Consider the following 57,671-nt stretch of genomic DNA (forward strand, 5'->3'; position numbering starts at 1 on the left):
TGAAACTCAGTATATTGTTTAATAATTATTCAATTTCGGACGACTTGGTTTTCTGTCCGAATTACGCAACAAAGCCCTTTATGACTTATATGACACAGGTGCAAAAGTTATATTACCTGATGGGGCGCGTCTCCTTAATGAGATGGTTCCAGCGATAATGAAAAATGATGCGGAAAGCACATTATTAGATGTTGCGGATACGCTAATTGCCCTCGAAAAATGGCCGGGCGAAATAAAAGTCATTGGCCCTATATCTGAAAATCAAAAAATGGCTGTTGCATTCCGTAAAAATTCCCCTGAATTACGCAAAGCATTTGATCGTTATTTAGACTCGATAAAAAAAGACGGTTCATACGAAAAATTAGTAAAAAAATACTATCCATCTATTTACTACTTTTATAACGATTACTTTATAGAAGATAAAAAGAAAGTCCGATGAATAAGGCCGTTAAAAAATTTTCCAGTAAAAGATTTATTACAATAAGCGCAATATTAGTTTCAATTTACTTAGCTATGCTTATTACTGTGACTAGCGTAGGTCAAAATAAATTAAAAGAATCTCAATACAGAGAACTAGATTTAAAAGTAAAAAGTTATGCAAGCACACTCGATAATTTATTTACCATAGCGAGTGAAGATGTTGATAATCTAGCTACAGATAAAACAATACAAACATTCTTTGGTAATTTAGCTTCTGGCATGTCAATGGAGTATGGATTAGGTGCCAGTCTAATTAATTTAAAGCGTCGCTTCGATGAGAAGATAGACAGTAAGCTAATTAATAGCAGCCAAATCTATAAGAAGCTCACGCTAGTAGGCAGTGATGGAGTCACCATTGTCACCACTGGATCTGAAAACCTTGCCGAGCACAAAATGGACATACAAACCTTAATGACTCAACACGGGCATCCCGAAGAGGTTTGTGCGACGCGATACAATGATGACGTTCGCATTCAAGTCATTAAGCAAGTTAAGTTCTCCGGAAAGCCTGTTGCCTTTTTAATTGCCGATCTTAATAAGAATATTGTTATTGACCAACTTACTAACCAAGAACACGAAGATAGTTATAGCCGAATGGTGCTAAAAATAAAAGACGTGGAAATGGTTGTATGGGATACCATAAATAAAACACCTTCTCACAATAAGGATGAGAACTATTTCGTTTCTGAGGCTGTAGACGGAAAAATTTACTTTGAAGTTCCTGTGGATAAACATCACTTCAAATTGATGGCGTGGTTCGAGCCTTTGAGTGAACGAGATATATTTACATCACGGCTCTTTATTATTGGTTTGAGTATTCTGGCCGTTATGATCGTCATTGCTTTATGTTATGCATTCATCACGAACAATAATAGGATTGAATTGAAAATTAAGCTTGAGGAAGAAAAAAAGCGTAAAGATATTCTTTCTCAACAGAATAAAAAATTAACGAACGAAATTGAACGTCGAAAAGCGTCTGAAAAAGAACTCGCCTTCCAAGCTAAATATGACACATTAACCAATTTACCTAATCGTAGTTATGGTTCCGAGCGATTGGCTTTGGAGTTAATTAGGGCATCGCGTAGTGGGTCTAAAGTTTTGGTGATGTTCATCGACTTAGACCACTTTAAGCAGATTAACGATTCAATGGGACACTTTGTTGGGGATGAAATCCTTAAACTCAGTGCTCAGCGACTGTATCAAGTCGCAAGAAAAACAGACTTATTGGCGAGAATTGGTGGGGATGAGTTTTTACTCGTCATCCCAGACTTGCCTGATAATGATACTGCAAAGCGAGTTGCTTCAAGTGTGCTTTCGGCGTTTAACGATCCGTTTGTTTGGAACAACCATGAATTCTTCTTGAGTAGCAGCGTCGGAATGTCTGTGTTCCCGGATGACGGAGACAACGCTGAGCAGCTCCTTGCATGTGCTGATATGGCAATGTATCGGGCGAAACAAGATGGGCGTGATGGCTTTTGTTTTTATAACCATAATATGAACCAAGATTTGCAACGCTATTTGGATCTGGAAAATCGTCTGAGAAGTGCGATCTCCAATCAGTTATTAGAGCTGTATTATCAGCCAATTATTGAGCTGAGTAGTGGTAAAATCGTAGGGGCAGAAGCGCTAATGCGTTGGAATGATGACAAGTACGGATTTGTAAACCCTGAAGAGTTTATCTCTATTGCAGAGAAAAATGGTTTAATTCATCAAATTGGTGAGTTTGCTATTCAACAAGCGTGTCGACAAGCGGCACAATGGCAAAGTCTGACTCCGTTGTTTGTTTCTGTAAACTTTTCTAGTGTTCAATTTAGGTACTGCGAGCGCTTACTTACGTTTATTAAACACAGCCTTGAGGAGTCTGGTCTTCCGTCAAATAAGTTCGATATTGAAGTGACAGAAAGTCTCCTCTTCAATCACGATTCTGAGCTATTAGACATGCTTAATAACTTACGAGCGTTAGGCACCAAACTTACTATTGATGATTTTGGTACTGGTTATTCTGCGCTGAGTTACTTGCAGAAGTTTCCGTTCGACCGCTTAAAGATCGATCGTAGCTTTATGCAAAATATGTTCGAGAACGACTCAGACCGCGAGCTTGTCAACGTAATCATAGCAATGGCGAAAGCGCTGGATCTTAAGATCGTCGCAGAAGGCATCGAAGAACAGCGTCATGTGGATTACCTGAAAAACCTAAACTGTGAGTTCGGACAAGGTTTCCACTATAGCCGACCATTACCTGCTAAGGACTTTGAAACACTTTTGGCTAAGCCTACCTGGCTATAATTCCTTTTATAACAACCTTATAGAAAAGCATTAATCGAACTTGTGCCTAGGATTCATTAATGCTTTTCCACCTTAAGGTATAATCCTTCCTCCTTCCTTGAATTACACTACAATTAATTGATGAGTGATAGCCCGTGACGCCCGTCACATAAAGGCTAAGCCTAATTCTAAACGAGTAAATACTCGCCAAAATAACTAGGAAGGAATTTCAAATGTCTTCTGCATTCTACCAACAGATTCAGCAGCAAATCGAAGAAGTAAAGGCGGAAGGCCTTTACAAATCAGAGCGTGTCATTACGTCTCAACAGCAAGCGGCTGTTAAAATCTCTACTGGTGAAGAAGTACTAAACTTCTGTGCGAACAACTACCTTGGTCTTGCTAACCACCCGGCACTTATCGAAGCGGGTAAAGCAGGCATGGACGAGCACGGCTTTGGTATGGCTTCAGTACGTTTTATCTGTGGTACGCAAGACATCCACAAAGAGCTTGAGCAGAAGCTTTCTAAGTTCCTAGGTAAAGAAGATACGATTCTTTACACATCATGTTTCGACGCAAACGCGGGCCTATTTGAAACTATTCTAGGCAAAGAAGACGCAATCATCTCTGACGCTTTAAACCACGCGTCAATCATCGACGGTGTTCGTCTATGTAAAGCAATGCGTTTCCGCTACTCAAACAACAACATGGAAGAGCTAGAGCAACAACTGATCGCTGCGAAAGAAGCAGGTGCTCGCCACATTCTTATCGTAACGGACGGTGTGTTCTCAATGGACGGCGTAGTAGCAAACCTTCCGGCTATCTGTGACCTAGCAGAGAAGTACGGCGCGTTGACTATGGTTGATGACTCTCACGCTGTTGGCTTCATGGGCAAAACAGGTGCAGGTACGCACGAGCACCACAACGTAGTTGACCGTATCGACATCATCACTGGTACGCTAGGCAAAGCAATGGGCGGCGCTTCAGGCGGTTACACATCTGGTAAAGCGGAAGTGATTGACTGGCTACGTCAGCGTTCTCGTCCATACCTATTCTCTAACTCTGTTGCACCAGCAATCGTAAGCGCTTCTATCCGCGTTCTAGATCTACTAGAAGAGAGCGGTGACCTACGTGATCGTCTATGGGAAAACGCAGCACACTTCCGTACTCGTATGGAAGACGCTGGTTTCACAATGGGTGGTGCTGACCACGCAATCATTCCGATCATGCTTGGTGACGCAAAAGTAGCAGCAGAATTCGCAGAGCGTGCGCTGGAGAAAGGCATCTACGTAATCGGCTTCTCATTCCCTGTAGTACCAAAAGGTCAAGCACGTATCCGTACTCAAATGTCTGCGGCGCACTCTCGCGAGCAGCTAGACCGTGCAATCGACGCGTTCATCCAAGTTGGTAAGGACATGGGTCTTATTTAAGATTCTAGGCCTTAGACAATAGGGCCTTTAATTAAGGTTACATTATGAAAATTAAAGCATTATCAAAGCTAAAGCCTGAAGAAGGCATCTGGATGACTGAGGTTGATAAACCAGAAGTTGGCCATAACGACATTCTGATCAAAATTAAGAAAACCGCTATCTGTGGTACAGACGTACACATCTACAACTGGGACGAATGGTCACAAAAGACAATTCCAGTGCCTATGGTTGTTGGTCACGAATACGTGGGTGAAGTGGTTGCGATTGGTCAGGAAGTTCGTGGCTTTGAAATCGGTGACCGCGTATCTGGCGAAGGTCACATCACGTGTGGTCACTGTCGTAACTGTCGTGGCGGCCGTACTCACCTATGTCGCAACACGATTGGTGTGGGCGTTAACCGTGAAGGTGCATTCGCTGAATACCTAGTGATCCCAGCGTTCAACGCGTTCAAGATCCCTGAAGGCATCTCTGACGATCTAGCGTCTATCTTTGACCCGTTTGGTAACGCAGTACACACAGCACTTTCTTTCGACCTAGTAGGCGAAGACGTGCTTATCACAGGTGCTGGCCCAATCGGTATCATGGCAGCAGCGGTTGCTAAACACGTTGGTGCTCGCCACGTAGTGATCACAGACGTGAACGAATACCGTCTAGAACTTGCTCGTAAGATGGGTGTAACACGCGCAGTAAACGTGGCTGAAGAGAAGCTAGAAGACGTAATGGCTGAGCTAGGCATGACAGAAGGCTTCGACGTTGGTCTAGAAATGTCTGGTAACCCAGCAGCATTCAACTCAATGCTAACCACAATGAACCACGGTGGTCGCATTGCACTACTAGGTATTCCACCGTCAGACATGGGTATCGACTGGAACCAAGTTATCTTCAAAGGCTTGGTGATCAAAGGTATCTACGGTCGCGAAATGTTCGAAACTTGGTACAAGATGGCTTCACTGATCCAATCTGGTCTGGATCTATCGCCAATCATCACGCACCACTACAAGATTGATGACTTCCAAGAAGGCTTCGATGTAATGCGCAGCGGTATGTCAGGCAAAGTTATTCTTGATTGGGAATAACTTATTCAAGTAAGAAATGCGCTCCTTTTTGGGGCGCATTTTTGTTTCATGAAGATTCTTGTTTCGGGAAGAAATGGTCGCCAATCTTTTCTAAACTTCTCGTGTCGTTCTGCTACTTTTTTTAGATTTTTTCCACTCAACTTCACCCTACCTTCTAACTCATTGTCGATTCTGTATTTGGAACAAGATAATAACCATTTGTTTTTAGTGGTTATTTTTTAGCATTACATGCTTAAAAATCGTCACTTTTAAGTTTAATATTTTTATTTGCTGTTCGTCTTTATCCTTATCCTGCTTCTTTTTATTGTTTTACATTTTATATGCATTTGGTTTGTCATAATTGAGCTATAACTAATAAAAAGGTTACCGATATACAGTGGAATGTAAAAATGGAGCTTTATATGAAAAGATTTTATCTGATGATGCCTCTGCTCTTAACCTCATTTAGTTGGCAAGCGAGTGGAGCGTCAGTGAGCGGTACGATTGATGTTTCAATTAACCTTGTACAAGGTTGTGTGATTAATGGAAACAATGCGGTAGATGCAGCTTCTGGCGTTGGCTTTGGCTCACTCGCCTTTGGAGACGTGCCTGCAATCTTCAGTGAACAAGATGGTGTGGTAAATGGTGGTAGTGCGACGGGTATTGAAGTGCTTTGTAGTAACGGTGTGACACCGACGTTTACATTGGGCACCGGATTGTATGATGCAAGTGCGACCGTTGGTACCTACGCGATGTCAAATGGCGCGCAATTTATTGATTATACGTTGTTTACCGACTCAGACCGAAGCACACAAATTATACAAGGCGGGACGGTAGCTCTGTCTGAATTTACTAGTGCAACATCGCAAACTATTGAGCTTTTTGCGAAAGCTTACGGTACGAGCAGCATTGCCGGCACATACTCCGATACCATCAGTGTGACGCTAAGCTGGTAAAACGTGACGCTGGTTGTTAGGGGCTTTTCACTTGTCGCGATGAGTTTGTGCTCTTTAACTGTGCTGGCTGATGCGACACAAACTTTTCAGGTGTCTGCCACCGTAGATACAGGTTGTTTGATTAACGGCGCAGTACAAGAAGAAAGCGCAACCCAAGCTGGGCAAATAGGCACGTTAGATTTTGGTGAGCATTCTTCAGTTTACGCGACGGAAGTACAAGGCAGCATCACTTACAGTTCATCACTCACATTAAGTTGTACTCCGGGTATTACGATGAATGTTTCCGTAAATGGCGGGATGAATGCATCGGACGGTGTACGTAAGCTAAAGCACAGTGAAGAAGCGACAACGGTAGATTACTTTTTGTTTCAGGATCTAAATTATACGCAGGTGCTTGATATTGACACGCAATATTCCGTCGATACCGACCAAGACCCAGATAATATTCAGTTTCCTATCTGGGCAAAGGCGACAATAAATGGGAATGAAATGGCTGGAATTTATATGGATACGCTGACGCTGACATTAGAGTGGTAAGTGAACTTTGGAGGGGTGAAATGGAATTCATACTCAAAAAACTATTATTAATAACCTTCCTTTTTGTTTTTTTCTCAAATGCCAATGCTAACTCATTATTAATTTGGCCGATTTACCCCAAAATATCAGAGGAGAGTAATGCAACATCACTTTGGATGGTAAATAAAGGCAGTGTTGATTCTTATTTACAGGTGAGAATTTTTAAGTGGGAACAAAACGAAGGAGAAGATAGTTATTCAAGTCAAAGCCAGTTAATTGCAACCCCTCCGTTTGTCAAAATTGAACCAGGTGAAAAGCAGTTAATCCGCATCATCAACCAAGATGAGGCCTCTGCGGGTAAGGAGTATGCATACCGAGTGATCATAGATGAATTACCGCCAACTCAAAACCCTCAAACAGAATTGACGGAAAATGAACTCGCTGTAAAAGTCCGAATGCGTTACTCGATACCTTTGTTTATTTACGGGAAAGGGCTGACTGATACTCAAAAACCAAACCGTGACAGTGAATTATGGGATGATTTACAGGCACAGTTTATTAAGAAAAATAATCAGCGTTTTGTTCACATTAAAAATTCAGGAAAACACCATGTTCGCTTAGTGAATTTACAGTTGAATCTACCAAATAAAGATCCTGTCGTTATTTCCGATGGACTAGCTGGCTATATTCTTCCTGAACAGTATAAGGTTTGGTCTATTCCCCATAGTAATGTCAGACCCTTGAGTTTGAGCGCGAATATTGGAGGTAAACGTTACCAAATACCATTGAAGCAATAATGAATAGATTTAATACAATGAATGCTTTCTTTTGGTTGGTATTACTTAGCGTAACGTGGAGCAGTATTGGTCTTTGTGCAAATTCAGCAAACCACTTCTCTGAGCTACCGAGTCCTGAAAATTTCTCATTAGAAAAGTTTGAGAATATTAGCCTCAATCTGGAGTTGGTGATCAATCAAAGAGCAACCGGGCTTGTTGCGAAAGTTGAGCGAGTTGGCGATCAGTTCTTTTTGCTCCGGGAGGACCTCATTTCAGTTGGGGTTACCGCCAAGTCGTTGCCTGGAACCGAAGAGAGACTTGAGGTTACGTCTATCCCAGGTGTTAACGTGCGTTACTTGCAATCGTCATTGCAACTCGCAATTGACGTACCGCCTAATTGGTTACCGATGCAGAATTTATCAGCGCAGGATATGGGGCGATTTTCCCCGGCTCAGTTTGGGCGTGGTGGCCTGCTTAACTACAACGTATTTGGTGTGTACGAGAACGAAAGCCGACAAAAGGAGGTTTCTATCAATCATGAAGTCAGAGCCTTTTCTGAGTTTGGCGTTTTTTCTACTACCGGGATATTTAAATCTAACTTTCATCGCGATGTTCAGTCCCAGCAAAGCAGCCAGTACACTCGTTTTGATACGAGTTACGAGTACGTCAATCAAGAGAAGCGAATTCGTATGGAGGTAGGGGACTATATTGTTCGCCCTTTATCTTGGAGCCAACCAGTAAGACTGGCGGGTATTCAGTTGTCACATGATTTCTCTATGCGTCCGGATGTCGTGACGACGCCGTTACCTGCATTTTATGGTGAGGTCACAGCGCCCACTACGTTAGATTTGTTTATCAATGGCTTTAAAACTGACTCAATGAATGTTGGGCCCGGTCCTTTCATTATTAACGATATTCCAATGCTCTCTGGTGCTGGGGAAGCAACGGTAATTGCAACGGATGCTCAAGGTAAGCAAACGGTCATGACCAGCCCATTTTTTCTCTCTTCCGATCTACTGAAGACCGGATTTACATCTTACAGTGCGAGTATTGGTGCGATCAGAGAAAATTTCGGTAATGCATCTAACGACTATGGAGACGGTGGCGTGGTTACCGCTCTGCGTCATGGCATGACTGATTGGTTAACATTAGAAGCTCAAGCTGAAGCAAAAGATGACCTGATCGTTGCGGGGCTGGGCTTTGTCACTAATGCTTTCAACTTGGGTACGGTGGATGCCTCGTTTCGTGTGAGTAATTTTCAGGATCAATCTACCTCATATGCGCTAGGTTATAGTTATCAGTCTCGGCTGTTTAGCTTCGCTGCTCGAACTCAAGTAGAACAAGCCGACTTTTATACCTTATCTCATTTACCAAATTACGAAATGCTCGATGAAGGCAAAGACGCTTCACTCGCGTCGCGCCATCTATCACAAATCAATATGGGAGTCCGTTTGGGAGATTGGGGCTCACTTTCTGGTGGGTACTTTGATATTCAACAATCCGACTCAGATTCACGTACCCTAAATCTCACTTATAGCTACGCTCTGCCTTTTAATATCAATATGTCCCTTTCTTACAATCATAGTATTGGTGGTCAGAGTGTTACGTTGGCGCAATTCTCTCTACCTTTCAGTTCTTTGGGGGGAAGTTCGGGGCTAACGCTGAAAAGAGAGGACGATGGCGATGTGCGAGGGCGAGTGGGTTACAGCCGCCTTGCGCCAATACGAGGTGGGTGGGGCGTCAATTTAGCGCATGATATTAACGAACACCCAGAAAACCGTAAACAGGCTGATTTGACCTACCGTGCGTCATGGGCGCAGTTCAGAGCGGGGTTAAATGGCACCAGTGGCGACTATGATTATTTTGCGGAAATGGCAGGTTCGGTCTCTACGTTGGATGGAGAAATATTCCCGGCGAATGAAGTGTATGACAGCTTCGCTGTGGTGAGCACCAGTGGTTTTGAAGGTATTCCGGTTAAATATGAAAATCAAATTGTCGGAGTGACAGACGATGAAGGTTACCTACTTGTTCCTTGGGCTACGGCGTATTACACCGCCAAATATGAAATCGATCCACTTAATTTACCTGCCAATGCTGCGTTTTCTGCAACAGAGCAGTTTGCTTCGATACATTCGGGCTACGGCTACCTGTTAGAGTTCCCAATAGAGCTACAAATTGCACTGAGCATGACGGTGGTAGACGAAAATCATTTGTTCCTTCCGATTGGTACATATGGCCGCTCAGAAACGGGCTTAACAAGCCAAATTGGTTGGGATGGTTTTACGTACTTTGAAGGCGTTGACCCAGGCCGCTATATTCAGTTTTATCCTCAAGGACAGCCGCCATGTAAAGTGTTTATTGAGGGGTTGTATCAGCGTGACAGTCAAAAAATACAAACATTGCCTGAGCAGGTTTGTATCAAAGCCGAAGAAGAGACCGCACTATGATTTTGCGCAGCTGGTTTGCTAGCCTACTTCTCTTTTTCTCGTGCTCGACAATGGCTTGTCAGCTCACGGCGGCAACACCTTTAATCTTGTTTGGCAATGTTTCTTCGTTTACTGTTTCAAGCTCTCAGCAGCAAAGCTCAGCTCAGCCTCATGCGGGGATTACGTGTGACTTTTCTACACTTGTGTCTTTGTTAAGTGGCGACTACGTATCAGCAAGGTTTAACAGTATAAATAATGGTTTGCTATTAAATGAGGATGATCCGAGTTCGGAGCTCAGCTATCAGATTTTTGGCGATCCAGGTCTTTCACAAGAGTATGTATTCGGCCAAACTTACAATTTTTTTGAAATCGGGTTACTCGATTTACTCGGGTTGTTTGGCACTCAAGCCGAGTTTCCGCTCTATGCTCGGACGGTAGTGGGTAGTAATCTTTCCGCTGGGACTTATAAAGACCAAATCACCGTATCCTGGATTTGGGATTACTGTAAGGGTATCGGGGTTCTAGGGGTATGCATTGGCCGCACCAATGGCAGCGCTCAAAGCGTGATTACGGTTGAGTTAGAAGTGACCCCTGATTGTATGATCACAGCGCCAGATATTGATTTTGGTTCGTCCCCATTAGTGGCTGGTTTTGAACCGGTCAGTCAGGTTATATCGTTAACTTGTACCAAGAATAGTTCCTTCTCCATTGGCTTGAATGACGGCCTAAATGCGTCCGGCGGTCAGCGGCGAATGATTTCTAGTGGTCACTATTTGGAGTATGAAATCTATAAGTCATCAACGATGGAGCGCTGGGGAGGCACCAGTTCTGAACGTCGTGAACACAGTGACGTCGATACTGGCGGCTCCATTCCGGATGGTATCATGCCACAGAATTATAATTATCGCGCGCAGATACTAACCAGCCAAACGACCCCTCCTGCAGGTACTTACACCGACTCAATAATCGTTGACGTTCAATTTTGAGCATCATGTCAATTACATCATTAGAGGCTTCTATTCCAAAAATCTTTTGTAATCATAGTTTTCACTCTGTCACTGCTTAATTTTGTGAGATTAGTATGGCTTTATTCTCACGGAATTTAACTTTCAGAAATAAGGAAAATGATGAAGAAGTCACTAACAACATTAGGTTTGGCACTGGTATTTACAGGAACAGCTTATGCAGCAAGCTGGGGCTACGAGGGAAACCATGGACCTGCTCATTGGGGTGAGTTTGCATCTGAGTGCGCAAAAGGTCAAAACCAGAGCCCAATCAACATTGAATCGGCGACCGAAGCGAAGCTAGAAAAATTGAATTTCGACTACGAAGGTAAGGCAATTTCACTGCTGAACAACGGTCACACTTTACAGACTGGTTTAGAAGGTAAAAACACACTCACCATTGATGGTAAAGAGTTTACGTTGAAACAGTTCCACTTCCATACGCCATCTGAAAACCATGTGGACGGTAAAGAATACCCTCTAGAAGCACACTTTGTGCATGCCGACAAAGTAGGTCATCTAGCTGTTGTCGCGGTGTTCTTTAAACTGGGTGACGCGAACCCAGATCTAGCTAAGATGCTAGCTAACATTCCAACTAAAGATCAAGATGTTACCATCAAGGTTCCATTTGATGCTGATGCCCTTATCCCAAGTGATAAAGACTACTACCGCTTTAACGGCTCACTAACGACACCGCCATGCTCTGAAGGTGTACGTTGGTTGGTGATGAAAGAAGCACAAACTATTTCTCCTGAGCAGATAAAATCTTTTTCGGAAGTAATGGGGAAAAACAATCGCCCAATCCAACCGCTGAATGCACGTATGGTGTTAACGCAACAATAACCACTTCATGCGAAGAAAAATAAAAAGCCCGCTTAAACACAGCGGGCTTGATTATTTGGGTATTGGTGAGAACTAGAAGCCGTGATCTTCTTGCTCTTCCGCTTTTACCATTTGTATAGGATCAAGCTTAAGCGTCTGAGTAGGGAACGCGATATCTGCATCGTGTTCTTTAATGATGTTGATTACCTTAAGCAGTATGTCCTGCTTAACCTCATGGTATCTCACCCAATTCACGGTTTTAGTAAAGGTATAGATAAAGAAGTGCAATGATGATGGACCGAATGTATCGAAGTTGACGATAAGTGTTTGGCGTGCATCAATGTCTTTGTGATTTTTCAGCATTTCTTTTACCGCGGTGATAATTTGCGGCATTTTTTCAGCATCGTCGTAACGAAGTCCAATTTTTTCGTAGATACGTCGGTTCAGCATGCGAGATGGGTTTTCTACGACAATGCTGCTAAACACTGAGTTTGGCACATACAGTGGACGCTTATCGAAAGTTCGGATAATGGTCATACGCCAGCCAATGCGTTCTACCGTCCCCTCTATTTGTCGGTCTGGAGAACGGATCCAATCGCCAACTTTAAATGGACGATCGAAGTAGATCATAAGACCTCCAAAAAAGTTAGACAGCAAATCCTTCGCCGCTAAACCGACGATCAAACCACCAACACCACCGAAGGTAAGTAGGCCCGATAGTGACAGACCAAATGCCTGCATTACGGTTAGAATTCCGACGGTAATAAAGAACAGGCGCGCGACCTTAGCTATCGCTTGTACTGTTGTTTCATCTCGGTTCTTTTGTTCGAGTACATGCTCTTCAACATTGGTAATGAGCCGCATAACGGTCCATACGAAGATGCTGATGATTAAAATCAGTTTCAGCGTACTTAACCAGTTTATTTTATCGTTGAGCTCGCTCTCTAATATGATGCCGATAGAGACGGTTGCAGGCCAACACCAAATGAGTGTACTGACTGGCGCTTTTAGCGCATCAAGCAACATGTCATCCCAGTGGAAGGGCGTTTTCTCTACGAGCGCAGCGAGGCGAGAGCGGATCAGCCGCCAAGCTATCCAAGCTATAAAGCTAGCGAGCGTAATGAAAAGGACGCTTCCACTCCAATTTTGATGAGACGTTTCAATGTAGCTTTGTAATTCGGTAAACCACTGTGGCATATGTAACTTATTTCTAGTGAACCATGGAAGGAAAGGTAGCAGATATTACTCCTTCACCCCAGTGATTTCCTTTAAATCATTTACTTATGTCTAAACCGCCGAGATGGACTTTTCCTTCCAATGACAAGAGAGTTACCTTTACGTTTTGCTGAGCGACCGCCTCATGCATGTTCAGAGGTACGCTACCAATGATTGAGGGTTGATATTTGGACGATCAATTATAACTTCTCTGACTTATCGCTAACATTTATCTTAAGTAAGTGTGAGAGTGTATTGGCTCTTGAATTAGCGGAGGCAGATATGGAATTTACAGAGCTGGATCGAAACGCGCTCTACGACATCTGGATGTCACAAAAAGCCAAAATGCACATCACTCAAATGGAAATGGCGAAGCGCCTTGGTTTGAGTCTACACGAGTTTTCTGGCTTGTTACGTGGTAATTCTCCACTGACGCTAGGTTTTGTAAAACAGCTATGCGAGCAGCTACATGTACGTCCTGGTCAGGTGATTCCGTCTTTGACGGAGCGTGATCTATCTGCATCTGGTACCGTTTATTTACAAAATCGTGTGACGGTGGATGGCGATATCAGTAACGTGTTTATCGACGGAAACCAAGTCGTGATCGAGTACGTTCACCAAGTTAGCTAGCTTGCTCGTCAAATTATCGGGTTGAAGAGCAATAAAAAACGAGCCACTGTTGGCTCGTTTTTTCGTTTCTGTTTTGCTCGATTGCAAAGATTATGGGATTTTCACTAGCGAATCGCGTGAAAGATCCGCGATAGACTTCGCGCCAGTAAGCGTCATAGCTACACGCATTTCTTTGTCGTACAGATCCAGTAGGTTTTCAACGCCTGCGCCGCCTTGTGCAGCCAATGCGTACACAAATGAACGACCAAGAAGCGTACAGTCTGCACCAAGTGCGAGCATACGAACGACATCAAGACCAGTACGAATACCAGAGTCTACGAAGATCTTAAGATCACCTTTTACCGCATCCGCAATGCTTGGCAGTGCTTTAGCACTTGAAAGTACGCCATCTAACTGACGGCCACCATGGTTAGATACCACAATGCCATCTGCGCCGAAACGTACCGCATCTTTCGCGTCTTCTTCATCTAGAATGCCTTTGATAACCATTGGGCCATCCCAAAAATCACGAATCCACTCAAGATCTTTCCAGGAGATAGAAGGGTCGAAGTTTGCGCCTAACCAGCCGATGTAATCTTCTAGCTTTGTTGGTTCGCCACGATAAGTAGAGATGTTACCTAAGTCGTGCGGTTTACCAAGTAGACCCACATCCAGCGCCCAGCTTGGGTGGCGCATCGCCTGGAATACACGACGCATGGCCGCGTTAGGGCCACTCATACCTGAGTGCATGTCACGGTAACGTGCGCCAGGAACTGGCATATCAACGGTAAACACCAGCGTTGTTACGCCTGCTGCTTTTGCACGCTCAAGTACGTTTTTCATAAAGCCACGATCTTTAAGCACGTAAAGCTGGAACCACATTGGACGTTCAATTGCAGGTGCGACTTCTTCAATCGGACAAACCGAAACAGTCGACATAGTAAATGGGATGCCTTTTTTCTCGGCTGCTTTTGCTGCTTGCACCTCGCCTCGGCGCGCGTACATACCAGTTAGACCAACAGGAGCTAGCGCGATTGGCATTGCCAGTTTCTCACCGAAGATCTCGGTTTCTAGGCTCAAATCTGTCATATCGCGTAGGACGCGTTGGCGAAGAGCGACATCACCTAAATCGTCAGTATTACGCTTCAGCGTGCGTTCGTCGTAAGAGCCGCCATCAATATAATGGAATAGAAACGGGGGAAGCTTGGCTTTCGCGGCAGCGCGGTAGTCAGTAGAAGCTGAGATAATCATAATGGTGTCCTAGCGGTTATTCTAAGCAAAGTTGTGGAGCAATTTGCTCTTTCGTTGAGCCTTCATCGCAAAGCAGTGAAGACATCAAAATGAGTATAGTTACCTATGGTTCACTTACGTTTGAATCGGTGATGTTGGTAACCCATTTACATAATTGGTTGAAAAATTTTATTAAATCACTCAATCAGTTATGCAAACTGGAAAGGGTGACACAGCTGTCGGGGGAATTGATGTAGCAAGCTAAATCAACATGTCGGGGTAGTAGTGCAGACAGCTGTGTCAAATTAGGCAGGGCTGTAAACCCTGCGTTTCGCGTTACTTCATCAAGACATCTGTCATTTGGAAGCCATAAATCAGAACCAATCCAATAATGCCTGTCATTACAATGTAGTAGAACGTAGGGATAATCGTTTTACGCAATGTTGCGCCTTCACGACCAAGCAAACCTACCGTGGCTGATGCGGCAACAACGTTGTGAATCGCAATCATGTTACCTGCAGCAGCACCGACGGCCTGGAGTGATACAACAATCACACTCGAAATAGACAACGTTTGTGCCACTTCGAATTGGAACTGGCTGAACATCATATTTGATACCGTGTTTGAGCCAGCGATGAACGCACCCAGTGCACCAACGGTGGCACTCAGCGCTGGGAACGCAGAACCAACAAGGTCAGAGGCGAAGTTTGCGGTTGTGACGGGCATACTTGCTAGGTCAGCACCGTTGATGCCTGAGTTGATAAAGATACGAACCATCGGAATGGTAAATACCAAGACAAAACCCGCCCCAATCAGTGTTTTGCTTGACTCGCCAAATGCTTCACGCAATGGCTTTACGCTGCCGCTTTGTAACATTGCAGCAAGTAGTGCGACAAACACCAGAATGCCACCAGGAAGGTATAACGGCTGAATCGCAGCGCTAACGCCAGTCTCACCAAGAATGTTGCTGAACGACAAACTTACGCTTTGTACAAAGCCTTTCAGTTCTGGGCTTACGCGGCTTGCGACGAGAATAACTGCCAGCATTACATATGGAACCCAAGCTTTTACGATGCTCATTGGCTTGCCCGGATTGTCGTTTAGATCGACTTTTAGCGAACCTAACCACTCTGCAGGCCATTTGTCTTCGCTTTCGAAATCCCACTTAGTCTTTGGTACTAAGAAGCCTTTTTTCGCTGCGGTAACAACGATAGACAGACCAACCAAACCACCGATAAGTGAAGGGAACTCTGCGCCCAAGAATACGCCGGTTAACGCGTATGGAACGGTGAAAGAGACACCAGCGAATAACGCAAATGGTAGAATATCCAGGCCTTCACTCCAGCTTCTGTTCTTGCCGAAGAAACGTGTTAACATCATCGCCATTAATACCGGGATCATCGTACCTACGACTGCGTGAATGACAGCAACGTGTGCTGTGATATCTTGCAGGTACATTTCCCACGTTGCACCTTGTGCGGCCAACGACTCACTGATGTTATGGGTGTCTAAACCTTTGTTTACACCTACGATGATAGGCGTGCCTACCGCGCCGAATGAAACAGGCGTAGACTGAATCATCATGCCCATTAGGACAGCGGCTAGCGCAGGGAAGCCGATTGCAACCAGTAGTGGTGCAGCGATTGCTGCCGGGGTACCGAACCCAGATGCGCCTTCAATGAACGAGCCAAAGCACCAAGCAATGATGATGGCTTGTACACGGCGGTCAGCCGAAATATCGGTAAATCCATTACGGATTGTGGTGATCGCTCCAGTGTGTTTTAAAGTGTTGAGCAAGAAGATGGCACCAAACACGATCCATAGAACAGAGACAGTAATGCCGAGTCCTTGGAATACGGAAGCCAGTACGCGATTGGCTGACATATCCCAAAACATAAGTGCGATAGCGACGGTTAGACCGAACGCGACAGGCATGGCTTTTTTAGCAGGCCAGTTGAGACCAACCAATAAGATGGCGGCAACAACAATTGGCGAAAATGCCACTAGGGCAAGTAGGGTTTCACTCATTTGTACATCCTTCGTACGCTGACTTCTCGAACGGTGTCAATCCGCTGTAGAGGTGACTTTTTGTTGTAATGGTTTTGTTAATTTGGCGTGAATTTACTCCTTTATTTTTTGTTGATATAGGGAAATAATGAAAATAATTAATTCCAAAAGTGACATAATGGTATGAGAGCAGACGACTTAATCCTATTTTCTCAAGTAATCGAACTTGGCAGCTTTAGTAAGGTTGCAGAGGCAAATAACCTTACAAATTCGGTAGTTAGCAAAAGAATGGCGAGGTTGGAGGAAGAAATAGGGGCTCAGCTATTATATCGAACAACGCGCAAATTAACCTTGACCGAGGCAGGTAAGGTGTTACTCCACAGTGCTAAAAATGTGAAGCAGGCCACTCAGGAGGCTATGGATGCTGTTGCAGGCTTTGGAGAGAATGTGAGCGGTCATATAAAAATGTCCGTGCCGTGTATCTCTGGAGATTTGATACTTGCTGATGCTGTTGCCGAATTTTGTAACCTTCATCCGGGTCTGACCGTGGACATGTCATTGGATAATCGCTTTGTCGATTTAGTGGCTGATGGTTACGATTTAGTCATTCGAACTGGCTACTTAGCCGACTCTAGTTTGATCGCACGACATATTCTCGATTCCCAATGGGTGGTATGCGCGTCACCTTCTTATATTGCGAAAAATGGGAAACCGATCGAGCCGATTGATCTCACCACGCACAATTGTCTGCAATACGCTTACCAAACCACAGGTGCAACGGATTGGGAGTTTAAAGGAGAAGGTGGCAATTACATCGTCAAAGTATCGGGCTGCTTTTCTACTGATAACGCGACCGCATTACGTAAAGCCGCTCTGGGCGGCCATGGTATTGCTTACGTCCCGCGCTGTTTGGTGTATCACGATATTCGTAATGGTCAACTGGTGGATATTTTTCCTGAATTAGTAGGTAAAAAGTTGGGTATCTACGCGGTGTATCCGTTTACTCGTCAACCACCGAACAAAGTGAAGCTGCTTATTGAGCACATTCGTGACCGATACTTAACGATATCTCATTATTTCTAGGTTCTTCATAGATTTAAAACAATGTCGTTGAAATCAAAATAGGGTGCTCTAAGGTAATCACCGCAATAAAACGATTGAAGATAAACAACTTAATAAAAACAACGGAGTAACACGGACGTTATGCATTACCCAAAAACACGTAAAGATTCTGTCGTGGACACTTATTTTGGTCACGACATTACCGACCCTTATCGCTGGTTAGAAGATGATCGCAGTGAAGAAACCGCTCAATGGGTTTCGGGTCAAAATTCGGTCACCTTCGATTTCCTTGGTCAGATACCGTACCGCCAACAAATCCGTGACTTAGTGGCGAAGAGTCAAAACTACGAAAAATATTCCCAGCCATTTGTTCGTGGTGACTACACCTACTTCTACAAAAACGACGGTTTGCAAAACCAAAGCGTATTGTATCGACGTAAAGGCGAGGGAGAAGCCGAGGTTTTCCTTGATCCAAATACTTTCTCCGAAGAGGGCACGACCTCTCTTGGCGAAGTCAGCTTCTCTAAAGACTACCGTTTGGTCGCGTATTCCATCTCGGAAGGGGGCAGTGATTGGCGTAAGATCTTTGTCATTGATACGGAAACCAAAGAACAGCTAGAGCCTGAGATTGTTGATGCGAAGTTTACGTCGATTTCTTGGCTGGGCAGCAAAGGCTTCTATTACTCAAGCTACGATAAGCCGCAAGGCAGCGAGTTGTCTGCTCGAACTGAGCATCACAAGCTTTATTATCATGAACTTGGTACACCTCAATCTGAAGATAAAGTGATTTTCGGTGAGTTGGATACGCAAGTTCATCGTTATGTGTCTGGTACGACGACGACAGATGATCGCTTCCTCATTATCTCTGGCGCAGAATCTACATCGGGTAATCGTCTGTTTTATATTGATTTACAGTCTGAGTTACAGGCAATTGTGACGCTGCGCGAGACAACGCAAGGAGACACCTACTTAATTGATAGCCAAGACGCAACCTTGCTGCTTTACACCAACCTAGACGCGCCGAATGGCAAAGTTGTCAGCTACAACACTCAGACAGAACAATGGGCTGACGTGATTGCTGAACAAGAACAGCCGTTAGAAATCAGCAAAGGTGGCGGTTATCTGTTTGCGACTTATATGGTAGATGTGCTTTCTAAAGTGCAGCAGTTTAACTACCAAGGTGAGTGGATTCGAGATGTACAATTGCCGGGAGAAGGCACGGCTTATGGTCTGGCGGGTAAAAAAGAAGAAACCACACTTTATTACACATTCACTAACTACGTGACGCCTCCGACGATTTTCTCATTTGATGTCGAATCTGGTGAATCGACACTGTTTCAGGAATCAAAGGCACCGTTCGATCGTAATGAGTATGAATCAAAACAGGTGTTTTACACCTCAAAAGACGGCACGCAAGTTCCGATGATCATCTCATACAAGAAGGGCATTGCACTTGATGGTAGAGCACCAACCATGTTGTATGGTTACGGCGGTTTTAACATCAGCCTTACTCCAATGTTTTCTGGCAATGTAGCCAACTGGCTAGAGTTGGGGGGTATATATGCTGTCGCCAACATGCGAGGCGGCGGTGAATACGGTAAAGCCTGGCACAACGCAGGCACTCAGCAGCAAAAGCAAAACGTGTTTGATGACTTTATTGCGGCGGCGGAATACCTGATTGAAAACGACTACACTAGCTCGGATCGCCTAGCGATTCGCGGTGGTTCTAATGGTGGTTTGTTAGTTGGAGCGTGTATGACGCAACGCCCTGAACTATTCAAAGTCGCGCTGCCTGCGGTTGGCGTGCTTGATATGCTGCGTTATCACACGTTTACTTCTGGAGAAGGCTGGAAGTATGACTATGGCACGTCGGAGCAAAGTGAAGCGATGTTCCAATACTTGCTTGGTTACTCTCCTGTTCACAATGTAAAAGAAGGCGTGCAATATCCTGCTACCTTGGTGACAACTGCTGATCACGACGACCGAGTTGTGCCAGCACATTCGTACAAATTTATTGCGGAGCTGCAAGACAAACAGCAAGGCGCTAATCCAGTATTGATACGCATTGATGTTAATGCCGGTCATGGTGCAGGAATGCCGCTGAGTAAGCAAATTGACCTCACCACAGACGTGTATGCATTTACGTTACATAATATGGGTATTGAGTCGATTTAATGCCCTAGTTGTTAGAAACTTCTGAGAATAAAAAAATGCCGCGACAGTGTCGCGGCATTTTTCATGGTTGGGGGAACTCAATTCATACTGTTTGCCAGTATTTGAGCCAGGTTGACTAAGTCTGACCCTTGAACCAACCAGTCTCGGCGGCCAAACCGAAAGGCAGCTACGCCATTCTTAAGACAAGATGAATTTATCACCTTTTCTTAATCCTAGTTTATGAATATGAAACTGTGATGAACCTAAGCCGCATTGTGCTGATTTTCACTGTTTTCAAGATCAAATGAGGCATCTATCAGTTTTTTCGTGTAGTCATTTTTAGGGTTTTGGAAAATCTTTTCGGCCGTACCTTGTTCCATGACCTCGCCCTTTTGCATGACTAGAACACGATCAGAGAGTGCTTTAACTACTGATAGATCGTGGCTAATAAACAAGTAGCCAATATTGTGTTTTTTCTGCAAATCTTTCAGAAGGTCAATCACTGTCAGTTGCACCGAGCGGTCTAATGCAGAGGTTGGCTCATCAAGCAGAATAAACGAAGGTTCAAGGATCAGTGCTCGCGCGATAGCAATACGCTGACGCTGGCCTCCTGAAAACTCGTGCGGATAACGGTTGATGGACGCGGGATCTAAGCGGACCTCACGGAGCACGTCGCGTGCTTTCTGCATACGTTCTTTTTTACTCAACATTGGTTGGTGGACAGTTAATCCTTCTGTGATGATCTCGCCGATAGTCATACGAGGAGAAAGCGAACCATAAGGGTCTTGGAATACCATCTGAACGTCTTTTTTCAGCTCAAAACGTTCTTTGTTTGTCAGCAAGGCCATATCTTGGCCTTTATATTCTATTTTGCCAGTTGAGGGCAGTAGACCTATCAAAGCTCGGCCGAGTGTAGACTTACCTGAACCGGACTCCCCAACGATCCCGAGGGTCTCTCCTTGTTTAAGCTCAAGAGAAATGCCTTTTACCGCTTCGAAGTACTCATTCTTGCTCGCAATAAAATGCGACTTTACCAAGAATTTGACTCGTATATCGTCGGCCTTTAAAAGCTGTGTAGCACTTTCGCTAATAGGCTCCTTACTGCCTTTAGGAATCGAGTTGATTAGCATACGTGTGTATTCGTGCTTTGGGTCCTCGAAGAGTGTTTGCGTTTCGCCTTCTTCGACGACTTCTCCTTTACACATCACAATGACACGGTCTGCAAAGTGTTTTACGACGCCTAAGTCATGAGTAATAAATAGGATTGCCATGCCCATCTGAGCCTGAATTTCTTTAATCAGGTGCAACACTTCTGCTTGAACCGTGACATCCAACGCTGTTGTAGGTTCGTCGGCGATCAAAATATCGGGCTCGTTAATCAGTGCCATCGCAATCATGATGCGTTGCAATTGACCACCAGAAAATTCGTGTGGGTACTTGTTGTACGCTTTTTCTGGGTTTGGCATATGAACCAATTCAAACAGCTCTAACACCTTTGCTTTTGCTGTTCGTCTGTCGACCGGGCGGTGACACATGATGGCCTCAGCGACTTGGATACCCACCCGCATGTACGGGTTTAGTGAGGTCATCGGCTCTTGAAAAATCATGCCAATGCGATCACCGCGAATACTTTGCATTTCACGCTCTGTTTTATCCAAGATGGAGCTACCCTCAAACATGATGGATGAGCTTTCATGAAAAATAGCGTTGTCTGGCAGTAGTTTCATCAGTGCATTGGTTGATACTGACTTGCCAGAGCCAGATTCGCCAACGATGGACAGCGTCTCGCCTGCTTTTAAATCGAAGCTAACATTCTTTACTGCATCGACGATCCCATCGTTTGTCGTAAAGCTGACTGATAGGTTGTTCACCGAAAGAATGGTTTTAGAAGACATCACAGATCCTTGTGGTTGATAAAGCAAATGATACTCAAGCAATGGACAGTACAAACCTAGCTGGCCTCAATGCTTGAGCTTTAGATTAATTATACAGGTGAGAAGGCGAAGCTTTTGCCGAACTCATTGCTTGCAAATGTAAGAACTGCTCATGCGCGCGCGTTACGTGCTCGAGTTCTATCATCCATTGAGCATTACGTTGGGCAGAGCAAAATGCCGCCATGTGAGCTAACAAGTCTTCGCTCTGTTGACCAAGTAGGTGACCTACGCGCTCAATCAGTTCATGGCTCTCTAGCTGCAAAAATTGAAATAGCGCGTAAGTTTGATTGAGTATTGAGAACGCATCATGTTGTAAGCCGAGTTTGTTGAGAATCTCTGATTGCGTCACGCTGGCATCTCTAAGCCCCGTAATGAGACATACAAACTGGCAAGGTTTAGTTTGTGCATTTTCTAGCGCTAAATGAATGTGGTTGGGTAGATTGTTGAGCACGTCGTCATATAAACGATGAGCTTCTGGCCAATGGCCTTGTTCCATCAGTTGCTCCGCTTTTAAGTAGCGCATCCAGCATTGCTCAATATTCATATCCATCTCCACAACATTTGATTTGTTTAGATATTAAATGAAATTGATTATCAATTGCAAGTGCGTGTTAATATCACTTATGTGTTCATAAAATGTCCAATCAATCTAGGGTGGAAGGTAAATCACTTAAAATTAAGCAAATAATCTCTACACTCAAATAACGAAAATAAGAAAAAAGGAAGTGGATATGGCAATACTAAGATTGGAAGCTAAGCAGCTATATTCTGTAGCAGATCTAGAGAATATGCCATGTAAGTCGACCAAGGAGTTACCTCCAATTGATGAAATCGTGGGCCAAGAGCGCGCGCAAAAAGCGGTCGAGTTTGCGATGTCCATCAAAGAGAAAGGGTATAACATCTACGCCATTGGTCAGAATGGGCTAGGTAAACGCACCATGATCTTGCGCTATCTGAATCGTCACCAGCACGATGCAGCAGCCCTGTTTGATTGGTGTTACGTTGCGAACTTTGAGGATACCCGTACACCAAAGGTATTAAAGTTGCCTTGTGGTATCGGAAATAAGCTACGTGTTGATATTGAAGCTTTAATGGGCAAATTATTGAATGCTTTACCCCTAGCATTCGACAATGAAATGTACTTTAGCCGCGCTGAGCGATTAAAAAATCAATTGGCAGCTAAGCAACAAAACGAGCTGGATCGTATTAGTCGAGAGGCAAAAGAAAAGGGCATCAGCCTAACACTGACTACGCAGGGGGATTATCAGTTTGTCGCCATGAACGGTGATGAGCTTCATACGGAAGAGTCTTTTGATGTACTAAGCAAAAAAGAACAAGAGCAATTCAGCGATGCTATTGATGAACTCGAAGTGAGATTGCGCTCGATGGTTCGTGAGCTTACGGAGTGGGAAGAGACATACAGCGATAAAATCAAAAAGCTCAATGATGAAGTGACACTTGATGTGATTACTCACTTCATCAAAAAACTCAAAGTGGATTACGCGCAATATTCCGAAATCAAAACCTACTTAACTGAGCTGCAAAAAGATATTGTTGAAAACGCAGATATCTTCCTTGACCAAAGTGGCGAGCAAGGCGAAATTGCGACGGCATCCTTGGATAAAAAATTGCCACGTCGTTATAAAGTGAACGTCTTGGTAAGCCGTAAAAGCAGCGAATTTCCTATCGTTGTTGAAGAAAACCCCAACTATCATTCACTCTTCGGGTCGATTGAGACTGCCACTTTCAAGGGAACGGTGTTTACCGACTTCTCGCTGATTCGCGCAGGGAGCTTGCATAAGGCGAATGGCGGCGTTCTATTAATGGATGCTCAGAAAGTACTTGAACAGCCTTACGTTTGGGATGGTTTGAAGCGCGCATTGCGTGCTCGTCAATTGAGTTTTACGTCTCTAGAAAAAGAAGTCACATTGACGGGGGCGGTATCACTCGATCCTGAACCGATTCCGCTTGATATCAAAATCATCTTATTTGGTGATTACCGAACTTACCAATTACTCCAACATTACGATCCAGAGTTCAGCGAGTTGTTCCGCGTGACGGCAGATTTCGAAGACGAAATGAAACGTACGCCGGAGTCTGAGCTGCATTACGCGCGCTTTATCTCTAGCGTGGTGCATGACAACAATATGCTGCATTGCGATCGCAAAGCCATTGCTCGAATCATCGAATACAGCTCACGTTTGTCTGGCGACCAATCCAAGCTATCTCTACATTCGGCTAATATCGCCAACTTGCTTCGAGAGTCGAACTACGTAGCTCGTCAAGCCAACTCCAACATGATTCGTATTGGGCATGTTGAAGAGGCGCTCAATAACCAAGAAATGCGAGTAAGCCGATTACGCGATAACGTAATGGAAACCTTTATTAACGGCACAACGCTGATTCGCACCGAAGGAGAAGCCGTAGGCCAAGTCAACGCACTTTCGGTATTGAGCACTAGTGACTACATGTTTGGTGCACCGAATCGCATCACAGCGACGACGTGTTACGGTGATGGGGATGTTATCGATATCGAGCGCAGCGTGGATTTGGGTGGCAGTATTCACTCTAAGGGCGTGATGATTTTGTCTGCCTACTTATCTTCCGTATTTGGTAAAACGGCACGAGTGCCATTAACGACCACCATTACCTTTGAGCAATCTTATGGTGGTGTTGATGGTGATAGTGCCAGCATGGCTGAGTTATGTGCGGTTGTGTCTGCTTTTTCAAAGCAACCAAACCGACAAGACATTGCGATAACAGGGTCGATGAATCAATTTGGTCAAGCTCAGCCTATTGGTGGCGTAAACGAAAAGATCGAAGGCTTTTATGATGTGTGTGTAATTAAAGGTCGTCATGACGGGCAAGGGGTCATTATTCCGCGCTCTAATGTTCACAATCTAATGCTTCGTTCCGACATCGTGAAAGCAGTCGAAAAAGGTGAGTTTAATATTTGGGCGATTGGCCATGTTACTGAAGCTATCGAATTGTTTACGGGGAAAGTTGCTGGTGAGCCAACTGATGAAGGTTCTTATCCAATCGATACCATTTTTGGCCTTGCTCAAGCTAAGCTCAATTCGTTGAGAAAATAGGCTGAAACCGTCCTAAATGTGAATGTATCTCATCATAAGTGATCATAATTTATCATAACGACAATATCCCGACGCTACTGTCGGGATATTGTCAATAACAGATTGAAAATGGAGAGTTTTTGTACTAGACAAAAGTGTGATCGACCTCTAATATTCGCCACTTGTTTATTCGTCTGGGATTTATCCCGTCGCAAGGAAGCATAGATATTCAAACTGCCGAAAAGTAACGTTGTTATAAGCACAGCTCGAGTTTGTTTGGATATAGACATCACGCATACAACTGAGGCCCTGTCATGCAGTTATCACTGAAAAATTTGTCAGTACGAACGCAAATTTTGGTTCCGGTATTATTTACCGCGATTGTTTTGTTTATTGCTCTTTGGATTACTAAAAACAATCTTCAAGCAGAGCAAGATGTTATTGCTTCCAACCAAGAATCTTTGGTTTTTCACAAAGACACATTGGCGAGTATTGACGACCAAATTTACCCTCTGCGCATAAGCGCGGTTTACGCTATTTACGATGCTTCTCGTCGTGAGAATTTTCTAACCGAATTGAAAGAAGGCTTAAAGCAAGTTGATGCCGATTTAAGTGCAATTGAAGCCCGAAATCTATTCCGTGACGATGCCGTTAAAGTTCGCCAAGCAATTGAATCCTATGTGCGATATTCAGAGCGCTCAGTTGCTTTCTTCAACCAATACGATCAAGGTTTGAAATCGGATAGCGAGTACCGTGCATTTGTCAAAGAGTATCGCAATGTTGGCCGAGAAATGGTCCAACAAATTAACACACTATCAAAGCATGTAAACGAGCAAGCTGAACAATCTACTATCAGAAGTCATCAGCAAAATGAACGTGTGCAAAATAACGCTATGTTGACGGTTTTAGCGGTATTTGCTTTCTCATTGATAGGCTCTTGGTTCCTATCTGGCATGATTGTTACACCAATCCAAAAGCTGCAAGAAGTGATGCGTCAGTTAGCAATGGGTAATCTATCAGTACGTGCAGATGTCGATGGGGACAATGAGATCTCTAAGCTGAGCAAAGATGTAAACCAAACCGCAGAGCAGTTATACAACACTGTGGACCAGTTAACCCGTATTAGTGAGGAAGTTGCATCTGCATCGACCGAATTAGCTGCGGTAATGACGCAAGCGGAAGCGAACGCTCAACAAGAGTTGGCGGAGATCGAGCAAGTTGCATCTGCGGTTAATGAGCTTGCAAGCACTGCGAATAATGTGAGTGATAACGCGACCTCTGCTGACGCAACTGCGCGTGAAGCTGATGGACTTGCTCAATCAGGTTTGGCCATCTTCCAAGAAAGTGCGGAAGCAAGTGCGCAAATGTCTCAAGCATTGAACGATGCAGCGCAAGTTGTTTTGCGTCTAAAAGAGCAATCTGTACAGATCAACGATGTTATTGAAGTGATTCGCGGCGTATCTGAGCAGACCAACTTGCTAGCATTGAATGCTGCGATTGAAGCGGCGCGAGCTGGAGAATCTGGTCGTGGTTTTGCGGTAGTAGCTGATGAAGTACGCATGCTAGCAGCTCGTACTCAAGACTCGACACAAGAGATCCAAACGATCATTGAAGAGCTTCAAGCGCAGTCTGGGCTGGCGAATGACAGTATGCAAGTCAGCCTTGATATGCTTAGCCGCAACAACGAGCTGACGCAACAAGCGAATGAAGCGTTGGTTGGAATTACCGAGTCGGTCGCCAACATCAACGATTCAAACACGCAAGTAGCAACCGCAGCCGAAGAGCAGTCTCAAGTTACTCAAGATATCAATCGCAACGTGGTTAACATGTCGGAGCTTGTAAACCAAAACGTAGCGGGCATCAGCCAAAGTGCAAGTGCGAGTACTGAGCTTTCATTACTTGCAGAGAAGCAGAAAGAGCAATTAAGTTTCTTTAAGCTTTAATTCATCATCTACTTATCAAATCTCTAAATCCCTGAGTGAATGCTCAGGGATTTTTTTGTTTGTAATAATCGGATTTATTATCAATAAGTCTATCTAAAACAGTCAGTTAACAAGATTTTTTTGCGGGCAATATCACGTTTTGTGATATTGTTTTTACATTTTTTTCGTCAATTTTTTTTTGACGCGAACATTTTTTTTAACTCAACCGATAACTTGATGGTTGAGAGGTATTCATATCGTCATTTTAAGTGGTGTTTTCTTCTATAAGTGCTGTTTATTCAACACGTTGCGTGAAAAATAACAGCTGCTACTATGCCGCCAGTTTTCTCGTTGGTACAGAAAAGTCCTGTTTTTCTGGTGAGAAAACACATATAAAACAATGATATGGAAAATAACAATGAAATTAAAAACTTTAGCTGTAGCAGTGGCGCTAATGGCATCAGGATCTCAAGTTGTCGCTTCAGAACTATACAACCAAGATGGCACTTCTCTTGAGATGGGCGGCCGCGCTGAAGCGCGTCTTTCTATGATGGATGGTAAGGCAGAAGACCGTACTCGCATCCGTCTTAACTTCCTAGGCAAACAGGAAATCAATGAAAACCTATACGGCGTTGGTTTTTGGGAAGGTGAGTTCAAAACAAAAGAAGAAGGTGCCGTAGATAACAATAGTGATCTTGAAACTCGTTACGCTTATGCAGGTCTGGGTGGCAAATACGGTGAAGTAACTTACGGTAAAAACGACGGCGCACTAGTGGTTCTTACTGACTTTACTGACATTATGGCTTACCACGGTAACACAGCAGCACTTAAACTGCCTGTTTCTGACCGTACAGATAACATGCTGTCTTACAAAGGCCAATTCGAGCAACTAGCTGTACGCGCTAGCTACCGTTTTGCTGATCGCACAACAGATGCACAAGGCTTTACAGACAACGAGGAAGATGGCTTCTCTCTATCTGGTGTTTACGCGTTTGCTAACACTGGTTTTGAACTAGGTGCTGGTTACGCAGATCAAAACGACAGCGATGAGTTCATGCTGGTAGCTGCATACTCTGTAGGTGACTTCTACTTCGCTGGTAACTACACTGGCGCGGATATGGATGTTGCAGGTAAGACTTTTGATTACAAAGGCTACGAACTAGCCGCTGCTTACACTATGGGTCAAACTGTATTCACTTCTACGTTCAACAAAGGTGAACTAGAAGACGCAGATACTGTAGAAAACCTAGCTGTTGATGTAACTTACTACTTCAAGCCTAACTTCCGTGGCTACGCATCATACAACTTCGATCTAATGGATAACGAAGGCGCGGCTGAAAAAGATGAGCTAGCGCTAGGTCTACGTTACGACTTCTAAGTCATGACTCTTATCTAAGATACTGCCTTATTCTTAGTAAATAAAAACCCCTTACTGAAAAGTAAGGGGTTTCTTGTTTTCTAGCACTTCAAAGCTTCTTGATAAGCGATAGGGGTGATCAAATCTATCTTTTTAGTGTGAGCTTAGTACCATCAAATTTGAGGTGACTGAGGAGGTTTTTAGCGTTGTTTTTACCAACCTCATCAAACTCCATTCCGTAGCGAGCATAGTGCGTTGATTTTTGTAAATTACAAATACGACCTCGCAACGGCGCTAGCATACGACTTTCTCCGGGCATCGTTAGATCCAATGAAACGTGGTCACCAACCTGAAGTGGTCGGCTCATCGGTGATGTTACAAAACGACAGCCACTACGAGATAAATCTCTTATTTCGCATTCAGTTCGATAGGCTTCTAAACAAACACGCGCTCTCAAATTTACTTCGTAACGCACTTCTTTGCGAAGCTGAAAGACCTGCATAGTGTTGGGTAGGTCTAGCACCAAAATTGGGTACGGATCGCCTAGTCGATGCTGCAATTGGGCCCGAAATGGGATAACGGCCCCTTCACCTCGATGAGAGTAGGCTTTTACATTGATCCAAAAGCCTTCCTGAAAATAGAACTTCAAGTCTTCATCGGAGATGTTCGGAACCTCTATCAATGCAGTATTATTTGAGTGACAGCCAACAAATGTGCTGGTTGTAATAAACTTTGTACCAACGGGGGTGGTGACGTTTAAGCTCACTTCACTGCCGTGTTCGACCATTGCCATTGCATCGGTGCTATTTAATGTACTTGCCTGACGTTCTGGTGCCTTCTTGCTTTGCAGAGGTAGCTTGCCGTCTCTGGCAATTGGGCTCATATTTCTCATTATAATTGTCGTACCTGATGTAAGAAAGTAATCGCGTGAGGCGAAGCAGCACTCTCGCATGGTATCGATTTTATTCAGTGATATAGTTTGATTCAATCAATCTGTAACAAAAATTAGAGAGCAAGATATGCATAAAGTAACTCATGAGACCACGAATAGTACATTCTGGGTTGATTTAGAGCAGGGTTATAAAGCCAAGGTGATTTATCAGCTTAAGGGTAATGTCATGCACATTACATCAACGGTTGTTCCTGAAGCACTGCGAGGTAAGGGGTACGGAAAAGTGATGATGGAAGCGGTGTTGCCAGAAATTGAGTCACTCGGTTATCAAATCAAACCAGTTTGCCCATATGTTATTCACTACATGGAGAAGAACCAAACGTGGTCACATCTGCTCACATGATGAGTAACAACCACCAACGCTACCAAAATATTGGCCAGGAACTCAATCTCGGTAATTACCGCTCTGTAGAAGTCATACAATCGCTATGGGGAGGCTATGGGGAGTTAGTCCGAGTTACTTATTCTACTGGTTCAGTGATCATTAAGCATGTAAAACTCCCTAAGCCTTCAGAGCATCCTAGAGGCTGGAATACGGACCGTTCTCATCAAAGAAAGTTGCACTCTTATCAGGTGGAAGTGAATTGGTATGAGTATTTTTCCGGAGGGGTGGATACTCGCTGCCGAGTACCACAAGGTCTAAAAACGTTCCAATCGGAGAATGAATGGCTCATTGTGATGGAAGATCTCGCCGAGGTGGGCTTTCCAAAAGTCATCACAGATGCACAGCTAGAGCATCTACAAGCCTGCCTCACTTGGTTGGCGAACTTTCATGCGCGATACATCGATGTTCGTTCGGATAAGTTGTGGCATACCGGAACATACTGGCACTTAGCAACCAGACCCGACGAGCTTGAAGCATTGCAAGACACTGAGCTACAAAATGCGGCTCAATTGATTGATCAAACGCTTTCGCAAGCTAAGTTTAAAACACTAGTACACGGTGATGCCAAATTGGCGAACTTCTGTTTTGATGAAGAAGAATCAAGCGTTGTTGCGGTTGACTTTCAATACGTTGGATGTGGGTGTGCAATGAAAGATGTGGCACTGTTTATGAGTAGCGCCGTTAAGCCAGAACGTTGTGCAGAGATGGAAGTTTGGGTTTTGGATACGTATTTTGCTCAGTTGCAACACGCGCTAATTGTCTATCAACCGAATCTTGACCCTAATGAAGTCGAGCGTGAGTGGCGTCCTTTGTTTGCTGTGGCTTGGGCAGACTTTCAGCGATTTGTGAAAGGTTGGAGTCCCGACCACTGGAAGATCAATCCCTACACAGAAGCATTGACTCGCAGAGCGTTGGCTTACTTACGAAAGTGAGTCGAAGTTTAAAAAGAAAAGCCTCCAATTAGTAGGAGGCTTTGTTTTATCTTTGGCCTGGTCTGATGCGCGCCATGTAATAGGTATTGATGAATTCACCATCACGGAAGGAACCGTCAATCGCTTCACCCTCAATTTGAAATCCATGCTTTTTATAAAGCCCAATGGCGGCGTCGTTATCGGCATTGACCTCTATCTGAATTCTTCTCACATTTAACCAGTTATCTGCTAGTTCAGTGACTGTTTCTATCAATTTGCTACCAATACCGAGTCCGTGGAAACTATCATGTACTCCGATGCCAAACGATGCCGTGTGCATCGTTCTTGGACGTAGAGAGTGGTGAAAGCCAATATTTCCGACGACTTTACCATCAATTTCAGCGACATAGCTATAAACACCATCAGGTATGTTTGACAATCTTTCCACCCACATCGCGAGCGAAGGCTTTGGGAGTTGCAGGGTTTCACGTTGTGCTTTTGGTTGTGAATAGATTTCTACGAGTGCCGCTGCGTCTTCGACGGTCGTTGGACGTACGATAATTTCCATGCCTCTCTCCTTCGCTTTTTAGTTTTAATTTTTAATCTAACCACAGTTTTCTTATTTGGATAGTGTTTTTTTATGTTTAATGGATAAATGCCTTTTAAATTAGCTTGTTATGATGTCATTTTTTGAATTTTTAGTAGTGATTTATCATCGAATTGAGCGAGTAGATTGCAAAGGTGTTGAATTATTGTACTGAGAATGGCGCGTACTGCAGAGTATCGTGGTGAATTTCATGTCGCAGTAAATAAACGCATTTAGTCAAACTGTGACGACGGCACTGTGCGTCAGTTGACTTGAATCAATAGAGGATGGGGTTACCTCCTATGAGGTATAGGGAAACGACACGTTTAGGGCTATTTATGCTTAACTTGATAAGGGAGTTTTGTTGAGGAAATAGCATGAAATCCTCTCAGTCTAAAATATCGCAAAGTCGGCGCCGATTTTTGCGTGATACAGCTCGAACTGCGGCTGGTGTTGGCGCAGCTGCGTGTGTATTGGGCTTACAATCGCTACAAAGCCAAGCTCGAGAAACCAAAGGTGTGCCTATTCGTCCGCCTGGTGCACTGCCGGAAGGCGATTTCGAATCAGCTTGTATTCGATGTGGCTTGTGTGTTCAGGCATGTCCTTACGATACCTTGAAACTTGCGACATTACTTTCACCCGTCGCGACTGGCTCACCTTACTTTACTGCACGCGATATTCCCTGCGAAATGTGCGAAGACATTCCTTGTGTTGTCGCTTGTCCGAGTGGGGCGCTGGATCCGAAACTAACCGATATTGATGATGCTCGAATGGGTACAGCGGTTCTTATTGACCATGAAACTTGCCTTAACTGGCAAGGGTTACGATGCGACGTTTGTTATCGCGTTTGTCCGCTGATTGATGAAGCCATCACATTAGAGATGGTTCACAACGACCGAACCGGTTATCACGCCAAACTTATCCCAACAGTGAATTCCGAAGTGTGTACCGGATGCGGTAAGTGTGAACAAGCGTGCGTGTTGGATGTCGCTGCTATTAAAGTCGTCCCGACGGATTTGGCGAAAGGCAAAGTGGGCAGCCACTACAATTTTGGTTGGAAAGAGATCGACAAACCACTCGAAAATATCCTCCCTAGTGAGACGCCTGTACCGGAAGGTGCGCTTGAATCGCTAAAAGGAGGTAAGTAATGGCAAAGAATTTAGCTCAAAATGCTGGCAAAGAAGCGCTTGAAAAGCTTGGTTGGTGGCGCGCGCATCGGTTTTTGATTTTACGTCGGCTATGTCAGTTCACCATCATTGCGCTGTTTATGGCTGGGCCGACGCTGGGAATTCTAACTGGTAATCTGTCATCAAGTATGTTGCTCGATACCGTGCCGTTAAGTGACCCGTTAATTGTGCTTCAAGCTTTGGCGACAGGGCATGTTCCGGAGTTTAATGCGTTGTTAGGCGTAGTGATTGTCGTTGCGTTTTACGCGATTTTGGCGCCGCGCGCATTTTGTGCTTGGGTGTGCCCGTTGAACATCGTGACAGACTTGGCGGCGTGGTTGCGTCGAAAGTTCAACATTAAAGCGAGCTATCGTTGGTCTCCCATGATTCGTTATTGGCTGATCCCTGTTTTGATGTTGGGCAGTGCGCTATCTGGCGCGATTCTTTGGACATGGTTAGATCCAGTTGCGGCACTGCATCGCGGGTTGGTGTTTGGTATGGGCGCAGGTTGGGTGCTAATCGCCCTAGTGTTTGTGTTGGATTTACTCTTGGTTGAGCATGGGTGGTGTGGGCACTTATGTCCACTGGGGGCTACCTATGGCGTGATAGGCCGAAAAAGCCTGTTGCGCGTTACTGCTGTTCGGCGCGAAGATTGCACCAAATGCATGGATTGCTTTTACATTTGCCCAGAACCAGAAGTGCTTCGGCAGCCTTTGAAAGAGGGAGATCGTCGAGTTATGGATCAAAACTGCATTAGCTGTGGCCGTTGTTTGGATGTGTGTCCAGAACATGTGTTTGAATTTAAAAATCGCCTATCAGTAAAAGTCATTGATTAAGCCACTGAGCACATTTACTCATGCTTTAGTTCTCTTGATACTTGAACATCGCGCTTAGCCAAGGAATTGAGTGCGATGTTTATCTTCATAACAATATTCCTCAGCCATATCAGCTTGCTCTGGGTTGAAAATAATAATGATATTGCGAATTTGTTACATTTAAAGCTATGATGATGCCTTCATATTTAAAGGAAACATCATGACTACCTCATCGCACGGCTGGAGAACGCCGCAAAATTTCCTCCTGTTAATTTCCATTATCGTGCCCATTGCTTTTTCTACCTGGATGGCGTTGTTGAACAACTTTGTTATAGAGAAAGCAAACTTTGATGGTGCCGACATAGGCCTATTGCAAAGTGTGCGCGAAATTCCGGGTTTTTTGGCCTTTACCGCCGTGTTTGTATTGCTGTTTATCCGAGAGCAACGCTTTATGCTCGTATCTTTGGCGATGCTTACGCTTGGTACGGCATTAACAGGTTATTTTCCCACTTTGTACGGTCTACTTTTTACAACCTTGTTAATGTCCACCGGCTTCCATTACTTTGAAACACTCAAGCAGTCTTTGTCTTTACAATGGCTATCTAAAGAAGAAGCGCCAGAAATGCTGGGTAAGTTTATTTCTGTTGGAGCTTTGGCTTCTCTGTTTACCTACGGCGCCATTTGGGTTTCGCTCGAACAGCTCAAACTTGATTTTAAAACGGTCTATTTAATGGCTGGTGGTTTAGGTTTTGTGCTCATTTTGGTGATGGCATTTGCCTTCCCACAATTTAAGACAAAAGTGCCTCAGAACAAGAAGCTCATCCTGCGTAAACGTTACTGGTTATACTATGCGCTTACGTTTATGAGTGGAGCACGCCGTCAAATTTTTACGGTGTTCGCTGGTTTCTTGATGGTAGAAAAGTTTGGTTACTCCGCCGCAGATATTACGTTGCTGTTCCTGATTAACTATGTCTTTAACTTCTTGTTTGCGAAGCGAATAGGCCGTTTTATCGGCGTTGTAGGTGAGCGCAAAGCGTTGATGTTTGAATACGTCGGTTTGATCTTCGTGTTTGTCGGGTACGGTTTGGTGCAAACGGCTGAGTGGGCGGCAGCATTGTATGTTGTCGATCATCTATTTTTCGCGTTAGCGCTTGCGATTAAAACCTACTTCCAGAAAATTGCCGACCCAGCAGATATGGCGTCGACCGCGGGCGTTGCGTTTACGATTAACCATATTGCGGCGGTTGTAATACCTGTTACGTTTGGTGTGATTTGGCTGGTTTCACCTGCTAGCGTATTTTACATCGGCGCTGGTATGGCAGCAGTGAGCTTGCTGTTGTCACTCAATATTCCAGCGAAGCCGGAAGAAGGCAACGAAACTCGCTTGTTGAAGTGGAGTTAAGTTGGTACTCACTATCTAATCATTAAAGCGAATACCTGTAATTAGACTCGCTAAAAAGGGTGCTTATGCGCCCTTTTCTTTTTATTGCAAATAGATAATCCCTCCAATGGTTGTCAATGCATGCCACGTCCGTTAGGGTTTAGAACTAAGTATTTCGAAATAACTTGGGCGTAACTGACGCGAAACAATAAGAGGGGAGCTATACAGTGCAGATACATGGCAGAGAGTTGGATTTAGATCTAGGAAGCCGTCACATCGTTATTCAGCGCCGCTATGAGGCGTTAGGTGCTGCAAACGACCTACTCATTGCTATTTGGTTTTTAATTGGTAGCTTTTTCTTTTTGAATGATTCGTTGATTGAAAGTGGTACTTGGCTTTTCATTGTAGGCAGTGCGCAGTTGATCATTAAGCCCCTGATAAAACTGATGAGTTTAGTTCATGTTGGTCGTTTAAATAAGCAACTTTCTGGCACATCAGCGAGCCGCTGAAATTACCGCTTCTTTTGAACACTCGCAAGCAAGAAGCCAACAGGTGAGTTATCGAGGGGAAAGACGGAAGATAACGTGGTCACAACACTAACCACGTTATGTTCAGTTTGAAGCTTCAGAATTTAAAACGGATACCAGAACAGTTGTGTGTCCATCACACGCTTGCTGATCGCAGCAATCACTATCACCGCAATCCCAGCCATGCAGATCATATCGGCTTTGGTCAGTGGTTTTAAGCTGTACCAAGTGCGAGAGGAGTGGCGGCCAAAACCACGTAGCGTCATCGCGTTTGAGATTTGATCGGCTCTGTCTAAACTAGAGAAAATCAGAGGTCCAAGAATCTTCGCGACGTTCTTCATACGATTGAACAACGGAGCCTTCTTGCTCAGTTCTACTCCGCGTGCTTGTTGCGCGTGCATGATGTTAACAAAGTCCTTTTTCACTTCCGGCAAGTAGCGCAGCGTTAAGCTTACGGCATAGGCGATTTTGTAAGGCACACCTAAACGGTTCAAGCTGGCTGAAAACTCTGTCGGATGAGTGGTAAATACAAACACCAATGCGATTGGGAACATGCTGAAGTACTTCAACGTCACTGTTACTAGGTAAAACAATGTCTCTTGAGTGAGCGAGTAATTACCGGGTAACGAGAGTAAAACCGTTGATGAACCCATGAACTCAGTACCTTGTTGCGGTGCTAACGCGAACATAAACAGGGCATTGATCAGTAATACCGTACCTGTACCGAATAACAGCGGTTTGTAGACATGAAAGGGCACTTTGGTCATTTTCAATAAGCCCAAACCCAGCACGATCAACAGCGCGATGATTCGCAAGTCAAATGTGGTCAATACCACCGTTACCCAAGCAATGAAAAGCAAGAACTTAGTAATGCCATTCAACTTATGAAGTGGCGATTGGGTATCGATGTAGTTGATACCAAACTTCATCTTATTGTCTTTCATGCCACCGCTTTCTCTAGTTGGTTTACGTCGTCGCTTTTTTGTTGGCGGTGCGCTTTTTCTACATTGATAAAGTGCTGCATAAAGCCATTGGTGTCCTCGATACCAACTTTCGTAGCCAACTCAAACAAACTTGTGGTAGTGAGGTTTGCTTGGTCTAGTAGCTCTGGACTGCTGAATACCTGCGTCATTGGTGCATCCGCGACTAATTTACTGTCTGCAATCACGATAGAGCGCGAGGTGTATTCCAACACTAAATGCATGTCATGAGAGATGATCATTACGGTTACGCCCAACTCGCGATTGAGCTTTTCGATGAAACTCAGCATAGACGTGTAGTTTCGATAGTCCTGACCTGCCGTCGGTTCATCAAGGATCAGAAGCTCTGGTTCCAAGACCAAAATTGACGCAATGGTTACGCGCTTTTTCTGGCCGTAGCTCAATGCTTCGATTGGCCAGTGACGGTATTTGCTCAAACCGCACAGCTCTAGGACTTCAAGTACTTTAGCGTCGATTTGTTTCTCTTCAACGCCACGATTACGGAGGCCGAAGGCCACTTCGTCGAAAATCATGTGATGGGAAATCATGTGATTCGGGTTTTGCATCACCACACCCACTTTCTGGCTACGCTCGAAGATGGTCAGTTCGTTAAGATCTTGACCATTCATGCTCATTGAGCCGCTATCCGCTTCAATAACGCCCATAATCAGTTTGGTGATGGTCGATTTACCCGAGCCATTTTTGCCAAGTACAGAGACAAACTCGCCACACTTAATGTCAAAACTCACGTCTTCTAACGCGTTTTTCTCACCGTCGTAAGAATAGGTGAGGCCACGGACTTCAAGCAAAGTCTCGGCTGGCGTTTTAGGTGGTTGTGCTGTTGAACCATCAAACCATGCTTGTACCGCTGGTTTATATTGCTCCAACGGTAAGGTAGTTAAGCTAGAAGGTTTTGCATCGCCCTCAATCGCGCAGCCTGCTTCTTTCAGTGCTGAAATATAAAGCGGTTCGCGGATGCCGTAATCTTCTAGTAGAGGCGACGCTAAAATTTCATCTGGCGTTGTATCGGTAATGATTTCGCCGCTTTCCATCAAGATAATACGGTCAACTGAGCAATGCAGAACGTCTTCAAGACGATGCTCAATGATTACTATGGTTTTGTCCGTTTCGCGGTGTAGATCATCGATGATCTCGATGGTTTTTTTACCCGTTTTAGGGTCAAGCGCAGCTAGTGGTTCATCAAACAAAAGGATATCGACGTCATCGACGAGAATGCCCGCCAAAGAAACACGCTGTTTCTGCCCGCCAGATAAATCGTGGGGAGAGCGATCTAACATCTGTTCCAAGTCGACCATTTTGGCCGTGGCTTTGACCAATGGGTACATGTCGATATTTGAAGTTAGCTGGTTTTCCAGCGCAAATGCAATGTCTTCGCCAATGCTCAAACCGACAAATTGGCTGTCCGTATCTTGGAGTACGGTGCCAACTTGCTCAGTGTATTGGTGCATGTCGAAAGGGGCGGTGTCTTGACCATTGATGGTCAATGTTCCACTGGTTTCCCCTTTGATTGCGTGTGGGATCAGTCCGTTAAGACATTGCCCAAGAGTAGATTTACCACTACCACTTGGACCGATAATGACGATTTTCTCTCCTTTCTCTATCCTTAGATTGATATTTTTTAGCGTCGGTTTGTCCAGCGACTCATATCTAAAAGAGAAGTTAGAAAATTCGATTGTCATTCGACATTAAGCCTCTGTTAAGTTACGGCTTTGCTTGTTACGTTTAGCGACAGACTTAAGAATGAAGAAGCCAACAATAGCAATAAGAATGGTGTTACCGATCGCGATAATAGAAAGCTGGGTAAACACTTTAGTGAACGGTTCTGCGTATAAAATCGTGTCGAGGAATGCAGAGCAACCGTAACCAAATACGTTGCCTAATAGCGCAAGTACTACGAATAACGCGAAGTCTTTCATATTGAAATCACCTTTCTCCAAACGGTAGCGCGTTAGAGAAGGGAATAGACCGATAATCAAACCAACAATACCTGAACCAAGTACCCAAGTGAGCCATACGCCCCAACCTGCAAATAGGTCAGTAACCCAGTGACCAATAAAACCAACCAAGAAGCCAACAAGTGGTCCAAATAGTACTGAGAACAATGCTAATACTGCCATTGCTGGTTTTAGCGTTGTGTTTGCAAACACAGGGATGCCAAACATAGGTAAGCCGCCGATACCGTAAAGAGCAGCACCGATTGCAATAACCACAACAGTTTTAGCGGAAAGATTCATAGATAACCTCAGTTCAATAGTCGATTTTAAAGAACGTTCATTTATATTGTTGGAAAGCGTTAGTTATTTGATTGTGTAACATATATTCAAAACAACCAAGCTGCTTATTGTTTGCTCTATTTTTCTTCAGGAAATGTGTGATTTGATTCACGCATCCCTTTGACTGGCTTTGGTTTTAGCAAGCATTAAAAATAAGGCGCGCATTATACAGAATATTAATAAAAGTGGGAATGCTATCTATCTGGATGGCTAGAATGAATCAGGGGCTGATCGTCAGCCCCTGATTACACGGTTTGATGTTATTTTTACCAATAAATGAATGCGCTATATGTTCATTAATGGTCGAGGTATAAATAGTTCTGCCAGCTCTTCATACGAATAAGCACTTTGCGCATCACTGATACGTGAGTAAAGCTGTCTGAATAAACTGCAACTTCAACCGCAGTACCCATTGGTAGGTGGTATCCACTCAAGTCGTCGGTAATTTTCAGCTTCGCAAAAACACGTCCGCTCGTGCGCAAGGCATCAGTCCCAAGCAGAGCGCCTCGCGCTTGAATTTGGCTTTCACCAATGGCTGGAATCACGTCAATGACTTCGCCACGGAACACTTTGCCCGGAATTGCGCGGAACATAAATTCTGCTTCAAAGCCTGGCTTCAAGCGTTGTAATGAGTTCTGTCTGAATGCCGCGGTGTACGTAATGTCTTCGGTATGTACGAAGGTCATTGCCGGGGCAAGTGGCAACGGCACAGCCATAACACCAGGACGCAAAGCCAATTGCGTAACGTAACCATCGGTTGGCGCACGAACGACGGTTTGCTCTAGGTTAAACTCTGCTTTACGCAGCTCGGCAAGAAGTTGCGCGACTTGGGTATTTTCGCCTCCGATTTCAGAGTCCAGAGCGATTTGCGCTTGTTCTTGTTGCAAAATCGCAACGTCTAACATGGCTTCTGCCGCTTTATACGCTTGGCGTCGAGTATCTAAATCTTGTTCAGTAAACGCGCCACGATCAAAGCCCCTTTGATATCGGCTAAACTCCCTTTGTGCTTTATCTCTGTCCGCTTGCGCTTTCAATACAGCAGCTTCTGCTTCTCTTAGATCAGACTCTAAACCCAACGCACCTTGGCTTGCTTCTTTGACTTTCGCTTCAAGGCGAGCAACTTCTGCTTCAAAAGGCACAGGATCGATTTTGAAAAGAATATCGCCCGTTTTGAGCGGTTGGTTGGCTTGGACTGGCACTTCCACCACGCGGCCACGCACGCCAGAGACGATAGGCGTAGTTGGGAACACTTGGTTACCCAATTGAGTAAATGGGTGGTTGTAGTTCATAAGCAGCACGAGTGTGCCCACTAACACTACGCCGCCAAGTACGGCGGTTGGAACGGTCCATTTGTTTAGAGGAATATTGAAAATTTTAAAAATGGCAATACAAAGAGCGGCGTAAGTCAGAATCAGCAATAAGTCCATTATTCGTCCTCTTTACTTTGTTCAGGCAAAGGCTTTTGCTGAATCTTTTGTTGTTTCAACATCGATACTTGGTTTTTGAGTTCGTTGACTTCATCGATGAGTTCTTCAAGGCGGTGATGAATGTCGTGTGTTTCTTGTTCTAGTTGTTTAAAACCCCAGCCGCGTTCCTTGCGCCATAATGTTGCCCAGATCCATAAAAATGGCCACAGCGCATGCAAAGTGAAAAGGCTGACCCAGCCAGCGTAGTGAATTGCGTCTTGGTGCGGGTGCTCTCTCTCTTTGGCGATTTCATATGGAATATCATGGATGACAATGATTCCGTAAAAGATCACTAAAGCAACGAAGATGAGTAACCCAAGTGCAAAATAGTCTAGAAACATCTTACCTACCTGTGCGTATTGCGAAATGGAAAATCTACGTAAATTAACAATTTAAGTATTTGTCTTAACTACAGATGAATCAAGCGGTTTTTATGTAGGAATTATGTTTATGCGATGTAAGTATCCACTGATGTTTATTGGCAGTTAAGGTGTTGCTGAGTACTTATTTAAACAAGCAGTGAAGTGATATAGGAAGGATAAGTAAAAAGTATACTAAAGCCCCAGGTGTCAACCGGGGCATGGTTTAAAGTTCGGTACAGACTTGGTTTCTGCCATTGGCTTTGGCGCGATAAAGAGCTTTGTCTGCACGATAAAAAGTTCGCTGAGTATTCTCGCCTTCTCGATGCAAGGTAATCCCTATGGATACGGTCAGCCCCCGTTCACCAAGAATATCGTCCCAACCATATTGATAAATCCGTTCACGATAATTCTCGGCATGCATTTCTGCGCGTTCCAGTTGGGTATTCTCAAGGATCACGAGGAACTCTTCACCACCAAATCGTACGCACGATGCGCCTTTAAATCTGAAGTAGGACGCCAGTTCCTGTGACACACTTTTGATCGCTTTGTCGCCAACCAAGTGGCTTAGTTCGTCATTGATGGATTTGAAGTGATCGATATCGATGACCATCAATGCAAATGCAGTATCGTGCAGAAGTAGATCTTTTAGTTTAACTTCTAACCAGCGTCGGTTGTGTAAAGACGTAAGTGGATCGGTAAAGACGTCCTGCTGTAGCTGAGCAACAGTATTTTTATGCTGCTTGGTGGTTTCTTTTAGTTCTTTGTTTTCTAGCTCTGACAAAATGAGTTTGAGTTGTAACTCAAAGCGTGAAAGTCGGCGTAGTTGAGCAGACCCTAACTCACCGATCGGAATATGTTTTACAAGATCAGATTCGATTCTATGCGCTTTTTTTTCACAATTTAATGCTTCTTGATACAACCCTTGAGAGGCGTAAACTTGACTCATCGCGTTATAAAAATGCTGAGTAACGATAGGAGATAGTTGCTTTTGAATCCTTTTACTGATGGAGTCCAACGTTAAATTAGCTAAAGAAGTGTGCCCTACACCGTTTAGACAATACGCAGTCTCAATTTTGACCATCGTGGATAACCAGTATGTCGTGGCACTACCCGTTGTATACTGAACATTCGAAATAGCCAGCAACGCATTGGGGTAGTCTTCTTGCAGACGATGTAATTTGGCTCGGTAGAGGTGAATTTGTGCGGCGAGGTTTTTATCACTGACGAGAATGCTCAGTTCTTCACATTCACTCAATAGTTCTTTGGCGTCTGCGGTACGGTTCAAGCTGATATAACAGGCAAGCATGTACAGCTTGTAACGAAGGCGTAGGGATCGACTGCCAATAGCGTGATCGATAGCATCTATTTTTTGATAATAACGTAATGCACGTTGGTGATCCCCATGGGCATCGCACAAATTACCCATTCCAATAATGGCCAATACGTACTCATCAATATAGCCGTACTCGACGGCGATATTGGTTGAAGCAACATACTCGGTTAATGCCGCATTGTAGTCACCTACTTCAACCAAACGCTCACTCAAGCTTGCTTTCACAGAAAGAATATCTTCTACATCCTCTGGTAAAACAAGCAACTCAAGCGCTTGTTTCAATTCACTAATGCTGTCGTTGAGCTGTTTGATCTCTCTTCGATACTCGGCGCTAATGATATAGCAATGCGCTTTCTCTCGGTTTGTTGACGCAATATGTAACCCTATGTGTTCCCATAGCGTAATCGCTTCTTCACCTGAAACGGAAGAAGGATCGATACCTGCGTCAGTCACCTTGCTAAGCAGTTGTTCCATTCTTCATTACCTCAATATAACTTTCTTCGAGCTGTTCTAACGTGAATGGGAAGGTCAGGATATCTTGCAAATACAGTATCGGTTTCGGGCCTTTGATTCCGCGTCGCTTCCATGGATAGATGTCTAACATCGCTTGGACAGTGCGGTAGACCTCTTCTGCTGCTTGACCTTTTTCTGCAATTAACATTGCTAGCCTGTTACTGGAAATTCTCGAGATGAGGTCGCTGGAGGTTGTCAATGCATGAACGAGCTCGGTACAAACATCGAGAACTTCGGGGTTTGAATGCTGAATCATAATGATGGCGTGGTTAGAGCGTTTGAGCTCCGTTTTAAACAAAACTAACTGTTCCCACCAGTAGGTCTCAGAAACGACATTAGAGAACTGTTTTTCAGGGTCGTATTCGTGTTGAGAGCGAATATGATTGATCAGCTTACGTGCTCGCTGCTCTAGTTGGCGTTTAGAGCCTCTTGCTTTATCCATGCTGATTCGATGAGTTTGTTCTTTGAGCATTTTGAGTGCGTGCTTACGGTATTTCTTGAACGCGTTAAACGCAGACTCAAAGTCACCTTGTTCTTCAGCGACTCGTGATTGTTGGAAGCAAATTTGGCTGAGTAGCTCACCGTGGTCGAAACTGAGTGCAGACTCTTCTGCTGCAAGTAGCAACTTGGCAGCGCTGTCTGTATTTTGGCGCAAAAGCTCAAGTCTTGCTCGGCTAATAAAAGAGTGTGCTTTCATCCAAACGAGGTCATGCTCAATGGCGAGCTGGTGGGCTTTTTGGGTGGCTTCTTCGGCCGCATCAAGGCGTTCTAGTCCAAGCAGTGCTAACCCTTTAAAGTCCCAGATCTCGGCTTGCCACGTACTGTCATCATGATCTTTTAATACTTCGGTTGCTCCATCCAGTACCGTAAGCATCTCGACAAACTTATTTAGTAAGTAATAGTCCCAAGCTAATAGGATGCGCGCTTTGCCTTCTAACCAAGCAATACGAACATTGTTTGCCACTTTAACGGCTAACTCATGAGTTGAAGCGGCAAGTTGGTGTTCATTAGTGATGCGCCATACATTACCAAGCCCAATTAGAGATTCGATTTGAATTTCAACATCATCAACAAGAGCAGATTGTTCGAGCGCATTAATCCAATATTGTTGCGCGGAATAATACTTTGCTTGGCCCCAATATTGGAGTGCAAAAAGATGGAGAATTTCCGGGAGATGATCGTCGGTTTCAAGCTGTGTTTGTTTGCTGTAAGCGTCTTTGACGAGTTTTAAGCCTTGTCGGTAATCCATTAGGCACCAACAGCATTGCGCCATGATGAGTAAGGCTTTGATCTCTCCGTCCACAAATAAAATTTGTTCCGCGCGGATACGATATTGCTGCGCAATATTAAAGGTATGTTTAGGGGCCGATTTTATTTGGCCTTTAAGCTTAGTGAGATCATCTTCTAGCTGAATTTGGTTTTTATCCAACGTTCACATCCATGACTATCGAACTGGAAATCACACCTAATATTAAGTGGTTAGATGCATGTTTCTTTACCAAAGCGATGCGGATAACGTTTTGGTAAACGATCAGGGGCCGTAATGTATACCGTTACAACCCCTAATTACTACATCTAAATTACCAATAGAATAGCTACGATAGGAGCTGTTTGATTGTCAAAGGTGCATCAGAGACTTCCAACCTTTGTGCAGCGGTAAGACCTTGTTTATCCTGATAGCACAAATTATGCCAAGCTCTGAATATATCTAAAAGAGGTAAAATACCAGCAGGTCGTAATTTGCGACGTGGCTCGTTAATGAAGCTTTCGAAAAGAATCTGAAAGCGGTTTTGATAAAACTTCACATGACGAGTTGTCGCAACGTTAAACCATTTTTCAGGCTCATTTTGATCGCCAGCGAGGTAGCAAATGCCTTTGTGGTTTTCGTTTTGACTAGAGATTGCCCAACGATCGCGCCACCAACTCATATAGGCGATATCGACTTTGCCAAAGGGAGTGCTCATGTCCCAACTAGCGTCCTCTTCTACATACATCAAGTCGACACTTTTCTCTTTAATACGAGGTAAACAAACGCTCAATGCAGCTGAACGTAGTAGGGGATCTTGAGGCATGTATAGAGATACACGTTTGTTTGGGCAGCACATATCAAGTACGTGCAAATAGTGTGCATACGAGGTGTATGGCGGACGGACTAATGCCCCTTTTGAAGGGTAATGAAATACAGATAGATTACCAAGAGGGTCTTCTACGTTACCGCGAGCCAAAATTGTTTGGTATTTTTGGTCAATTCGCTCTCTGAGGTGATGAGAAGGTTCCGCAAGCGGCTCACTTGCTTCCGCTACGTACTCCTGGGAAACAAAACGAGACACCTCATCGTAAGGATTATGATCGAGAGTTGCGATTGGCTCTTCATCAGCGGAATAATTGACGTGCTGGCAAAGAATATAGCCAGAATGCGCTTCGCCAGAAACAATCCAATACACACCATTATTGCTGTTCGGTTGCAATGCAATATAGTTTGAGGCCAATTCATAATGCGTTGCGTGGTTTACCCAGCGCGCATCAATGGTTGCCAGCTTGCGGCGGCAGCGGCTAGCTATATGGTCAACATGATCGTAAAAGGTTTTTGGGTTAATACTAAGCTTGCGGCAGATTTCTCGTACGGAATATCCCGTAAACAATAAACCCATCAAGTTCTCTTGAAATTGAAGCTTCTTGTTGGCACCAGACCACTTGTCGACAAAGGTACTTTGACACACTTTACAGCGGTAACGTTGGCGATCGCCACTGTAACCGAAAGCGTGATAGAGGTGTTTGTGAGTGTGGACAGAAAGTCCAAAGTTGTCGCAATCATCATTACGGCAAGCAGGCAACCCGTCACTGTGGACGTGCCGCAGGCGATGAAGTTCGTTCACGACATCGCGATTATTAAGTAAGGGGGGGAAAGCTCCACATTCACGGCATACCATCGCCGGACGCTTAGGGTTCGCATGTTGCAGAACGTAACGCTTTGCATCACTCAATCCAAAGTTGTCACACGCCAATGTTTTACAAAAGTTGAGTTGTAACCCATCTGCGTCTTTTGGCAGTTCGCCGTTAGACACAATCGCCCCCTCGGGATAATTCGGGCAGCCAGCATAACTCTGGCTGCAAATTATTACTTACTATTTGTTCTCAGATGTTGATTGCAGTTTCTAGTGCAACTTTCATCATGTCGTTGAACGACTTCTGACGCTCTTCTGAGCTTAGTTTTTCACCACGGATGATGTGGTCAGAAACTGTCAGGATAGTCAGTGCTTTCGCGCCTAGGTCAGCTGCTACGCCGTAGATACCAGCCGCTTCCATGTCTACACCTAGGATGCCTAGTTTTTCCATCTTCTCGAAGATGTCTGCTTCTGGTGTGTAGAACAGGTCTGCAGAGAATACGTTACCTACTTTTACAGGCACTTCCTGAGCGCGCGCTTGGTTAACTGCTTCTTCTAGAAGACCGTAATCAGCGATTGCTGCGAAATCGTGGTTGTTGAAACGGATACGGTTAACTTTAGAGTCTGTAGAAGCACCCATACCGATAACAACGTCCATTAGTTTCACGTCGTCACGTACTGCACCACAGCTACCCACACGGATAACGTTTTTCACGCCGTATTCAGCGATTAGCTCGTGTACGTAGATACAGCAAGACGGGATACCCATGCCGTGGCCCATTACAGAAACTTTTTTGCCTTTGTAAGTGCCAGTAAAGCCGAACATGTTGCGAACGTCACAAACTTGTTTCACATCTTCTAGGAACGTTTCAGCGATGTATTTAGCGCGCAACGGGTCGCCTGGCATTAGAACTGTTTCAGCGAAATCACCTGGTTGTGCGTTAATGTGTGGGGTTGCCATAAGTGCTCTCCAAAGTTTTGTTTTGATAAAACGCCTCTATTATAGAACGCTATTACCAATTCTGTTGAACTTGTTCGTTTTCGTTGAGGCAATAATAACGGGACGTACAGTGGCCCCTTGAGAGCTTAGTCACAAAAACCACGCATTTAGAAACTGCAACTCCTATTGATAACCAAATCTGTTGAAATCAAAAGAGCAATCGATTTGCTTTTGAGCAGTTTGTCGATTGCGCGCACAAATTCTTTGTTTTTGGGCCAAACTTTTTTCTGACAGCTGGTTGATCGAAATACTTTCGAGTGAAGTAAAACGATTAAATTGTACAACTTATTTTCTTGTACAATCTGGAAAGGCTTGCTATAAGTTATACAACAAAACTTTTTGTATAGGGATGCGTCATCATGGAATCTTCGATCAAAGTAGGTATCAGTTCGTGTGTTTTGGGTGAACGAGTGCGTTTTGACTCTGGTCATAAGGTGAGCAACTTTGTGACTAAAGAGCTTAGCCCGTATTTTGACTTTATTTCGGTATGCCCTGAAGTCGGCGTAGGTATGCCAGTACCCCGTCCAACCATTCGTCTTGTTTCTAATGAAGAGCGTGTTGCATTGGTTGAAACCAAAAATCCAGAAAATGATCATACCGACAATATGCTCACTTACTCGGCCAATAAAGTAGATGAACTTCAAAGCGAGCAGCTTTGTGGTTACATCGTTTGTGCTAAGTCACCAACTTGTGGCATGGAGCGAGTCAAGGTTTACAGCAAGAACAGTGCTGCGAAAGAAGGTGTTGGCTTGTATACACAAACATTGATGCAAAAAATGCCTTGGTTGCCTGTTGAAGAGGATGGCAGACTTAACGACCCTGTATTGAAAGAAAATTTTATCACTCGAGTATTTTGTCTAAATGACTTTTACGACTCGATGGATGGTGAGCCTACTCGTGGCAAAATCATCGACTTTCATTCGCGCTACAAACTGACGTTAATGGCACACCACCCAGAGTCATACCGCTCCCTTGGCCGCTTAGTCGCTGATGTCGCTAATTATGAAATTGAAGACTTTTACCAAGAGTATCGTTTAGGACTGATGAAGGCGTTAACGAATCGGGCTAGCCGCAAAAATAACACAAATGTGTTGATGCATTTACAAGGGTACTTCAAACGCTCACTAACTAAAGAAGAAAAAGAAGAGTTAGCGACAGTGATTCACGACTACCGTATCGGAATGCTGCCTCTGCTAGCACCACTTACATTGATTAAGCATTACTTAAATACTTACCCAGACGAATATTTAGCAAAACAGAAGTTTTTAGAACCGTATCCGCAGGAGATGAGATTACGCTATGGTTTGTAGTTCAGAAGAAAAACTATACGCGATCCGAGATGTCGCAGAAATCACGGGTGTAAAACCAGTTACGCTGAGAGCTTGGCAACGAAGATACAACTTGATCCAACCTCAGCGAACTGAAAAAGGACACAGACTTTATCGCCAGCAAGATCTCGATACGATTCGCGAAGTCCAGAGCTGGCTCGCGAAGGGGATTTCGATTGGTAAAGTGAAGGGGCTGCTAGGAAAAAGCGCCGATGTCGAAGTCAAAAACGAGGTTCGCACACTCGAAGAAGTTGAAAACATGCTGCTTGCGCTGTCTACCCTGAATCGAGGAAAAGCAGAGAGTTTACTTGCCTCTGTTCTTAAAGAGTATCCACTAAAACTCGTTATTGATCAGTTTATTAGCCCAGTATTTGATGCGCTAGACATGGTGAAAGGATCGCTGCGATCTTTACAAGTAGGGTTATTTCAGACTTGTTTGATCACTCGACTTGTCCTTGTAATCGATTCTGAAAACAAAGCCGCTTCCAAAGGAAAGTGTCTGCTCATTAGCTTTGAACAAAACAGAGAGTCTGAGAGTTGGATTCAAGCAGCGAAGCTTTGCGAACAAGGGTATCACACGACTTTGATCGATAAGGTTGATGATGTTTCTGGTCTACTAGATCACGAGGTCGTTGAAAATGGTTCGTTTATCTACCTTTTCTCCAACAAAGCGCTAGCTGCTAAACAAGTAGCGTCCATCAAAATGCTTCACGCACAACTAGGTGATCGGATGGGGTGCTCTGAAGTGATAGAGAAATTACACCTAACTTAGTAGACAAAAGATAGGAGCTACCATGATTTTAGTATGGTTTCGACGTGACTTACGTACGTTAGACCACACGGCACTCAAAGCGGCATTGGATTCAGGTCAGCCTGTCGTCGCTTGCTTTATCGCGACGCCAGAGCAGTGGCGGGAGCATCACATGGCGCCGATGCAGGCAGACCTCATTGCTCGTCGCTTAGCTTGTCTTAACGAGGAGCTTGAAAGCCTTAATATTCCCTTTTTGTACAAAGAGGTGCCGTCGTTTTCCGATTGTACAGATGTGATTAGTGGGTGGGCGGAAACACTTGAAGCCACGTCTGTCATGGCAAACATTCACTATGAGGTGAACGAACGAGAGCTCGATACACAAGTAAGTGAAGCGTTAGCTTCTCACGATATCGAATTTGAACTGTTTCATGACAAATGTGTGCACGCGCCAACGACGGTTCTTAATAAGCAAGGCGAATATTTTAAGGTGTTTACGCCATTCAAGCGTGCTTGGTTAACGCAGTTCCATATGCCGACGGTAGTAAAACCTCACGAGCAAGCGCCACTCAATAAAAAGGTACTCGAACAATTAGAGTCGGCTCGATTTAATTCAAGCTTCACATTTAGCTATCCTCGAGAATCCAGTGAAGACTGGCTGGCTTCGACTAATGATATTTTGAAGCAGCTTAGGGAATTTGCACGGGAGCGCAGTGACGCGTATCAAAGCGAGCGAGACTTTCCAGCTATTGATGGCACTAGCCAACTGTCTCCATACCTTGCGATTGGCGCGCTATCACCAAGGCAGTGTATTGCTCGTTTGTATGCTGAAAATCAACAAAATGACCTTACAGAAGGGAAAGCAACTTGGTTAAGTGAGATCATTTGGCGTGAGTTTTATCAGCACCTATTGGTTTTCGAACCAAAACTCGTCAAAGGCAAAGGATTTATCGATTGGGAGGATAAAATCCAGTGGTCCTATGATGAGAAAGCCTTTGAGCGATGGAAGACAGGAACAACAGGATACCCAATCGTTGATGCAGCAATGCGTCAGCTCAATCAAACAGGCTGGATGCACAACCGATTACGTATGATTGTCGCGAGCTTTCTTACCAAGGACTTACATATTGATTGGCGATGGGGAGAAGCGTACTTCATGAGTAAGCTGGTGGACGGCGATTTTGCAGCGAACAATGGTGGCTGGCAATGGTCTGCTTCTACGGGTTGTGACGGGCAGCCATACTTTCGTATTTTCAACCCGATAAGCCAAGGCGAAAAGTTCGATGTTAATGGTGAATTTGTGCGCCACTGGGTACCAGAAATCAAAAGTGTACCGAACAAATACATCCATAAACCTTGGACTTGGGAGGGCTTTTCTTTACTGGAATATCACAAGCCGATGGTTGATCACAAGACAGAAAGAGAGATAACCTTACAGCTCTTTAAAAGTGCCAAGGAATAGAGTGAAATGCTTAGCAAAAAGCGATCAATGAGTTTCGCAAAACGTACCCTGCTATCTGTGTCGTTATCTTTAGTGAGTGGTCTATCATTCGCTAAGATGTACGAATTACCAGAGGATGGAAGCCGTTTAATTGGTCGCCTTGAAAACCACGTCGTTCAAGAAGGCGAAACCATGGCAAATATCGCTAAGCTCTACGATGTGGGTATGCTAGGTTTAATGGCCGCAAACAAAGGAGTGGATCCCTTCTTACCAGAAGAGGGGCATGTTCTTACTATTCCGACACAGCTAATCCTCCCAGACGTACCTTATAAAGGTATCGTTATTAATCTAGCCGAGCTGCGCTTATATTACTTTCCGAAAGGAGAGGATATTGTCCATGTATTTCCTGTCGGAATTGGCCGAATAGGGCGCGATACCCCAGTAATGACAACGCGTATCAGCCAAAAACGACCGAACCCTACATGGACTCCTCCAGCCTCTATTCGTGCCGAGTACAAAGCAAAGGGCATTGACCTACCAGCCGTTGTTCCTGCGGGGCCTGATAATCCACTTGGTATGTTTGCATTGCGTTTAGCTTACGGGAATGGCGAATACCTAATTCATGGTACCAACAAGGACTTTGGGATTGGTATGCGAGTCAGCGCGGGTTGTATTCGTATGGACCCAAGTGACATTGAGTGGTTATTTGACAAGGTTCGTAACGGCGAAGACGTTAATATCATTAACCAGCCTATCAAAATGACACTTGAGCCTGACAGAAGTGTGTTCTTAGAAGCACATGAGCCTTTGACTCGTAGTAATGGCGAGAAAGATGAACTGAAAGTGCCGAAAGAGTTAAAGTGGTGGTTGGATGAATTCGGTATGAAAAACGTGAAGGCTAAAGCAGCAATCGCTGCACAGAATGGGGTTCCCATCGAAATAACCGCGCCTTAACGGGCGTTAAGACGCGGTATTAAATCTTACTTAGTGTAAGACTGAGCGATGTTATCGATACGCTCGTTAGCACGCTCAGCTTCTTCTTGAGCAGCCATTGCTGCTGCGCCTGATTTTTGAACGTCAGATTGAAGAGCTTGTACGTCTTGGCTTAGTTGGCTAACTTGGTTGCTTAGTTCGTCTAATTTTGCTGCATTTGCTGTAGCTGCGTCATCAGAAGAAGCACAACCGGCTAGTAGAAGTACTGAAGTTGCTGCAGCTGCGATCAACGTTTTGTTCATATAAGAACTCCTTGCTTATAGTGAAAGTCTCGCTACTAACTATTATTTTATACAGTAGCGAGGTTAAATGTGGTTACATTTTATCAGTACATGATGTAGCAAAAGTCAAAAAAACCCAAGAATTTCATGGAGTACCTGACGTCAACTTTTACCTGAACTTAACAAAGTTTAACTACCTATCCTTTATTTCGTTCTCACAACAGTTTTCATAGCAGGTGTATTTGCCACGTTCCTGATATCAATAATTTAGACGATATTGACACAAATGAAAGTTTATTGGCCCAAATAACTGCTATTTAAGTCGTTTTGTTGATGGATAGAAGGCATATTTGAACGGCTTTTCTCTAAACTTCCTGTCCAGCTGCTCATCAAAAAGGCTAGTCTTTACTCTGAACTGAGCCACAAATGATGTTTTACCGTTACCACAGGGAATTAGTTTGTGTGATCTCTATCTATACTCCTATGATTTGCGGTATTATACCGAGCTTTATTTTTTTGCTGCGTTAGAGCGGAAACGACACTACAGAGCGCTCAGACGCTGACTGATTTATTGGAGAATACTTTGCAATTTAAAGATCTAGGCCTAGACAACCGATTGTTGAAGAACCTAAAACACTACGATTTTAAAAAAGCGACTGACATTCAGCAGCAGGCGATTCCTGTTGCGATTGCAGGCAAGGATCTATTGGCATCTTCGAAAACAGGTTCGGGCAAGACTTTGGCGTTTGTATTGCCAATGCTTCATAAGTCTTTAAAGACAAAATCGTTTTCTGCGAAAGACCCTCGCGCGGTAATCCTTGCTCCTACTCGTGAGCTAGCGAAACAAGTATATGGTGAGCTTCGTTCTATGCTAGCTGGCCTATCTTATGAAGCAGCACTGATTTTGGGTGGTGAGAACTTTAACGATCAAGTAAAAGCTCTGCGTCGTTACCCGAAATTTATCGTGGCGACACCAGGACGTTTGGCTGATCACTTAGATCATCGTTCGCTTTATCTGGATGGTTTGGAAACGCTGATTCTTGACGAAGCAGACCGCATGTTGGATTTGGGTTTTGCACCAGAGCTTCGTCGCATTCATAAAGCAGCCAAGCATCGTCGTCGTCAAACGTTGATGTTCTCTGCGACATTAGATCATGCAGACGTCAATGAAATCGCGGCTGAAATGCTCAATGCGCCAAAGCGAATTGCTATCGGCGTTTCTAACGAAGAGCATAAAGATATCACGCAAAAATTTTACTTGTGTGATCACCTAGATCATAAAGAGGCAATTTTAGATCGTGTTCTTTCTGAGGCTGAATACCGTCAAGTTATTATCTTTACGGCAACGCGTGATGATACTGAGCGACTAACAGAAAAGCTGAACGAAAAGAAACTGAAGGCTGTAGCACTAAGTGGTAACTTGAACCAGACTCAACGTAACACCATTATGAGTCAGTTTGAGCGCGCAGTATTTAAGATCCTTGTAACGACTGATGTTGCTTCCCGCGGTTTGGATATTGCAACTGTGACACACGTCATCAACTTCGATATGCCAAAGCATACCGAAGAATACGTACACCGAGTTGGTCGTACTGGTCGTGCAGGAAACAAAGGGGATGCAATCTCTCTTGTTGGTCCAAAAGACTGGGATAGCTTTAAACGTGTAGAAGCATACCTACAACAAGATCTTGAGTTTTCATTGTTCGAAGATTTGAAAGGTAAGTTTAAAGGCCTTAAGCCACCTAAACCAGATTTCCGCAATAAGAAAGCGACCGCAAAGAAAGCTCGCCCTCAAGCGAAAAAATCGGCGAAAAAACCAGCTAAGCGTGACAAGAGCTTCTACAAAAACGTATCTGTGGGTGATGATGTCTTCATCCCTAAGAAAAAACCAGCGGCACCGAGCTCTGAAGAGTAAAAGCTGCTGTAGTTTCCCATTGATTTTAGTTCTTAAAAATCCGAGTGTTCGCACTCGGATTTTTTATGTCTGTCGCTAGGTGAAATAGCGTCTTTCCATACTCACTCGTTAGTCAGCTTTTATATCCGTCTGGTTGTATATAAACAGCATAGAACGCTAATTTAGGAAGTTATTAAGTTTTATAACCTCGGTCAAAGCAAACGTTTTTCCTCACACACTAGATAAAAATCTCACATGATCATGAAAATGATAATTGATCTCATTTTTATTTGAGGGCAGAATACGCGCCATTGTATTAATCCTATAAATGAATTCGCTCTCTATATGAAATTTACTCATGTTTTTTTAGGGCTCATAATTACCTCTAGTTCTGGCTTTGCTGCTGATGATTTCAACTGGCTTCGAGATGATGCTCGTAAAGATGAGCGAGTTCTTACCTACCTAACAGAACAAAACCACAAAACTGAACAGCACCAAAAAAGTTATCAGACGTTGACAAAAAACCTACTAACGCAGTGGGATACCATGGTGGCAGACAAAGGTGATAAGCCATGGTCGATCGTGAGTGGAAGAGAGTGGACGCTAATGCGTCGCGATGGTCGTTACTTACTATTATCCCGTGCGAGTCAACATGCACCAGAAAACGTGGTGTTCGATTTCGATGAACGACAATCTGCGCATCAGTACTACCAACTTGGTCAATGGCAAGTGAATGGTGACACGCTACTTTTCACGGAAGATATCGACGGCAGCGAACAATATCGTGCTGTGGTTGTTGATTTACTCTCCGGTCAATCTACGGAACTGGCGACGCACGTCGATAGTGGCGTATTGTTGTCACCTAACGGGAAAGTGGCATTCCTCGTTGCAAAAGAAAAGCGCACCCAGCGACCTCATCAGATCTTACGTATCTCCACTGAATCTTTGGCAAAAACAGTCCTATGGAATGAACCCAAGTCAGATTGGTTACTTTCTTTCTATCGTGCGGCAGATAGCCGTTATGCTGTGCTGCAAAGCAACAACGAGTCAACAACAGAGCAGAAGCTTGTCGACCTAGAAACGGGCACTGTCTCAGATTCATTGCGAAAGCCTGAAGTGGGTGTGGAATATTACGCGGATGTGGCGAAAGGTTATATTTATCTTAAAAGCAACCTGGAAGGAAAGTTCGCCCTTTACCAAGCCGAACTCGCACCGCTTGGCGCAACATGGCAACGCTTTACCAATCCTCGTGAGCCGCTTGAACAGTTCTACCTTTATGATGCAGGAGTTGTGGCACTTAGTAAGCCAAACAACTTGTCGACATTGACGGTGTATTCTTACCAAGGGCAGGAAAAAGTGATACTGCCATTGGAACACGATGGTAATGTCGCTTGGCTAAGCACATTGGGCGATTTTGAATCAAACAAAATTCGTATCCGAAGCATGTCGATGACTACGCCTCCTCAGTGGGAAGAGTTCGATGTAAAAACGCTGAATAAATCCTTGTACTCTCAAGATGCTTACCAAGACTTTGATAGTCAGCGTTATGTATCCCAACGTATTTTTATTAAGCACGACGGCGTTTCTGTCCCGGTCTCTTTGGCGTATCGCAAAGACAAATTGCACCCACAATCTCCTGTGATGATTTACGGTTACGGCGCGTATGGTTTTACGATGAAACCGTACTTTATGCCTCAGGTTATCAGTTTACTCGACCAAGGTGTGATTTACGCTATCGCCCATGTCCGTGGCGGTGGGTACTTTGGCGATGAATGGCACGAGCAAGGCCGTGGTGTGCGAAAAGCCAATTCTATTGGTGATTTTGTCGCGGCCGCGAAGGCGCTGCAAACATTCGAACGTGGCAATAGAGAGGTTTTCGCCATCGGTTCTAGTGCTGGTGGTACGTTGGTGGCCGGAGCGGTTAATCAAGATCCTAAATTGTTTTCAGGTGTCGTACTTAAAGTGCCTTTTGTTGATGTGGTTGCAAGTATGTCGGATACCTCACTTCCGCTTACCACACAGCAGTATGGCGAATGGGGTAACCCAACCAAACCTGAACAATTGGCGTTAATGAAGGCGTACGATCCGATTCTCAATATCCATAAAAACGCTTACCCACCCATGTTGGTTCAAGTCGGTTTAATTGATCAGCGCGTGCCATATTGGGAAGGCGCAAAGTATCTGGCTAAAGTTTCAGCGTTAAGTGAGCACAACGGGCCGTACTTGTTGCAAACTGATTTTAATTCGGGCCACCAAATGGACCCACGACAAGCGCAAGAACAACAAGCAAAAGAATACGCATTTCTACTATCACTCATTAAAACATCTAAAGCGGAGCAGTAAATGAAGCTTACCCCAGTGTCAGCGGCAGTACTTTCGGTACTTGCTGCCAGTCAAGTGCACGCCGAATCTAAGGTTTTCTCAATGGAAGAGGTGGTGGTAACCGCCAATAAAATCGATCAGCCATTGTCAAAAGTGGCAGGTAGTGTCGCGGTTATCACAAACGAGCAAATCGAAGAAAGAGGCGAGACCGAGCTATATGACGTGCTGCGTAACGAACCTGGTGTAAGTGTGACGGGCGGTGCAGGACGTCCGCAAAACATTACCATCCGTGGTATGACGGGTAACCGCATTATGATCGTTCGTGATGGCATTCGTTCTGCGGATGGCTTCGGTGCGAATGACATTAATGATGCAGTTGGGAGAGATACTTTTGATTTATCCAATTTTGAATCGCTGCAAATCATTAAAGGGGCAAGTTCTTCGGTGCATGGCTCTGGCGCGATCGGCGGTGTGGTGATTTTAGAATCCAGTCAGCCGGGTGATTTCTTAAAAGACAAAGACTTCTACACCGATGTTTCCGGTACTTACACCGATATCAGCAACAAGTACAAAGGCACGAGTAATCTAGCTTTTCGTTCCGGTGATACAGAGAGTTTGTTTAACGTTTCATACTGGCAGGGGCAAGAGACACGTAACTTTGATGAAGATTTGTATAACCGCGACCTAGATGGTTACAGCGGTGCTTATACGATCAACCACTTTTTCAATGAAGAGGTGATGTTGAAAGCCAAAGCGGAACTCTACACCCAGAATCAAGAGCGTTTGGAGGGTTCACCGTCCATTCAACCTGATGGCATCTGGCATATTGAAGACTTTGCTGAGGATGAAACCACAGAAGAGTACAGCGCTTATATTGGTGCAGAGGTGACTCCGATTAATCCAACTTGGTTCGAAGAGTTGGATACCAAAGTTTACTGGCGTCACACCGAAGTGGTGGAAGACACCAACCGTTTAATGCGCCAAGTGGATCACAATGGTTTGATCACCAAGCGTCGCGAGCTGGAACACAAAACCTTCATTGACGAAACAATTGGCTTCCGTGGCGATTTCACTAATACGATTTATGCAGCAAATGCTGAGCACCAATTGGCTTACGGTGTCGAGCTTTCTACTGACTATTACGAACGCACAGATAGCGACTCCAAGATTGATTGGAACGGAGTAACACCTTCGACCAAACAACCTTTCGCTCCTGCTCGTGCTTATAACATTGGTTTGTACGTTCGAGACATGGTGGAACTGGATAAATGGACCATCACAGGTGGCCTACGCTTTGATGCGCACCGTCTCACGCCAGACGGTGCGGGTGAAGTGGGCGGCTTCCCATTAAAAGACATGGATAGCTCAGAGGTATCTCCAAGCCTGTCGGTTTCTCGTGAAATGTTTGCCAACAACATTGCTTATGTATCTTATAACCATGGTTACCGTGCTCCGGAATACGATAAAGCGTATGGCTTCGTAAGCCACGACTTTGTGCCGCTCACGCCGTTTGTAATTGCACCAAACATGGATCTAGAAGCTGAAACTTCCGACTCATTTGAAATTGGTAACAAGTTCGATAACGGTCGTGCGCATGTCTATGCGTCTGTGTTCTACAACAAGTTTGAAAACTTCATCGATGTTGTGACCACAGGCTTTGACTCAAGCACTGGTAATTACATCAAACAGTACCAAAACCTTGATGGCGTAGAGACTTATGGCGCAGAGCTTTCTGCGGGGTACGCGCTCACCAAACAATGGGACATCAGCACTAAGTTTGGCTACGTAGATGGCAAAGACGCGGAAGGCGAATACGTTCGAAGCATTACGCCATTCGAAGGTAATGCTCAACTGAAATACGCCAACCAAGACTTCAACGTTTACGTGGCTTGGAACTGGGCCGCTGCCATGGATCGCGTTCCTAAATGCCAGACCACACTTGGTCTAGCGACAGAGTGTGCGCAGACAAGCGCGTGGAATACGTTTGATCTTGGCGCAACTTACTACGTTTCCAAAGACCTTCGTGTTAGCGCAAATATCGTCAACCTGTTCGACAAAGAGTACATCCGATACCAAGACGTAGCGGGTATCGCTGAGGAAAGTAAGCGTTACTCAACTGAGCCTGGGCGCTACTTCACGCTGACTGCAAAATACGAATTCTAGGACGAAATCATGAAGCTAAAACCATTGGCGTTTTCGCTGCTTATTGCTTGTACCCCTGCGGCGCAGGCTGCAGAGTGGGATTATCCCGCAACGGACTCTGTGGTAACGAATGAAGCGCAAGCGAAAACTTATCTAGACAGCCACTACTCAGAAGCTGGCGAGTTTAAGTTCCGTTACAAAACCCAGTCTCAGCTTGGTGAGCATTACAATTTTGATGTTTGGGTAAACGGTGAATATCAAGCACAGCGCACCCTCGTAGTAACAACCGATAAAAATCATCACGTTGTGCGAGTGTTTAAGAGCCTTGAAGATACGATCATTCGCAACGGTAAACCAACGGTTGCAATGGAATTGGAATCACCTCGCCAACTGCAAGCACAAGAGCCACCTGCTTTGAGCTCTGGAAGTCTGGTTAATGTTGAGGTTTCTTTATTCAACCCAGATCTTCGCACCATGCAACAGCAAGCGGCACCAGAATCGACGTGGTCAGCACTGTCCGATTACCCTCAGCCGATCGAGTACGTCACCAAGTCGATCGAGGTTTTAAAGTCCGGCGGTAAGTTCTACCTCTCTAACCCAAGATTAAAGCAAGTGGATGCGACGGGTTTATTTGCAGCCCCAGCACCTGGTGAAGCGCCTGTACTCGATACGTTGGACTTCCTCAGCGCAGAAGGGGTTCAAGCATTTGACAGTGTTGATGAGATGCAAAGCACCGAG

At 44.5% G+C, this 57,671-nt stretch carries 46 protein-coding genes and 1 pseudogene (1 of these 47 running past the window's edge); 30 read left to right on the top strand and 17 right to left on the bottom strand.

Going from position 1 to position 57,671, the window contains the following annotated elements:
* Positions 1-76 precede the first annotated feature (76 nt).
* From R7Z49_RS08135 to R7Z49_RS08180, 10 genes and pseudogenes are all read left to right on the top strand, one after another.
* Positions 77-439 (top strand): annotated as a pseudogene (locus tag R7Z49_RS08135) (transporter substrate-binding domain-containing protein); the annotation flags it as partial.
* Complete coding sequence (locus tag R7Z49_RS08140) at positions 436-2,766, top strand: putative bifunctional diguanylate cyclase/phosphodiesterase (RefSeq protein ID WP_213879422.1); 2,331 nt, start codon at positions 436-438, stop codon at positions 2,764-2,766. The pseudogene R7Z49_RS08135 and the gene R7Z49_RS08140, both read left to right, overlap by 4 nt.
* Positions 2,767-2,978: 212 nt before the next feature.
* Entirely contained in the window at positions 2,979-4,172 is a 1,194-nt protein-coding gene (locus R7Z49_RS08145) for a glycine C-acetyltransferase (RefSeq protein WP_005375095.1), read from the top strand.
* 44 nt (positions 4,173-4,216) lie between these two features.
* Positions 4,217-5,248 carry an L-threonine 3-dehydrogenase gene (tdh, locus tag R7Z49_RS08150; protein WP_005383983.1) on the top strand — a complete coding sequence of 344 codons (1,032 nt, stop codon included), beginning with the start codon at positions 4,217-4,219 and terminating at the stop codon, positions 5,246-5,248.
* 389 nt (positions 5,249-5,637) lie between these two features.
* On the top strand, positions 5,638-6,183 hold the full coding sequence (locus R7Z49_RS08155) for a spore coat U domain-containing protein (RefSeq protein ID WP_005375099.1): 546 nt from the start codon (positions 5,638-5,640) through the stop codon (positions 6,181-6,183).
* A gap of 39 nt (positions 6,184-6,222) precedes the next feature.
* Entirely contained in the window at positions 6,223-6,720 is a 498-nt protein-coding gene (locus R7Z49_RS08160) for a spore coat U domain-containing protein (protein ID WP_017820521.1), read from the top strand.
* 20 nt (positions 6,721-6,740) lie between these two features.
* Positions 6,741-7,496, top strand: coding sequence for a molecular chaperone (locus R7Z49_RS08165; RefSeq protein WP_005375103.1), 756 nt, complete (start codon positions 6,741-6,743; stop codon positions 7,494-7,496).
* Positions 7,496-9,922 carry a fimbria/pilus outer membrane usher protein gene (locus tag R7Z49_RS08170; protein WP_373921216.1) on the top strand — a complete coding sequence of 809 codons (2,427 nt, stop codon included), beginning with the start codon at positions 7,496-7,498 and terminating at the stop codon, positions 9,920-9,922. The genes R7Z49_RS08165 and R7Z49_RS08170 overlap by 1 nt, the downstream gene beginning before the upstream one ends.
* Complete coding sequence (locus R7Z49_RS08175) at positions 9,919-10,887, top strand: spore coat protein U domain-containing protein (protein WP_318111536.1); 969 nt, start codon at positions 9,919-9,921, stop codon at positions 10,885-10,887. The genes R7Z49_RS08170 and R7Z49_RS08175 overlap by 4 nt, the downstream gene beginning before the upstream one ends.
* 141 nt (positions 10,888-11,028) lie before the next feature.
* A complete protein-coding gene (locus R7Z49_RS08180) occupies positions 11,029-11,748 on the top strand; it encodes a carbonic anhydrase (RefSeq protein ID WP_005375106.1) in 720 nt (239 codons plus the stop codon).
* A 72-nt stretch (positions 11,749-11,820) separates the two neighbouring features.
* Here R7Z49_RS08180 and R7Z49_RS08185 read toward each other — a convergent pair whose 3' ends face one another.
* Positions 11,821-12,924: a mechanosensitive ion channel family protein gene (locus tag R7Z49_RS08185; RefSeq protein ID WP_005375107.1), complete on the bottom strand. Its 1,104-nt coding sequence runs from the start codon at positions 12,922-12,924 to the stop codon at positions 11,821-11,823.
* A gap of 300 nt (positions 12,925-13,224) precedes the next feature.
* On the opposite strand from R7Z49_RS08185, the gene R7Z49_RS08190 reads away from it, so the two are divergent.
* A complete protein-coding gene (locus R7Z49_RS08190; protein WP_005375109.1) occupies positions 13,225-13,572 on the top strand; it encodes a helix-turn-helix domain-containing protein in 348 nt (115 codons plus the stop codon).
* 90 nt (positions 13,573-13,662) lie between these two features.
* Here R7Z49_RS08190 and lldD read toward each other — a convergent pair whose 3' ends face one another.
* Positions 13,663-14,802 carry an FMN-dependent L-lactate dehydrogenase LldD gene (gene lldD / locus R7Z49_RS08195; protein WP_005383962.1) on the bottom strand — a complete coding sequence of 380 codons (1,140 nt, stop codon included), beginning with the start codon at positions 14,800-14,802 and terminating at the stop codon, positions 13,663-13,665.
* Between the two features lie 315 nt (positions 14,803-15,117).
* Positions 15,118-16,809, bottom strand: coding sequence for an L-lactate permease (locus tag R7Z49_RS08200; protein ID WP_005375111.1), 1,692 nt, complete (start codon positions 16,807-16,809; stop codon positions 15,118-15,120).
* Between the two features lie 162 nt (positions 16,810-16,971).
* On the opposite strand from R7Z49_RS08200, the gene R7Z49_RS08205 reads away from it, so the two are divergent.
* Positions 16,972-17,871: a LysR family transcriptional regulator gene (locus R7Z49_RS08205; protein WP_186585104.1), complete on the top strand. Its 900-nt coding sequence runs from the start codon at positions 16,972-16,974 to the stop codon at positions 17,869-17,871.
* A gap of 120 nt (positions 17,872-17,991) precedes the next feature.
* Entirely contained in the window at positions 17,992-20,025 is a 2,034-nt protein-coding gene (locus R7Z49_RS08210) for a prolyl oligopeptidase family serine peptidase (RefSeq protein ID WP_115386801.1), read from the top strand.
* Between the two features lie 242 nt (positions 20,026-20,267).
* Here R7Z49_RS08210 and R7Z49_RS08215 read toward each other — a convergent pair whose 3' ends face one another.
* Positions 20,268-21,899: an ABC transporter ATP-binding protein gene (locus R7Z49_RS08215; protein WP_186585106.1), complete on the bottom strand. Its 1,632-nt coding sequence runs from the start codon at positions 21,897-21,899 to the stop codon at positions 20,268-20,270.
* Positions 21,900-21,984: 85 nt separating this feature from the next.
* Positions 21,985-22,482 (bottom strand): hypothetical protein, encoded by a 498-nt coding sequence (locus R7Z49_RS08220; protein ID WP_017635485.1) that lies wholly within the window; start codon positions 22,480-22,482, stop codon positions 21,985-21,987.
* 187 nt (positions 22,483-22,669) lie between these two features.
* Between R7Z49_RS08220 and R7Z49_RS08225 the strand changes: the two genes are divergently transcribed.
* The 3 genes from R7Z49_RS08225 to R7Z49_RS08235 all read left to right on the top strand — a co-directional run bounded on the left by R7Z49_RS08225 (position 22,670) and on the right by R7Z49_RS08235 (position 28,309).
* Positions 22,670-25,030 carry a Lon protease family protein gene (locus R7Z49_RS08225; protein WP_042521651.1) on the top strand — a complete coding sequence of 787 codons (2,361 nt, stop codon included), beginning with the start codon at positions 22,670-22,672 and terminating at the stop codon, positions 25,028-25,030.
* A 293-nt stretch (positions 25,031-25,323) separates the two neighbouring features.
* The gene (locus R7Z49_RS08230; protein ID WP_318111539.1) at positions 25,324-26,952 is read left to right on the top strand and encodes a methyl-accepting chemotaxis protein; all 1,629 of its coding nucleotides are present in this window, start codon (positions 25,324-25,326) and stop codon (positions 26,950-26,952) included.
* Between the two features lie 397 nt (positions 26,953-27,349).
* Positions 27,350-28,309: a porin gene (locus R7Z49_RS08235; RefSeq protein ID WP_064354918.1), complete on the top strand. Its 960-nt coding sequence runs from the start codon at positions 27,350-27,352 to the stop codon at positions 28,307-28,309.
* 124 nt (positions 28,310-28,433) lie between these two features.
* Here R7Z49_RS08235 and R7Z49_RS08240 read toward each other — a convergent pair whose 3' ends face one another.
* On the bottom strand, positions 28,434-29,180 hold the full coding sequence (locus R7Z49_RS08240) for a flagellar brake protein (RefSeq protein WP_042521645.1): 747 nt from the start codon (positions 29,178-29,180) through the stop codon (positions 28,434-28,436).
* A gap of 127 nt (positions 29,181-29,307) precedes the next feature.
* On the opposite strand from R7Z49_RS08240, the gene R7Z49_RS08245 reads away from it, so the two are divergent.
* Positions 29,308-29,583, top strand: coding sequence for a GNAT family N-acetyltransferase (locus R7Z49_RS08245; protein ID WP_005375124.1), 276 nt, complete (start codon positions 29,308-29,310; stop codon positions 29,581-29,583).
* The gene (locus R7Z49_RS08250) at positions 29,580-30,557 is read left to right on the top strand and encodes a phosphotransferase (RefSeq protein ID WP_132936476.1); all 978 of its coding nucleotides are present in this window, start codon (positions 29,580-29,582) and stop codon (positions 30,555-30,557) included. The genes R7Z49_RS08245 and R7Z49_RS08250 overlap by 4 nt, the downstream gene beginning before the upstream one ends.
* Before the next feature lie 46 nt (positions 30,558-30,603).
* Here R7Z49_RS08250 and R7Z49_RS08255 read toward each other — a convergent pair whose 3' ends face one another.
* Positions 30,604-31,104 carry a GNAT family N-acetyltransferase gene (locus R7Z49_RS08255; protein ID WP_017820512.1) on the bottom strand — a complete coding sequence of 167 codons (501 nt, stop codon included), beginning with the start codon at positions 31,102-31,104 and terminating at the stop codon, positions 30,604-30,606.
* 395 nt (positions 31,105-31,499) lie between these two features.
* On the opposite strand from R7Z49_RS08255, the gene napG reads away from it, so the two are divergent.
* From napG to R7Z49_RS08275, 4 genes are all read left to right on the top strand, one after another.
* A complete protein-coding gene (gene napG, locus R7Z49_RS08260; protein WP_005383947.1) occupies positions 31,500-32,270 on the top strand; it encodes a ferredoxin-type protein NapG in 771 nt (256 codons plus the stop codon).
* Complete coding sequence (napH, locus tag R7Z49_RS08265) at positions 32,270-33,124, top strand: quinol dehydrogenase ferredoxin subunit NapH (RefSeq protein ID WP_053350046.1); 855 nt, start codon at positions 32,270-32,272, stop codon at positions 33,122-33,124. Before napG ends, napH begins: the two co-directional genes overlap by 1 nt.
* Positions 33,125-33,323: 199 nt before the next feature.
* Positions 33,324-34,505, top strand: a complete 1,182-nt coding sequence (locus R7Z49_RS08270; protein WP_005375129.1) for an MFS transporter — start codon at positions 33,324-33,326, stop codon at positions 34,503-34,505.
* A 206-nt stretch (positions 34,506-34,711) separates the two neighbouring features.
* Positions 34,712-34,993 carry a YrhK family protein gene (locus R7Z49_RS08275; protein WP_025768568.1) on the top strand — a complete coding sequence of 94 codons (282 nt, stop codon included), beginning with the start codon at positions 34,712-34,714 and terminating at the stop codon, positions 34,991-34,993.
* 122 nt (positions 34,994-35,115) lie between these two features.
* Here the strand turns inward: R7Z49_RS08275 and R7Z49_RS08280 are convergent, their stop codons facing one another.
* The 9 genes from R7Z49_RS08280 to deoD all read right to left on the bottom strand — a co-directional run bounded on the left by R7Z49_RS08280 (position 35,116) and on the right by deoD (position 45,805).
* Entirely contained in the window at positions 35,116-35,955 is an 840-nt protein-coding gene (locus tag R7Z49_RS08280) for an energy-coupling factor transporter transmembrane component T family protein (RefSeq protein WP_005383942.1), read from the bottom strand.
* Positions 35,952-37,691: an ABC transporter ATP-binding protein gene (locus R7Z49_RS08285; RefSeq protein ID WP_186585108.1), complete on the bottom strand. Its 1,740-nt coding sequence runs from the start codon at positions 37,689-37,691 to the stop codon at positions 35,952-35,954. Before R7Z49_RS08285 ends, R7Z49_RS08280 begins: the two co-directional genes overlap by 4 nt.
* Before the next feature lie 6 nt (positions 37,692-37,697).
* Entirely contained in the window at positions 37,698-38,246 is a 549-nt protein-coding gene (locus R7Z49_RS08290; protein WP_005375133.1) for an ECF-type riboflavin transporter substrate-binding protein, read from the bottom strand.
* Positions 38,247-38,581: 335 nt separating this feature from the next.
* Positions 38,582-39,712: an HlyD family secretion protein gene (locus R7Z49_RS08295; protein WP_005375134.1), complete on the bottom strand. Its 1,131-nt coding sequence runs from the start codon at positions 39,710-39,712 to the stop codon at positions 38,582-38,584.
* Entirely contained in the window at positions 39,712-40,092 is a 381-nt protein-coding gene (locus tag R7Z49_RS08300) for a DUF3302 domain-containing protein (protein WP_064376388.1), read from the bottom strand. The genes R7Z49_RS08295 and R7Z49_RS08300 overlap by 1 nt, the downstream gene beginning before the upstream one ends.
* A 244-nt stretch (positions 40,093-40,336) precedes the next feature.
* The gene (locus R7Z49_RS08305; RefSeq protein WP_017820511.1) at positions 40,337-41,920 is read right to left on the bottom strand and encodes a GGDEF domain-containing protein; all 1,584 of its coding nucleotides are present in this window, start codon (positions 41,918-41,920) and stop codon (positions 40,337-40,339) included.
* Positions 41,904-43,388: a hypothetical protein gene (locus tag R7Z49_RS08310; RefSeq protein ID WP_005375137.1), complete on the bottom strand. Its 1,485-nt coding sequence runs from the start codon at positions 43,386-43,388 to the stop codon at positions 41,904-41,906. Before R7Z49_RS08310 ends, R7Z49_RS08305 begins: the two co-directional genes overlap by 17 nt.
* Before the next feature lie 166 nt (positions 43,389-43,554).
* Complete coding sequence (locus tag R7Z49_RS08315) at positions 43,555-45,024, bottom strand: hypothetical protein (RefSeq protein ID WP_005383936.1); 1,470 nt, start codon at positions 45,022-45,024, stop codon at positions 43,555-43,557.
* A gap of 70 nt (positions 45,025-45,094) precedes the next feature.
* On the bottom strand, positions 45,095-45,805 hold the full coding sequence (gene deoD, locus R7Z49_RS08320; RefSeq protein WP_005375140.1) for a purine-nucleoside phosphorylase: 711 nt from the start codon (positions 45,803-45,805) through the stop codon (positions 45,095-45,097).
* Positions 45,806-46,203: 398 nt separating this feature from the next.
* On the opposite strand from deoD, the gene R7Z49_RS08325 reads away from it, so the two are divergent.
* From R7Z49_RS08325 to R7Z49_RS08340, 4 genes are read left to right on the top strand one after another with little or no spacing between them, the layout of a single operon-like run.
* Entirely contained in the window at positions 46,204-47,154 is a 951-nt protein-coding gene (locus R7Z49_RS08325) for a YbgA family protein (protein WP_017635475.1), read from the top strand.
* Entirely contained in the window at positions 47,144-47,944 is an 801-nt protein-coding gene (locus tag R7Z49_RS08330; RefSeq protein ID WP_065275469.1) for a MerR family transcriptional regulator, read from the top strand. The genes R7Z49_RS08325 and R7Z49_RS08330 overlap by 11 nt, the downstream gene beginning before the upstream one ends.
* Positions 47,945-47,966: 22 nt before the next feature.
* Positions 47,967-49,382: a deoxyribodipyrimidine photo-lyase gene (phrB, locus tag R7Z49_RS08335; RefSeq protein WP_033906725.1), complete on the top strand. Its 1,416-nt coding sequence runs from the start codon at positions 47,967-47,969 to the stop codon at positions 49,380-49,382.
* Positions 49,383-49,388: 6 nt separating this feature from the next.
* Positions 49,389-50,315 carry a L,D-transpeptidase family protein gene (locus R7Z49_RS08340; RefSeq protein ID WP_025768560.1) on the top strand — a complete coding sequence of 309 codons (927 nt, stop codon included), beginning with the start codon at positions 49,389-49,391 and terminating at the stop codon, positions 50,313-50,315.
* Between the two features lie 26 nt (positions 50,316-50,341).
* Here R7Z49_RS08340 and R7Z49_RS08345 read toward each other — a convergent pair whose 3' ends face one another.
* Positions 50,342-50,596 carry an Lpp/OprI family alanine-zipper lipoprotein gene (locus tag R7Z49_RS08345; RefSeq protein WP_005375145.1) on the bottom strand — a complete coding sequence of 85 codons (255 nt, stop codon included), beginning with the start codon at positions 50,594-50,596 and terminating at the stop codon, positions 50,342-50,344.
* Positions 50,597-51,146: 550 nt separating this feature from the next.
* Between R7Z49_RS08345 and R7Z49_RS08350 the strand changes: the two genes are divergently transcribed.
* The 4 genes from R7Z49_RS08350 to R7Z49_RS08365 all read left to right on the top strand — a co-directional run.
* A complete protein-coding gene (locus R7Z49_RS08350; protein WP_031812859.1) occupies positions 51,147-52,490 on the top strand; it encodes a DEAD/DEAH box helicase in 1,344 nt (447 codons plus the stop codon).
* Positions 52,491-52,814: 324 nt separating this feature from the next.
* Positions 52,815-54,812 (top strand): prolyl oligopeptidase family serine peptidase, encoded by a 1,998-nt coding sequence (locus R7Z49_RS08355; RefSeq protein WP_186585110.1) that lies wholly within the window; start codon positions 52,815-52,817, stop codon positions 54,810-54,812.
* Entirely contained in the window at positions 54,813-56,954 is a 2,142-nt protein-coding gene (locus R7Z49_RS08360; protein ID WP_318111541.1) for a TonB-dependent hemoglobin/transferrin/lactoferrin family receptor, read from the top strand.
* A gap of 9 nt (positions 56,955-56,963) precedes the next feature.
* A protein-coding gene (locus tag R7Z49_RS08365; RefSeq protein WP_318111542.1) for a proprotein convertase P-domain-containing protein crosses the window boundary here: on the top strand, positions 56,964-57,671 show its start. 1,545 nt of this gene lie beyond the right edge of the window; 708 of the gene's 2,253 nt are visible here — the first part of the coding sequence; its start codon is at positions 56,964-56,966; its stop codon lies off the right edge, out of view.

It is taken from the genome of Vibrio sp. 1562 (genome assembly GCF_033340155.1).
GTDB classification, from domain to species: Bacteria; Pseudomonadota; Gammaproteobacteria; order Enterobacterales; family Vibrionaceae; genus Vibrio; species Vibrio alginolyticus.

Bases quoted from the DNA above. Each gene is read 5' to 3' on its own strand.
- R7Z49_RS08140 (WP_213879422.1), top strand. From the start codon at position 436: ATGAATAAGGCCGTTAAAAAATTTTCCAGTAAAAGATTTATTACAATA.
- R7Z49_RS08145 (WP_005375095.1), top strand. From the start codon at position 2,979: ATGTCTTCTGCATTCTACCAACAGATTCAGCAGCAAATCGAAGAAGTA.
- tdh (WP_005383983.1), top strand. From the start codon at position 4,217: ATGAAAATTAAAGCATTATCAAAGCTAAAGCCTGAAGAAGGCATCTGG.
- R7Z49_RS08155 (WP_005375099.1), top strand. From the start codon at position 5,638: ATGGAGCTTTATATGAAAAGATTTTATCTGATGATGCCTCTGCTCTTA.
- R7Z49_RS08160 (WP_017820521.1), top strand. From the start codon at position 6,223: ATGAGTTTGTGCTCTTTAACTGTGCTGGCTGATGCGACACAAACTTTT.
- R7Z49_RS08165 (WP_005375103.1), top strand. From the start codon at position 6,741: ATGGAATTCATACTCAAAAAACTATTATTAATAACCTTCCTTTTTGTT.
- R7Z49_RS08170 (WP_373921216.1), top strand. From the start codon at position 7,496: ATGAATAGATTTAATACAATGAATGCTTTCTTTTGGTTGGTATTACTT.
- R7Z49_RS08175 (WP_318111536.1), top strand. From the start codon at position 9,919: ATGATTTTGCGCAGCTGGTTTGCTAGCCTACTTCTCTTTTTCTCGTGC.
- R7Z49_RS08180 (WP_005375106.1), top strand. From the start codon at position 11,029: ATGAAGAAGTCACTAACAACATTAGGTTTGGCACTGGTATTTACAGGA.
- R7Z49_RS08185 (WP_005375107.1), bottom strand. From the start codon at position 12,924: ATGCCACAGTGGTTTACCGAATTACAAAGCTACATTGAAACGTCTCAT.
- R7Z49_RS08190 (WP_005375109.1), top strand. From the start codon at position 13,225: ATGGAATTTACAGAGCTGGATCGAAACGCGCTCTACGACATCTGGATG.
- lldD (WP_005383962.1), bottom strand. From the start codon at position 14,802: ATGATTATCTCAGCTTCTACTGACTACCGCGCTGCCGCGAAAGCCAAG.
- R7Z49_RS08200 (WP_005375111.1), bottom strand. From the start codon at position 16,809: ATGAGTGAAACCCTACTTGCCCTAGTGGCATTTTCGCCAATTGTTGTT.
- R7Z49_RS08205 (WP_186585104.1), top strand. From the start codon at position 16,972: ATGAGAGCAGACGACTTAATCCTATTTTCTCAAGTAATCGAACTTGGC.
- R7Z49_RS08210 (WP_115386801.1), top strand. From the start codon at position 17,992: ATGCATTACCCAAAAACACGTAAAGATTCTGTCGTGGACACTTATTTT.
- R7Z49_RS08215 (WP_186585106.1), bottom strand. From the start codon at position 21,899: ATGTCTTCTAAAACCATTCTTTCGGTGAACAACCTATCAGTCAGCTTT.
- R7Z49_RS08220 (WP_017635485.1), bottom strand. From the start codon at position 22,482: ATGAATATTGAGCAATGCTGGATGCGCTACTTAAAAGCGGAGCAACTG.
- R7Z49_RS08225 (WP_042521651.1), top strand. From the start codon at position 22,670: ATGGCAATACTAAGATTGGAAGCTAAGCAGCTATATTCTGTAGCAGAT.
- R7Z49_RS08230 (WP_318111539.1), top strand. From the start codon at position 25,324: ATGCAGTTATCACTGAAAAATTTGTCAGTACGAACGCAAATTTTGGTT.
- R7Z49_RS08235 (WP_064354918.1), top strand. From the start codon at position 27,350: ATGAAATTAAAAACTTTAGCTGTAGCAGTGGCGCTAATGGCATCAGGA.
- R7Z49_RS08240 (WP_042521645.1), bottom strand. From the start codon at position 29,180: ATGAGAAATATGAGCCCAATTGCCAGAGACGGCAAGCTACCTCTGCAA.
- R7Z49_RS08245 (WP_005375124.1), top strand. From the start codon at position 29,308: ATGCATAAAGTAACTCATGAGACCACGAATAGTACATTCTGGGTTGAT.
- R7Z49_RS08250 (WP_132936476.1), top strand. From the start codon at position 29,580: ATGATGAGTAACAACCACCAACGCTACCAAAATATTGGCCAGGAACTC.
- R7Z49_RS08255 (WP_017820512.1), bottom strand. From the start codon at position 31,104: ATGGAAATTATCGTACGTCCAACGACCGTCGAAGACGCAGCGGCACTC.
- napG (WP_005383947.1), top strand. From the start codon at position 31,500: ATGAAATCCTCTCAGTCTAAAATATCGCAAAGTCGGCGCCGATTTTTG.
- napH (WP_053350046.1), top strand. From the start codon at position 32,270: ATGGCAAAGAATTTAGCTCAAAATGCTGGCAAAGAAGCGCTTGAAAAG.
- R7Z49_RS08270 (WP_005375129.1), top strand. From the start codon at position 33,324: ATGACTACCTCATCGCACGGCTGGAGAACGCCGCAAAATTTCCTCCTG.
- R7Z49_RS08280 (WP_005383942.1), bottom strand. From the start codon at position 35,955: ATGAAAGACAATAAGATGAAGTTTGGTATCAACTACATCGATACCCAA.
- R7Z49_RS08285 (WP_186585108.1), bottom strand. From the start codon at position 37,691: ATGACAATCGAATTTTCTAACTTCTCTTTTAGATATGAGTCGCTGGAC.
- R7Z49_RS08290 (WP_005375133.1), bottom strand. From the start codon at position 38,246: ATGAATCTTTCCGCTAAAACTGTTGTGGTTATTGCAATCGGTGCTGCT.
- R7Z49_RS08295 (WP_005375134.1), bottom strand. From the start codon at position 39,712: ATGGACTTATTGCTGATTCTGACTTACGCCGCTCTTTGTATTGCCATT.
- R7Z49_RS08300 (WP_064376388.1), bottom strand. From the start codon at position 40,092: ATGTTTCTAGACTATTTTGCACTTGGGTTACTCATCTTCGTTGCTTTA.
- R7Z49_RS08305 (WP_017820511.1), bottom strand. From the start codon at position 41,920: ATGGAACAACTGCTTAGCAAGGTGACTGACGCAGGTATCGATCCTTCT.
- deoD (WP_005375140.1), bottom strand. From the start codon at position 45,805: ATGGCAACCCCACACATTAACGCACAACCAGGTGATTTCGCTGAAACA.
- R7Z49_RS08325 (WP_017635475.1), top strand. From the start codon at position 46,204: ATGGAATCTTCGATCAAAGTAGGTATCAGTTCGTGTGTTTTGGGTGAA.
- R7Z49_RS08330 (WP_065275469.1), top strand. From the start codon at position 47,144: ATGGTTTGTAGTTCAGAAGAAAAACTATACGCGATCCGAGATGTCGCA.
- phrB (WP_033906725.1), top strand. From the start codon at position 47,967: ATGATTTTAGTATGGTTTCGACGTGACTTACGTACGTTAGACCACACG.
- R7Z49_RS08340 (WP_025768560.1), top strand. From the start codon at position 49,389: ATGCTTAGCAAAAAGCGATCAATGAGTTTCGCAAAACGTACCCTGCTA.
- R7Z49_RS08345 (WP_005375145.1), bottom strand. From the start codon at position 50,596: ATGAACAAAACGTTGATCGCAGCTGCAGCAACTTCAGTACTTCTACTA.
- R7Z49_RS08355 (WP_186585110.1), top strand. From the start codon at position 52,815: ATGAAATTTACTCATGTTTTTTTAGGGCTCATAATTACCTCTAGTTCT.
- R7Z49_RS08360 (WP_318111541.1), top strand. From the start codon at position 54,813: ATGAAGCTTACCCCAGTGTCAGCGGCAGTACTTTCGGTACTTGCTGCC.